Genomic DNA, 55,656 nt, shown 5'->3' with positions numbered 1-55,656 from the left:
TTGAAGGACCTGCATTCCTATCCCGGCACTACGATTCCACCGGCAAGCCACAAACGGTAACTCGCAAACAAAAGACACTTACAGCTTTGAACAGCCGGCAACCCGTCTACTATCCCCTCTGCGATATCCTTCCCTCGACCCTAAGCAGGAGCTTTCCACGTTGCGCAAACTCATCGCCATCGCAGCCCTTTTCGTAGCAACCACCGCCTCATATGCGCAGCAGAAATCCCCCGTCGACGAAGTGGACACCACCATCGGCAACGTCGGTATCCTGCTTGTTCCCACACGTCCCACGGCGTATCGCCCCAACAGCATGGTGCGCGTGTACCCCGTGCGCAATGACGCGCTCGATGACCAGATCCAATACTTCCCGCTGACCATCCTTTCGCATCGTCAGCCCGATCTCTTCGCCATCCTGCCCGGCGACGGCACGCCGCAGACCTACGACAACGAGCACGCAACGCCGTATCTCTACACCAGCCGTCTCGATCAAGCGAAGATTGATATCCAGTTCGCACCGTCGCATCAGTCCGGCATCTTCCGCTTTCATTACGACGCCGACACGGCAACCGTAACGCTGCGCAACCTGCATCCCGGAGCACTCAAGGTAGAAGGCAAAGACGCCATGTCCGGCGAAGAAAAGGCTATGGGTCTCACCGCCTACTTCTATGCGGAGACCAACCATCCCGTCACCGCAACGCCCGGCGACAAGAAACTCACCCTGACCGCGCACACGTCCGATCTCGAAGTCCGCTACGGCGTCTCCTTCATCTCCGTCGAGCAGGCAAAGAAAAACCTGCACCGCGAAATCAATCACTGGGACGTCGCGCGCACCAGCGACGAAGGCCGCGCCGAATGGAACAAGGCGCTCGGTCAGATCGACATTGAAGGCGGCACACCCGAACAGCGCCGCGTCTTTTACACCTCGCTCTATCGCTGCATGGAGCGCATGATCCTCATCACAGAAGACGGCAAGTACTACTCCGCTTACGATCACAAGGTCCACACCGATGCACGCCCCTTCTACGTGGACAACTGGCTGTGGGACACCTTCCGCGCCATGGAGCCGCTGCAGACCATCCTGAATCCTGACATGCAGGCAGACAAGATTCAGTCGTACGTCCGCATGTATCAACAGGGCGGCATCATGCCCACCTTCGCTCTGGCATCCGGCCCCGGTGCCACCATGAACGGCTACCACGCCGCTCCGTGGATCGCCGACGCATACAACAAGGGCGTTCGCAACTTCGATCTGCCCACCGCCTATGAAGGTCTGCGCAAGCGCGCACTCGACACCACAGTCCTGCCGTGGGAACTCGGCCCCAGGACCTCGCTTGACGATTTCTACAGCACGCACGGCTACATGCCCGCGCTGCATCCCGGCGAGAAGGAAACCGTAGCCGGTGTCAACGACTTCGAAAAGCGTCAAGCCGTCGCCGTCACGTATGAAATCAGCACCGACGACTGGTCCATCGCACAACTCGCCACCGTGTTGAAGAAGCCGGAAGACCGTGAACTCTTCCTCAAGCGCAGCACCAACTACCGCAACCTCTTCCGCGCAGACAAAGGCCTCGCATGGCCCAAGGATGACAAGGGCAACTGGATCAACATCGATCCCAAGTTCGACGGTGGCATGGGCGGTCGCGACTATTACGACGAGAACAACGCCTACACCTACACATGGGACGTGGTCCACGACTACGACGGCCTCTTTGACCTGATGGGCGGCAAGCAGAAAGCCACCGCCAACCTCGATCAACTCTTCCGCGAACCGCTGCCCGCCAGCAAGTACGCCTTCCAGGCAAAGTTTCCGGACAGCACCTCCATGGTGGGCGAATTCAGCATGGCCAACGAGCCTTCGCTCCCCATCCCTTACGTCTACAACCGCCTCGGCCAACCATGGAAAACCCAGAAGCGCATCCGCTCACTGATTGACGCCTTCTTCCCCGCCACTCTGCACGGCATCCCCGGCGATGAAGACGGCGGCGGCCTCACCGGCTTCGTCGTCTTCTCCATGATGGGCTTCTACCCCATCTCACCCGGCGTCCCGGTCTATGACATCGGCAGCCCTATCTTCAGCAAGGTCACCATCCATCTGAAGAACGGCAAGGACTTCATCGTCAGCGCACCCAACACCAGCCGCGACGCGAAGTACGTGCAGTCCGCCACATGGAACGGTCAGCCGCTCACGCGCCTCTGGTTCACGCACAGCAACCTCACCTCGGGCGGCACACTCAGCCTGAACATGAGCAACATCCCTAACACCACCCTCGGCACCGCGGACGCAGACCTGCCCCCAGCCAGCATCCACACCGACCCCACCAAGTTCCAATAGCAAAGCAAAAGTAAACAACAACCGAATGCCCGGGTTTCGCTGAAGAAATCCGGGCATTTCCGTCAAAGCACCAAGGAAGTCCGTCATCCTCAACAGCAACGTTGGTCATTCTGAACCAGCAACGCAGTTCTTCATTCTGAGCGGCAACGCAGGGTGGCCATCGTGAAAAACAACGCAGTTCGTCATTCTGAGCGGCAACGCAGTTCTTTATCCTGAACAGCAACCAGTTGGTCATTCTGAGCGAAGCGAAGAATCCCAACACATTTTCAAGCGGCGACACGCTCAAACCCTTCCAGCCACCAAACCAAACCAGCTTCGCAAAAGCGAAGCTCATACGGTCAAAGACCGTCATCCTGAACGAAGCGAAGCGGAGCTGAAGGACCTGCATTCCTTTCACGCACTACGATTCCGCTGGAAAAGCCAAACCAAGCCGACCCGCTGACTTGCTATCCTGACACCTACGCCAATGAGCACTTTCCAGAACGAAACTGACGTCTACGCCATCCACGGGGCCGACCCCGAAGTCCTCGCCTACGCCATGGCCAAGTACTCCCGTTCCGCGCTCACCCTGCGCGAATCGCTGGCGGAAATCTCCTCGCAGAAGGCCGAGCAGTTCCTCAACACCTTCTACTTCCAGTACGGCCATCGCTCCATCGCGGACCTCGCGCACGTCGCCTTCGCCATTGAGCGACTCTCCCTCCTCGCCGCCATCGACCTCGTCGACGAGCAGCGCTGGGACGGTCAGGAGCGCAGCACGCGCTACCAGAACTTCCGCAAATCCGGCTGGTACACGCCAACCTTCGACGACGCCGAAAATCAAACCGAATACACCAGGACCATCGAAAGCCTCTTCGACGGCTACACGGAAATCGGCGAAGGCATGCTCACGGAGTTGAAGGCACACGCACCGCGGCCTGAGGGCATGGACGACGCGGCCTACACGCGCACCCTCCGCGCCCGCGCCTACGACATGGCGCGTTACCTGCTGCCGCTGGCCACCAACACCTCACTCGGCCAGATCACCAACGCCCGCACCCTAGAAGGTCAGGTAGCCCGCCTGCTCGGCAGCGACTACCCGGAAATCCGTACACTCGGCGAAAAGCTCCGCGCCGCCGCCGCCGGCCCCGCATGGCAGGTCAATGAAACCGCCTGCAGCGATCTGGTGCAGGCCATTGAAGCACTCGAACCGGAAATCGCCAGCTCGGCCCATGAACTCCTGCGCCGCGAAGTCCGCGTAAGCCCCACGCTGGTCAAATACACCACGCCCAGCGAATTTACGCGCGTCACAAAACCCCTGCTGGAGCAGGCCGCAGCCGAACTCCTCGCCGGCGAATCCATCGTCCCCATGCCGCCGGACTCGCCCAACGTCGAACTCATCACGCCGCCCACCGGCGAAACACTCTCCCTTGAGATCGACCTCGCAACCTCGCTGCTCTACCCGCACACGCAGTACCGCTTCCGTCAGATTCGCAACGCCGTCGCCTCACTCAGCGAGAAGCGCATTAGCGAAATCATCGACCTCGGCCTGCAGCACCGCGGCCGTCACGACGAACTGCCCCGCGCCTTCGCCGCCGCCAACGGCCTGCGTTTTGACATCCTCATGGACATCGGCGGCTTCCGCGATATGCACCGCCACCGCCGCTGCACGCAACTCCTGCAGCCCTGGACCACAGCACACGGCTACGAACTCCCGGACTTCCCATCGCAGCCCGCGCTATCGGCATCGCCCGTCTTCGCGCGCTACACAGAACTCATCCAGCAGGCGTTCGCCTTCCACGCCAACGCCACAGGCATCCCGGCCAACGCGACAGCCGCACTCACATCGCCAAAGCTCGCAGCACATTCAGCCGCATCCGTGCCGCTGCCTCACTTCAACGAACAAGGTATCCAGATGAAGTGGGCCGCACCACCCAGCGGGATCTCCAGCACAGACAACAAGCCTCACAAGTGCAACCCGCACGCAGCCGACTACGTGCTGCCACTGGCCACCCGCTGCCGCTCACTCTTCACCATGGACTTCGCAGAAGCCGTCTACATCTGCGAACTCCGCAGCACCCCCGCAGGCCACTGGAGCTACCGCAACGTCGCATGGCAAATGTATTCGGAAGTCGCAAAGCAATACCCATCACTTGCAAAACACTTCCGCATCCGCGACCCACACGAACCCATCGACCTGCTCGTCCGCTAAACCAGCAAAGCTCACACGGCCAAAGGTCGTCATCCTGAGCGAAACGAAGTGAAGCCAAAGGACCTGCATTCCTCTGTGCTCACTACGATGCCTCGGGACCAGAGCGAACCTGGGGCGGCAAAACCGCTCATTCGCGCACCTTTTCGAGACAGTACGAAGTACTCGAAAGGGCAGGGCTTCAGCCCTGCCGTAAAGCCGCGCGATACAAGGGGGTGAAACAACCACTAAGGCTTCAACGAAGCCAGATAAGCCGCCACATCCACAATGTCCGCATCAGAAAGTCCAGCCACCACCGGCTTCATCGCCGCAGCATTCTTCCCATCGCGCGTGCCGCTACGGAAATCAAACAACTGCCGCGCCGTAGCCGTGGGCGAATGTCCAGCCAGCGACGGGAACGTATCACTCATCCCCTTCAAATCCGCACCATGACACATCGTGCAAGCCATCTTGCTCGCGCCACCACTCTTCACCAGGGCCTCACCACGAGCAATACTGCCAACAGGTACATAAGCAACAAACCCGGTAGAAGGATCACGCAGCTTCGTCCGATCCACATTCTCTGACACTTCCACAATGCGATCGCCAATCGGCGCCTGCGCACCCGAAGGATCAGGAAGCTGAATCGTATGCGGCCCCGGATGCGTCACTGGTGCCATCGCCGACTCCACCACTCGGACATGCGTCACCGCCGGAACCGAGTGAAAATACTCCGCCGCCTGCCGAGCCTCTTCCGGCGTCAGCGCCTTGGCAATCGCAATCATGCCCGTCAGGCTCGATGGCGTATATGCAGGATGACGACGATCATTTTTCATGTCGTCTAACTGCTGCAGAAAATAAGCCACTGGCAGCCCTTGCAGATCACCCGTCTCCGGCTTACCTGCGCCATTCATCAGGTGACACGTGCCGCACGCTTTGTACTTCTCCGTCCCCGTAATCACTGGCGAAGGAGGCACCGGATGCGACTTCGGAAACCAGTCAATCGTCGCATTCACGCGATTAATCTGCGTATCCGTAAACGCCTGCGTGCTGCCCGGCAAATGATACAGCTTCCCATCATCCGGTGCTGGCTCTTCATGAACTCCCTGCGGATATGCCCACGCGGGAACCTTCGGCGCATCAGCCGGATAAGCATGAACAACGGACGAGCCCAGCGCAGCCACAGCCAGCGCGGCAAACAACGCAGTAAAAACCTTGGGTGAATTCACCCAGCAATCCTGCCGTATCCGCGCCACATCTTGCAACTCTTCGCAAGAGAAGAAACCTATCTTCCTCATCTCGAAGCGAAGCCCATACTCAAACCAGCTTCACAAGCAAAGCTCATACGAACGAAGTTCGTCATCCTGAGCGAAGCCGAAGGACCTGCATTCCTCTCTGCCCACTACAACGCCGATAGCAAACCAACGTACCTATCGCGCTACGATACGCACAAAGTACGTCCACTCAGTAGTAGTGATTCCAGCAACCGCAAGTGAACGCGGGCCTCACAACGCGGAAACAGGTTGCGCATTCCATAGGCTCGCGGAAAGCGCTGCTCACTCACTCCATCCGCAAAGCCTGCATCGGTTCAATGCGCGAAGCCCGCCATGCAGGCACAAGACACGCGCACATTGCCACCAGCAATAGCGTTGCAATCACACCAAACAACACCGCAGGATCAAGCGGCTTTGTTCCAAACAACATCGACTGCAACACACGTGTCACTGCAAAACTCGCGACCATCCCCAGCCCAAGCCCGAACAGTGCCGGCTTCATGCCATCCACCAGCATCTGTTGCAGCAACTGGTCACGCCTCGCACCCAACGCCATACGAATGCCAAGCTCCTGCGTTCGCTGCACCGTCAGATAGGACAACACGCCATACAAACCTACGGAAGCCAGCAGCAACGACAACACCGCAAACGCCAGCACCAGTGCAGCACTCAAACTCTGATTCCCCAGCGACTCACCAACCACCTGATCCATCGTCCGCACATCCGCCACCGGCAACCCTGGATCCAGCGCCGCAATCTGTTTCTGTATCGGCAGCGCAAGCTGCAATGCGTCATATTGCGTGCGCACTGCCAACGTTGCTCCGCCCATCGTTCCATCCAGCAGCGGGAAGTACATCATCGGTCGCGCTTCCTTACCCACTTGGTAGATCACATCGCCCACCACGCCAACAATCTCGTAATCCACCGCGTCCGGCTTACCTTTCAACGCATGAGCCGCCACATGCAAGTGCCTGCCGATCGCATCTTCTCCAGGAAAGTAACGATCCGCCAGTTGCTTACTGATGATCACCTTGTACGCACGGTCCAACCGATCCTGGTTCGTGAAAAAGCGTCCACGCACCAGCGGGATTCCCAACCCTGTGAAGTACCCCGGATCAGCCCATCGCTCCAGTCCAATTTGTAAAGGCGCACCCGCCTGAAGTGGTGGATGCTCCTTCACCGTGAACACAAAGTCGCCCCAGTATCCAGCAGCAGGCACCGTATTACCCAGCGCAACTGCCTTCACGCCCGGCAACGCGCGCACGCGCTCTAACAGTGATTCATGAAAAGCATTAATCTTTTCCGGCGTGTCGTACTGCTTGTCGGGAAGGCTGTAACGAAGAGTCAGCACGTTCTTCGTCACACAACCAACATCCGTGGTTCGCAACTTCAGAAAGCTCTTACCCAATAATCCCGCAGCCACAAGCAACACAACCGTGATCGCAATCTCCACGGTAAGCATCCACTTGCGCAACGCGGTGCGACCCATGCTGCTGGCTCCAGTACGCGCAGAACTCTGCATCGCACTCAGCATCGACTTGTCCGTAGATGACAGCGCAGGAAGCAGCCCTGCAACCAGCGCCGCAACACACATTAACGCACAAGCAAAGGCAATCACCGTGCCGTCCAGATGAATGCTTTGCACGCTGGGCAAATCCTTCCATGCATGCGCAAGAATCTGCGTCGCCAGTACAGACAGTGCCACGCCAAACGCGCCACCAACCAGACAGATCAGCACGCTCTCCGTCATCTGTTCGCGGATCAACGCACCACGCTGCGCACCCAACGCACTACGAATCGCAACCTCACGCTGCCGCGCAGCGCCACGCGCCACCAGCAGGTTCGACACATTCAAACAGCCAATCAACAACATGCACGCCACCGCGCCCAGCATCAGTTGCAGCGGCTGTTTTACATCACCCGTCACGTCCTCATGCAGCGGCCTCATTTCCACCAGGTCATGCACCGGCTCATTCGGATAGGCAAGGTGAAGCTGCATCTGCACCGCCTGCACCTGCGCTACCGCGCTCGCCAGCGAAACACCATCCTTCATGCGCGCAATCACCTGGCTCTGGTGATAGTCATGGTGCAGCAGCGTCTCTCCCATATCGCCCTGGTACGGCACCCACAACACAATCCCCGCATCCGGATACCGGAACCACGACGGCAACACACCCACTACCGTATACGGCTTGTCATCCAGATGAATCTGGTGACCCACGATCGCTGCATCGCCACCAAATCGCCGCTGATACACACTCCACGTCAGCATCACCAAGGTGCTGCCCGGCTTATCCTCCGCCTCTGTGAACCAGCGACCCACCGCAGGCTGCACACCCAACACCCGCATCAAATTCCACGACCCCGCAGCGGCACGCACTGACTCCGGCAATTCACCATGCTCGCCCGTCAGGTTGTAACCCGCGCCGCGCGTCACGGCCATGTCCTCAAAGCCATGCGTCTTCGATCGCCAATCGTAAAAGTCCGCAGGAGACACCGGGTTGTATCCCGGCTTGGCAGGACGCACGCCATCCTTCGTGCGGTCCTCATACGACATCACAAGCTTGTCAGGATCGTGAAACGGCAACGGCCGCAGCAGCACCGAACGCGCAATCGTGAATAACGACGTCGCTGCGCCGATGCAGAGCGCCACCACAATAACTGCAACCAGCGAGAACCCCGGTGTACGTCGCAGTGTGCGGCACGCAAACTTCACATCGCGTGCAACACTCGTCAGCGGCTGAAACGAGTTCTGCGCCCACAACGATTCACGCACCTTCTCCCTGCTCCCTAACTTCATATGAGCCTGTCGACGCGCCTCTTCCTTCGACATGCCGCGCGCCACATTGTCCGCCATCTCCTCATTCAGAAACGACGCCATCTCTTCCTGCAACTCCGCATCGGAACGCTTACGACGAAAGAACCGGAACCAGCTCATTGCGCACCTCCCTCTTCGCCCATCACCAACCCAATCGCACGCGTCATCTGTCGCCACCGCGTTACTTCGCGTACCAGTTGTTTACGGCCTTCCGCAGTCAGCTTGTAAAACTTCGCTTTGCGATTGTTCTCACTCGTTCCCCAATACGAAGAAACCCAACGCCGATCCTCCAGCCGATGCAGCGCGGGATAAAGAGATCCCTGTTCCACTTCAAGTACATCTTCTGAAGTGTGTTCAATCACCTTGGCAATGGTGTGCCCATGCGCATCGCCGCCCACCAGCGTCCGCAGAATCATCATGTCCAGCGTGCCCTTCAACATCTCGCCGTCCACCTGATTCTTCTTCGCCATTGCCATTTCTCCCCTCGAATTCCTATGGGAGTGAATACTACACCACTCGAATTTCTATGGGAAGGAAGAAAATGCTGTCCCGCCTCTCCAACAATCAAGTGAAAAGTAATACGGACCCAGACAAACCACGGTTCCCTGAATTCGTGAAAATGATCTGGACATCGCACAAAGTGCGAACACGCACAGCGAAGAGAACGGTACGAAGTAACCGGAAGGACAGGCCTTATCCTGCCGTACAGATCGCGAAAACAAAGGGGCCTTAGCCCCTGAGTGGGCGCAATCCTTGTATCTCCCTCAACCCATCACTACAATCCACGTCCATGCACCTGCGTTTCGGCTTCCGGACTCTCATCGCCATCTGCATCACGCTCGCCATACTCCTCGGCGTCGTCGCATGGATGCAGTACCGATGGTCAAAACGCGTGGTCACCGCAGATCTGCAACGCGAACGCGAACACATCGATCTCTCCGCATCACTCTTCGCATCGCGCTTCAATCGCAACATCGCTGACACCGTCAGCTTCCTCCAGAACGATGCTCAAACAGCGTGGTCCACAAACGCGCAGCTGCCCGCGCTTCCAAGGCTTGTGAAGGAGCTCTACCTCGTCGATGCTTCCAGCCCGCAACCCCGCATCCTGCGCGCCAATCGTTCCGGCTCATTCGCACCAGTAGCGACACCACAGTGGATGGGTCCAGGAGAATGCGCCGCAATCCTCTCACAGCAACCGCTCACCATCACCACGCCGGTGTTTCAATCCATTGTCGAAAAAACGAAACAAGGTCAGAGCGTCTTCCATATCTCGCGCGCCAACCATTGCTTCGTTGCATTGCTCGATGAAGACTTCATCAAGACCACACTCGTTCCGAAACTTCTTCAAGAGAGTTTCGGTAACTCTTCTATGAACGACTACGACTTCGCTATCGTCCCGCGACATCGCGACGCGCAGCGAATCTACGGCCCCCAAGTCAATCCCGATTTAAGAAAACCATTCTTCGCAGTATCACTGCGAAATCTCCCGCCCATACCAGGACGTCCAACCAACACACCAACACCTCCCGGCAGAATCATCCAGCGCTACCAGATTCAAACCGAAAACAACGGTCTGCCATTACGACCATCTCCTCCCAACGACATATGGGAACTACAAGTAGCGCATCGCGGCCTTCCTCTCGCAGCATCCTTCCGGCACGAGCGCCGATTAGAACTTCTGCTCGTGTTCACAGCAGAAGCTCTGCTCGGCGCATCCATCATGCTCCTCGTCATCAGCGCGCATCGCATGCAACGCGCCGCCGAACAACGCATGCAATTCGTCGCAGCGGTCTCGCATGAACTGCGCACACCCGTATCGTCCATCTCCATACTTTCGCGCAATCAGGCAGACGGCTTGGTGACCGGTGCTGACAAGGTCGCACAATACGGCGAACTCATCCATCAGCAATCACGCCGCCTCAGCGAAATGATTGAGCAGACACTGCAATACGCAGGCATCCACTCCAACCTCGGCACAAAAACCCGCACCCCGATTAACATCGCGAACATCATCACCACCGCTCTAACTGCACACAGCGACGAACTCACGCGCGCACAAATTCAAGTCGAGCAAAACATCCCCGATGACCTTCCAACCATTCACGGCGACGCCAACCTGCTCCGCATCGCCATCGACAACCTGATCTCCAACGCCATCAAGTACGCCGCCAGTGGCCGCTGGATCGGCATTCATGCCGAATACTCCGCAGGCAATCGCGCAGTCCTCGTACATATCTCGGATCGCGGTCCCGGCATCGAAGCTACTGATCGCGAACACTTGTTCGATCCTTTCTACCGCGGTCACGCCGCAACAGAAACAAACATCCCCGGCTCCGGTATCGGCCTCAGCCTCGTGCGCTCCGCAGCCGAAGCACACGGCGGCAACATCACCGTCGAAAGCACACCCGGACAAGGCAGCACCTTTACACTGAGAATCCCTGTATGACACGCATTCTCTTCATCGAAGACGAACACGCCTTTGCCATCGGCCTCATGGACCGCTTGCGTGCAGATGGCTATGAAGTGCAATGGGAGAGCACCGGAGGCAAAGGCTATCAAGCCGCCTCTGCCAGCGCCTTCGATCTCATCCTGCTCGATGTTGCGCTCCCCGGCAAAAACGGATTCGACATCTGTCGCGATCTAAGAAGTAACAGCATCGCCACACCGGTACTCATGCTCACCGCACGCGGCGAAGTCATCGACCGCGTCCTCGGCCTCAAGCTCGGCGCAGATGACTACGTGCAAAAGAACTGCGAACCCATCGAACTCATGGCACGCATTGAAGCTCTCCTACGCCGTTCGCAGCCCTCTGCAACATCGCCAGACATCGCAACTCTCGGCGATATCCGCATCGATTTCCGTCAACACGAAGTCACGCGCGCGGGTATTGCAGTAGCACTCACACCCATCGAATTCCGACTGCTTAAGTACCTTAACCAACACCGCGGCAACATCATCACCCGCGAAGAGTTGCTTGAGAACGTGTGGTCCGCAGACGGCGGCATGCTAAGCCGCACCGTCGATGTGCACGTCGCAGGCCTGCGCAAAAAGATCGAAGAAGATCCGCGCTATCCGCGCTTCCTCCTCACCATCAAAGGCGCGGGATACAAACTCGCCATCTAACTCCTCTACACCTTTACATTCCTTACATACAATTTGCACGCCTGACCTGCGCATCGCGCCACAATCAGGCTCATGAAATCCCTCTCTGTCTTTCCCGTCGTATTCGCAGCTTCCTTCTCGGTGGCCACAGCGCAACAACCACAAAGCAATCTCTCGTTTGAAGTCGCCTCCATCCGTCCCGGAGCGTCCCCCGACGCGGAAATGATCGCGATTCGCATGAGCGCAGAAAGCTCCCGCATCCACTACGTCAACGTTTCCCTGCGCGATCTCATTCGCGTCGCCTACCGAGTCATGCCATTTCAAGTGAGCGGCCCTGACTGGCTCGGCAACCGCTTCAACATTGAAGCAAGATACCCCGCCGGAGCCACAGATGATCAGGTCCCCGAAATGCTCCAGTCTCTTCTGCGCGACCGCTTCAAACTCCAGCTTCACAGCGAGTCGAAAGAGCACGCAGTCTTCGCACTCGTCGTAGGCAAGAACGGACCAAAACTTAAACCATCCGAAGTCAAAGCAACGGACTATCCCGACAGCCCCAATCGCAAACCCGGCACACCCGTACGCGGCGACATCCAGATCATGGGCAGCCCCGCCGGCATGCACCTGAAAGGCCCCGCCATCACCCTTAGCCGCCTCTGCGAAACGCTCTCCATGTTTGTCGATCAACCTGTCGTAGACCAGACCGGCCTGAAGGAGCGCTACGACATCGACCTCACCTTCATGCCCGACAACATGCGCATGCGCGGAGGCCCCGGTAGCCCAGGCCAGGGAGTCGACGGAGGCGCAGAAGCACAGCCACGCGTAACTCTCTTCGAAGCCGTGCAGGACTTCGGCCTGAAACTCGAACCGCGCAAAGCCCCACTACAGATGCTCATCGTTGACCACATCGAAAAAGCACCAACAGAAAACTAAATGAGGAACGCGCTGCCATGAAACTCATCCTCGCAACAGCATTGCTGCTCTCATGGATTCCCCGCATCCATCACACACAACGAATCATGCCACCAATACACACGGCGCCACTCAAAGTGTCCTTTCAACTAGTTATTGAGACACATTGGGTCGATCACAGAAGGAACGATCCAATCCTGAGCATAAAAATCAAGAACATCACACTAAGAAGCCGCTGGATACCAATCAACGCAACTCTGTACAGCTAGTGATCTACCTGGATAGATGACGTAGCTGTATTAAGCAGATTGAATTTCATTTTCACAAAACTAATTGACCCTCCATCCTGCTACGAGTTAACTTCAAACTTATTTCTCGGCAAGAGAGGTTGCACGTTGACGCAACGCACGGCTGCTTCCATATGGTCTACCGCACTATTGCTTGCATTGGCGGCTACAGCCCCGGCACAGAAAGCCTCTTCGAATGTCACCACATTGCATACAAGTGCGCGCCTTATTCCGATTGCCGCAGTGGTGAAGGATAAGAATGGCCTGCCCAAAGATGATCTAACAAGGGACGACTTCATTCTGAAGCAGGACAGCAAAGAGGAAAGCATCCGCTACTTCTCTGTTGCAGAGCAACTACCAATTTCGTTTGCGGTTCTGGTTGATGTGAGCGCCAGCCAAAGTACGATGGTGGCCGACGAAGTAAAGGCCAGTGACATCTTTTTTGAGACCATGTTACAGCGGCCGCAGGATCGAGCCATGCTGGTTCAGTTCGATACAACGATCCAACAGCTAAAGGGGCTTACCAATCAATACTCCCTGTTGCACCTGGCTCTGAGCTTTGTGAAAAGCGGAGCCGAGGCTAAGAATGGCACGCGCGTTATGGATGCCGTCGCCGGTGTAACGGAAAAGGTATTGGCAAAGGAGAATGGCCGCAAGGCGATTATCTTGATCACCGACGGCGGCGACACCGATAGCAGAGTCTCTTTAAAGTCCACCATCGAAGAAGCGCAGAAAACAAACGTAGCCGTCTATTCCATCTGCTACCGCGCAAGCGACTCCGGCCTCACCGGAGCTCCATCGCAAGTTATTAACGCCATGGCTGACCGTTCTAATGACATCCTCAGGAAACTTGCAAGTGAAACAGGTGGAGAAACTTTTCGCGTAACCCGCCAGATGACATTGCAGAAAATCTTGGCACAGATTGCTGATGGTCTCAACAAACAATACGAGATTGGCTACATTCCGCCGCCGGATACCACCACCAATCGGTTCCACAAGCTGGAACTTAAAGTGAAGGATCCGCACTTAAAGGTGCAGGCCCGCACTGAGTTTTTCGCCGCACCATAAGAGAACTAATCAACATCTCCGAATGACAAGTTACCTGGATGTATTAGCAGCCGCAGGCCGTGTCACTTCAACGGCCCGCAAACTGAAGCTTGCCACCGCCGCAGGATTCGAATTGGGACGCATGTACAAAGTACCCAACACTTCCCTCGCCTCGGGCGTCTGATCTCTTAACCGAAAAACAATTAACCCCGGCTGCACTTCTTTCGCAGACAACAGATTGAAACCGCCCGTCTGCTCGCGTAACTCCATCTGCGCTGCAGCGGTCGCACTCGCAGCATCATTCGGCAACGCATCTTCCAGCGCGGAATAACTCGCCTGATTAAACGCAGCTAACCAGCGATACAACAAATGCCCCGCAGGACTATCCGGGATCAACCCCGACTGCTCCCCAAACCGAGGCAGATGCACAATCACCGTCGCATGCACATTGCTAATGCGTTGTCCTTTCTTCGCAGGCACAGGAGCATCGGCCGCATCACCCAGCACAATCGTATCCACCTGCGAAGGATCATCGTCCTCATCATCGTCTGCATGTGAACCACTCGAAGAAGACGCACCAGGAGTGCGCGCCGCACTACCACCTTCGTCATCGCGAAAACGCCTGGCTTTGCCGTGCCCCAACCCCATGCCAACCATTGACAGAACGCCGCCAGCAATCATCACAGCCAGCAACACCGCAGAGGGCCGCATCGGCTGCCGAGCCATCACAGCGAAGCTCGGCACACGACTGGAACGCGACGCTGTCACCACCGGTGGCTGCATGAGGCAAGGCTCCTCAACGCCGCCAGTCACGGGCCGAAGCGCGGCATGGCCTCAGTGTAGCTGCTGATCGTCGTTTCATATTGGCAATACGAAAATGGCGGTGATCGCAACACCGCGCATAAGCATCTCACCATGCGTGTCCAGTAAGAAAAAGCCGCCCGTAATGACGGAGTGCGAAGTCAAAGTCAGAGGTCGCTGGCTGCCATGCACTCTCTACGAAGCTCTCACCGAACGAGGCGAGTTGATGCGCTGCAAATACTGCCACGGCCCAGTGCAAGCGTTGAAAGAATCTTCCACCGGTGCCCGAGCCCATATCGAACACCTGCAAAGTCATCCCGGCTGCAGATTTCCAGTGACGAAGTTCAGTGGAGTTGAATCAAAGCACCCACTCGCGCTGAAATAGCTCCCCCTCATACAAATCTGTTGTCATCCAATTGGATTGGTAACGATAAGCCGACTTGTCGTTACCAAAGCACAAAATCGACGGTCAGTCTTCTTTCACAAACCGCCCGGTCTCTGCTTTGTACGGGCTAACGGTTGTGCGTGGGCCAAGAGGCCGGGGAATGGGGAGAGGCTGGCTTTTATCCTTTCGCTGGTCGTCAATTTCGACTGCAAATGCGGGCATCGCATTCTCAGCTTCTGGGGTGGTGATGAACGATTTATTAAGTAGAGCTTCTCTAAGTTCATGAAACGGCTCTTGGTGATGAGCTACTAAGGCAGCCAGAGAGGTAGCGAAATCAGCCGCACTGCCATAGTGAAGTGAGTCGTATTGAAGAGTGCCTACGTTCCGTCCTTCAGATTCCATACCCGCTTCCTGTCGTGCCAAGAGAAGTTTCTGCACACTGGTGAAGCCTGAGAGCGTCGAACAGGAGCTACTGCTGAGTGCACGGCGTGAAGTAATAGTGGGAACGCCGGGTACAAGTATTCCTTCGGCTGTCCCTTGGTTCTGCCAGCGCTCTTCCACGACGTAGGTGTAAGGTTGTGGCCAACCGTCAGCTGGCGAGAGCGCGAAGGAATCCCCGCACGCTCCTCCGAAAAACGTGCCATCGCGTTGCCGATCATCATCAATCACGGCTACTTTCAAGGTGATCCTCGTCTCGTTGAGGAGTGTTGCTGTAAACCCCGGCGGGGGATTAAGAGCGAGGATCGCGGCAGCCAAATGGACCATTTGCTGGTGCGCGAGGTGGCGCCAATTGTAGGGCTGGTCCGATTTGTCGCGGGCTTCGTAAACTCGTAGCGCATATCTTGAGCGCTCGGGTTCAGGCATTGTGGCGAAGAGCACAAGCGCCTGAGCTGGGAAGTCAGGAAGAGCCGCCTCAACTCCTTCGAACGACAGCGTGCCGTGGAGCTGGATTAGAGCGTCAAGAATAGCCTGCATCGAGTCAAGCTGCTGCTTCTGCTCCGGCGTTCTAGGAATGTAATTGCCCCGCGGATCATATTCCTGGGGTGGAACAGAGTTGTACGTTTCTGCGAGGCCCTGCAGAACAGGCAACTCATCCGTATCAGCAGTGCTTGCAGCGAAAGTTGCGCCCCAGGCTACCAGACGAGGATCGCCACTCCGCAGCCAGTGGTCGATCTGATCATGCGACGCCTGAGTCGGAACACTCTGGGAACCGGCCACAGGTGACATCAATAAGACAGTGATAATCCAAGTCTGGAAGTTCAGTGAGAATCTCATCGCAAACACTTCCTAGCGACTTAAGTTTGGAACGGCTGCAAGATGGACGGATTGGAGACGAGTTTAGTAACGATAAACGCCGTTCGCGTCAGGTGACCTGCTGACGCGAAGCGGACTTCTAGGGACCAGGTGTCTTCAATGGTTGAATGGTGCCTCCTGCGACCAATGAAAGCCCCGATCGGTCAGCTCCGAGTGCGGTTGTTGTGGCTTGAGTCGAAAGGATATATAGCGTTCCGCTCCACCCACGCCACACTGAAGGAGCACGCATGTTAAAAAGATGGCCTTTGCTGCGTTGGCTAGCTTTAGTGCCCGAGTATTGTCGAGTCGAATATTGACTTCAAGTGATGGTCTAGCAGGTCTCTGTTGTATCAGCAGCTGCCACAAGGGTCGGGCATGAGGCCATACTAGGTAGCCCGACAGTAAGAGCAAATTGACGGAGTAAAGTTTCACTGGCACGTCATAGAAGAAGTTCAAAGCCACAATGTTGGTCAGTACGGCGAATGAGATGAGGGAACCAAGAGGAGCGGTACGCCGAGAGAACAGCAATACTCCGGGTAGAACTTCCATCAGCCCTGCAAAGATTGTGTAGCCGGTCGAGTATCCCATGAAGTTCCATAACAGCCCCATAGGTGACGAAGCACCGTATGTCTCGTTGAGCCGAACTGCATCCAGGTGCTGAAACTGTGTTGGGACCACTTTTGCCATGCCGTAGCTGAGCAGCGTCAAGGCGAGAGAATACCGCGCAAACACTCGCAACCAAGCCTCAAGAAATTCGTGGTTCTCGTTTCGGCAGTCGAGGGCTGACCAGACAGCGACGAGTACTCCGGCTGCGATCACACAAACAGCATTGCCGACATAGTCGATGAGTTTATCTCCGCTCCCCGTAGTTTGTGCGTAGTCAACCATGTGCTGCGGGTGGAAAAGCACAATTACAAGACGGAACATCAAGAAGTGCCAAATCTTTTCAGGCCAAGACAGGAGAAAACTCATCCCAGGTAGCCAGTGAAGCACTGATCCGGCGTGGTACAAGATGAGGTAGCAGAAGACCCAGCGAAATCGTAATTTCCGTTCCGTGGACCAACGACTCATGTGTGGCGAAGGACTGTATTCAAGATTCGGCAGCATTGCGAACATTCCCCGGGGAAGCTGACTACGCGGCACGAGTGTAATCGGTCAGATTCAATCATGGAAAGTCAACGCATGATCTCCGGACAGCGCTTCGACTGTACATCACAAGAGATACGGATTAGTCTCATAAACGCCGTTCTCTTCAATTGACGATCACTTCCGACAAACCGACTTACAAGGACGAACTATTTCAAACTGCGTTGCACAGCTCTACTTCTCCTCGAATGCAAGCGCTTCGCTCCAGGCGTCATGAACAGCTTCAATGACAACCTTCGGTTCATCGAGCATAATCTCGTGACCGCTTCTTATAGCAATTCGCAACTGTCCCATGGAGGAGCGGCTGGCGAGATCTCTTGCCATGCTATCGACAGCTGCATTGAACTCTGCTGCATGCGCCGCCAATGGCCCATCGAAGGTGAGAGGTTTCCCATGCTCCAGCACGATCAGGGGTTTATCGAAATGCCAGACCAGCAGTTCGCCAGCAGAAAGACCTCCGTTGCGTTTGATCTGAACAGGATCGGCTGGAGGCCCCTGAACGGAGCGTGGGTCAATCGCCTGAAAGCGCCAGATCTGCTCTTCGTGAGCTGAATCAATGAAGACAAAACCAGCGACATTCTGTGGGAAGTATCGTGCGTATCTTCGTACCAGAACACCACCTGCCGAATGACCGACAAGTAGGTACGGTGGATTGATGTGGGCAGAAGCTAACAGATTCTTGAGGTCATCTACCTGCTCATCCGTACTTTCACTTTCAGGGCGTCCCGACAGGTGATCGACCGTGCTCTGCCCTAAGCCTTCTCTGTCATAACCGCACACCTGCGTGAAGCGAGCGATCTCGGGTTGTATCAGTTTCCAGTCACTTGCTTCGCGAAAAAGACCGGTGCTCAGTATGACGACAGGACCGTGGCGTTGGCCTTCGCAGTGAAGGTACAAATGTTTCTCACCAGCGGGGACTATACCCGATTGAGCGAGAGCGCTTTGATCGCACGCAATCCCCAACACCGCCAGATATGTGAGCGCAGAGAGTAACCTCACCCCTATGCATCCTTCTTAATCGCCGTCGCTCCCAGCATGCCGCCCAACCCCATAGTTTCCACCGCTGACGAAGGCACAATCACCATAGAGCCGCGCTCCTTGATGGCCTCATAGAGCATGTTCATCGCGCGCAGATGCAGAGCAGTCGGACTCGCTTCATACACGCGCGCAGCTTCCGCAAACTTCTCCGTCACCTGCAACTCTGCATCGCCAAGAATCACACGGGCCTGCCGTTCACGTTCCGCCTGGGCCTGTTGCGACATGGCGTTCTCAAGCGCCTGCGGTATGCGCACATCGCGTATCTCAACGGACTGCACCGTAATGCCCCACGGATTCGTCTTCTGGTCGAGCGCTTTCTGAAGCTCATGCCCAAGCGTGTCCCGGTTCGTGATCATCTCGGCTAGTTGATGTCGGCCTATAGACTCTCGAAGCGCGGTCTGCGCACTGAGCGTAATGGCATTCTCGTAGTTTGAAACTTCGAGGATCGACTTCTGCGCGTCCCAAACAAGCCAGAACACGATCGCATCGACATTCACCGGTACGGTGTCGCAACTCAACGTAGATTCAGCCGTCACCATACTGGTGCGAACACGTTGATCAACATATGCGCTCAGCGTATCAATCACCGGCACAAGCATGAAAAGGCCGGGGCCCTGCAAACGGTGAAATCGACCGAATCGCAGAACGGCGACCTTTTCCCACTGCCGCACAACGCGAATGGAGAACAGCAGATAGAAACCGGCGAGAAGAAATGGCAGGACAGCGATTTCTCGGTTCGTGTAATCGGCAACAAGGATGCCGGGAATGGCACACAGCACGAATGCAGCAACAGCAGGGCCGCTCGCTTCAATCTTTACTTGCATGATTCTGCTCCCTTCCATTTGTTCCCAGTTCTACTTTCCGAAGTTCGGTGATGAGTTGATCGACAGTAAATCCGTTCGCTCCCGCACGCGCTGCGGCCTCCAGCGCAAGCTGGCCGAGACGACGCGATGCAGTAGAGTTCGATTGACCAACCGATTCGGAGATGAAACAGCCCGAACCGTGCTGCGTGTCGACGGCGCCACTCTGTTCAAGTTCGCGATAGGAACGGGAGACGGTATTTGGATTGATGGCGAGATCGACTGCGACCTTACGGATCGTAGGCAACTGGTCTCCGGGCTTCAGACGACCGGATGCGACTGCCCCTAAGACCTGATCCATGAGCTGCCGATAGACGGATACACCGGAGGAGTGATCGAGACGAAACACAAAGTTCTGCCCTGAATCTCTCATGACTGAAATAGTGTACTAATACATTAGTTCAGTCAACAGGCAAAATATACGGATTCATCGATGAGTCCTGAGAGACGCTTGTGAGCCCGTCTGGGTTTAACCGGAAAACGACGAAATGCTGTCAAGCCCCTACACCATCCAACCCCAACAAATCAAAAGAAATAGAGTTGGCATGGAATTTCCACCAAAGCTCTAAAATAGAAAGAGAGAGAAAAGGGCCATGCTTTCGCGTGGCCCTAACTCTTTTAGAAAGACGATTTTGACTCTAAACCCAATGGGCAGACGATTTTACAGCCACTCGCGCTGTAAACCCTGTAGAAAGAGGATTTTAGAAAAACAGGGGGGAGGGGGTACCCCCCCGAACTTCTAAATCAAATCCAGTCGTTGCCGCTTTGTAAGTTCGCTCACCACGCGCCCAACTTCCTGCGAATGCGCGCGTGTCGTAATCAGGATCGCGTCATCGGTCTCCACCACAACCAGATCGCTCACACCCAGCAGCGCAACCGTCTTGCCCGGCGAATAGACGTAATTGCCGAACGCCTCCAGATGCAGCGCCTGATCGCACTCCACAATGTTCCCGTGGCCGCGGCTCACACCGCCCTTCGCCATGGCATGTTCGTGCAGAGCAGTCCACGAACCTAGATCGTTCCAGCCGAAATCGGCAGGCAGGCAATAGATATTGCTTGCTGCGCCCTTCGCGGAACGCGGTTCCAGAACAGCGTAGTCAATCGAGATGTTCTCCACCTTCGGATACTCGGCAGCAAATACTGCCTCAAACTTCGGCGTTCCGTATGCGGCAGCAATCGTCTCCAGCGGTCCAGCCACTGCAGGCCGATGCTCGCGGATAGCATTCGCCAGCGTCTTCGCCGACCACAGGAAGATGCCTGCATTCCAGGCATAATTGCCGTCCGCCAGGAACTCAATGGCGCGGTCGATCTGCGGCTTCTCGGTGAACCGCTGCACACAGCGTGCGGGCATGCCCAGATCGGTGAACTCACTCGCGACGGTTCCCTGCTTGATGTAGCCGTAACCCGTCTCCGGACGCGTCGGCGGCGCACCCAGCACCACAATGTTCTCGCCCGCCGCGGCAATCTGCATCGCCGCGTGGATCACCTGCTGGAAGCGCGCATTGTCCGTCACCACATGGTCCGACGGAAAGACACCCAGAATCGTCTCCGGTGCGGTCTTCTCCACGATCATCGCCGCCAGCGCGCAAGCGGGAGCAGTATTCCGGGCCATCGGTTCGCACAGGATGCGGTCGTGTGGAATCCCCGGCAACTGTTGCCGGATCGTCTCCAGCAACAGCCCGTTGGTAATCACCAGGAAGTCGTCCGCAGGAGCCAGCGGCAGCAACCGCGCCACCGTCTCCTGGATCATGGTCTCCGTGCCACCAGACAGCGCCAGCACCTGCTTCGCCCGCGACTTCCGCGAACGAGGCCAGAACCGAGTACCGCTACCACCGGCAAGAACCAGCGGCGTAAGCTTCAGGGACTTCGTCACGGAGTCGTTCATAGGTTTAGGCAAGCCCCGCGAAGAAGGTACGCATACGCTCAATGCCCTTGTCGATCACGTCAGCCGATGTGGCATAGGAGAACCGCAGATGATGCTCCGTACCAAACGCCTCACCCGGCACGCACACCACATGGGCCTCGTTCAGTAGCCGCGATGCCACCTGCGATGCAGTCGCCGCACCTTCGCGTCCCAGGAACGCCGAGATGTTCGGGTAAGCGTAGAACGCTCCCTGAGGCACGGTGCAGGTCAGCCCCGGAATGGTTGCAAACCCGGCCAATAAGCGGTCACGCAGCTTGATGTAGTCCACCTTCATGTCCTCAACGCACTGCTGCGACGCAGTCAGTGCCGCCACCGAAGCATACTGCACCGGTGTGGACACATTGCTGGTACTCTGCGACTGCAGCTTGGCGATGGCGGACACAATGGCCTTCGGTCCCAGCGCAAACCCCGCGCGCCAGCCCGTCATGGCGTAGGTCTTGGACAACGTACCCAACACCACCACGTGCTCCTTGCAGTCCGTAAACGACCCACCACTCACCGGCTTACCGATGAAGTTCAGGTAGGTGTAGCACTCGTCCAGCAGCATGTAGATGCCCTTACGATGCGCCAGGCGGATGATCGCCTCCACATCCTCGGCGCTCATCACCGCACCTGACGGGTTCGAGGGCGAGTTCAGGATGATGGCCTTCGTACGGTCGGTGATAGCCGCCTCGATCATGGCCGGCGTCACACGGAAGTTGTCCGCCTCATTGGCCTGCACAAATACCGGCGTACCACCCGCGAACTGGATGATGTCCTTGTACGACACCCAGTACGGCACCGGCACAATCACCTCGTCGCCATGATCCACCAGGCACTCGATGGCGTTGAACAGGGCCTGCTTGCCACCCGTGGCAAAGCAGCACTCCTCTGGCGTATAGCTGGAGCCAAAGTCCTCCGCATGGCGGTCCACCACAGCACGACGCACCTCAGGGATACCCGCCACCGCCGTGTACTTGGTGTAGCCCTTCTCAATCGCCTCAATTGCGGCGCGCTTGATGTGTTCCGGCGTCTGAAAATGCGGCTCACCCGCACCAAAGTCGGCCAGATCAATGCCGCTCTGTTTCAGGCGAAGCGCCTCCGCCGTAATGGCCATCGTGGCCGACACTTCAATGCGGTTGATGCGATCGGAAAACGTCTTCTTCGCTGTAAGGACTTCTGCGGCTGCTGCGCTCATGGCTCCGATTCTAACGGAGCCACACAGACTTTGCCTCAACGAAAGGCATTACACCTCGCCCGGAACTTCTCCACCAAGCGTTACAGTCTGTGCGGAACGCTTCTCCTTCAACCGCTGCAGCACCAGCGGCGGCACCAGTTCACTAATATCCCCGTTGAGCTGATACACGCCCTTAATGAGCCGCGACGACACATACGTGTACTTCTCCGCAGGCATCATGAAAACCGTCTCCAGCGACTTGTCCAGCTTGCGGTTCATCATGGCCATCTGGAACTCATACTCGTAGTCAGAGATGGCGCGAATACCGCGCAAGACCGCACTGGCCTGTTTCTGCCGTGCAAAATCCACCAGAAGACCATCGAATGTCTCGACGGTGACATTGCCCAGGGGAGCCGTCACCTCACGCAACATCTCCGCACGTTCTTCCGTAGTGAACAGGGGTGTGCCCTTGCTGGTGTTGCGCAACACAGCAACCACCAACTCATCAAAGATCTTCGCCCCACGGCTGATCAGGTCCAGGTGTCCGTTCGTTGGCGGATCAAAGGTGCCGGGGTAGATGGCGCGGATAATTCCCATGACAAAAGGAAGCATACGCGAGCCGGTCGATAGCCGCTGTAAGGAATAAGAAAGGGCCGCAGTTCGCGGCCCTTTCAATGACTACTTCTTGAGTGACTACTTCCGAGAAGACCGCACAGCTTCTTGCGCCTTTTCCTCACCATCCGCAGGCGTTGCTGGAATCGGAGCAACGGAAGACGCGCCGATCTTCAACTTGGCACGAAGCTCAACATCCATACGCCCGAAGACTTCCGGATTGGACTTGAGGAAGTTACGCACATTCTCGCGTCCCTGGCCAATGCGTTCTCCAGCATAGCTGTACCAGGCACCGCTCTTCTCCACGATGTTGTTTGCTACAGCAAGGTCCAGCACATCGCCTTCGCGCGAGATGCCTTCACCGTAGAGGATGTCGAACTCAGCTTCGCGGAAAGGGGCAGCCACCTTGTTCTTTACGATCTTGGTCTTTGTGCGCGAGCCGACGACAACATCGCCTTCTTTCACTGCGCCAATGCGGCGAATGTCCACACGCACCGACGAGTAAAACTTCAGCGCACGGCCACCGGTGGTGGTTTCCGGGTTGCCGAACATGACACCGATCTTTTCGCGGATCTGGTTGATGAAGATGAGGCAAGTGCGACTCTTCGAGACAGTCCCGGTGAGCTTACGCAGCGCCTGCGACATCAGACGCGCCTGTAGACCAACGTGCGAATCGCCCATTTCGCCATCAAGTTCCGCCTTGGGAACCAGAGCAGCTACCGAGTCGACAACCAGCACATCGATCGCACCGGAGCGGACGAGTGCTTCAGTGATTTCCAGAGCCTGTTCGCCGTAATCCGGCTGAGAAATCAGCAGGTTATCCGTATCCACGCCCAGCTTGCGCGCATAGACAGGATCAAGCGCGTGTTCCGCGTCGACGAAGGCAGCCAGACCGCCCTGCCGCTGCGCCTCAGCGATGATCTGCAATGTAATGGTCGTTTTACCCGACGATTCCGGGCCATAAATCTCAACCACGCGACCGCGCGGCACACCACCTACACCCAACGCGGCGTCGAAGGAAATGGATCCCGTGGAGATGACGGAGATCGGTACGATGGCATCGCGCGCGCCCAGGCGCATGATAGAGCCCTTGCCAAACTGCTTCTCAATGCCCGCCAGGGCAAGTTCTACGGCTTTGCTGCGTTCGTCCACGGCCACGCTGATGATTCTCCTTCGTACAGTGAACCTCATCCTAGCATCCATCCCGCCGCATGGCAAAGAAAAAGCGAAGTAATTCCACACACCCAAAATCATCGAGCGGGTCTATAAAATCATGGAACCTTATGAGCGAAGCCACTTCCAACGTCACCTTCTCCAGCCCGGTCAAGTTTGGAACCGACGGCTGGCGCGGCATCATCGCCGATGACTTCACCTACGCCAACGTCCGCATTGCCGTCCGTGCCATTGCCAATTACGTGCTGGCGCACGAAGACGCATCGAAGGGTGTCTGCATTGGCTATGACACGCGCTTCGGCTCGCCGCAATTTGCGCGGGTAGCGGCACAGGTGTTGAGCGAGGCCGGTATCCCCGTGTTGCTGGCAAAGGACATTACTGCAACCCCCGCGCTCAGTTACGGTGTAGCGCATCGCAAGGCTGCGGGCGGCATCATGATCACTTCGTCGCACAACCCTGCGCAATGGAATGGCGTGAAATACAAGGCCAGCTATGGTGGTTCCGGTTCACCCGGCATCATCAAGAGCATTGAGAGCTACCTGGATAAAGACGTCCCTGTAGCCGCAACACCCGCCGCCATTACCGAAGTCGACTTCATGCCCGACTACATCGCTGCTGTAGAAGCCTTCGCCGATCTCCCGCTGATCGCCAAGGCAAAACAGCGTTTCCTCATTGATAGCATGTTCGGCGCTGGTGCTGGCGTACTGAAAGGTATCTTCCAGCGTGCCGGCGTGGACTGCGTGGAGATTCGCGCAGAGCGCAACCCTCTCTTCCCCGGCATCAATCCTGAACCGATCCTGCCGCACATTGCACTAACGCAGAAGAAAGTCGTCGAAGAAAAGTGCGCAGCCGGCCTGATTACCGACGGTGACGCAGACCGCATTGGCTCTGTCGACGAGCACGGCAACGTAGTCGACGCGCACAAGATTTTCTCCATTCTGCTGTGGTGGCTCCTTGAGAAGAAGAAGTGGCCGGGCGAAGTTACACGTGCCTTCAACACCACCAAGATGCTTGACCGCATTGCCGCGAAATACGGTCGCAAGCTCCACGAACACGGCATCGGCTTCAAGTACGTCTGCGATCTGATGCTCACCGAAGACATTCTCATCGGTGGCGAAGAGTCGGGCGGAGTCGGCATTAAACGTCATCTGCCCGAGCGTGACGGCATTCTGAACGCGTTACTACTCGCAAACGTAATGGCAGAAGAAGGCAAGACGCTGGGCGAATTGGTCGCCATGTTGCAAAGCGAATTCGGCGAGCACCAGTATGGCCGCATCGACATGCACATTGACGATCGCCTGAAGAAGTCGGCCATCGAACGCGCCTCCAGCGGACTCACAGAAATCGCAGGCTATCGCGTGCTGAAGACTGAGGACATGGATGGCATCAAGTTCTTCCTCGACAATCCGGAAGCCAAAACCAAGCCCAACGCTGCCGAAACATGGCTGCTGTTGCGCGCCTCCGGAACCGAACCTCTACTGCGCGTTTACAGCGAATCCACCTCGCAGGAAGCAGTGCAGAAAATTCTTAAAGCAGCAGAACAATTCGTATTGGAGGGCTAACTTTTGGCCAGCATAGATACCACGGCCAAGGGCCTTCTCTTTGACATGGACGGCGTTCTCATCAGCTCTATCGCATCCGCCACACGGTGCTGGAAGCGCTGGGCCAAGCTATACAACGTGCCGAACGCAGACAACTTCGTCCTGCCTCACGGTCGTCCCGCTCGCGACATCGTCATCATGCTTCGCCCGGACATTGATCCGGATGAAGGCCTTCGCGTCATTGAAGACATGGAGATTGAAGACGTAGGCGACATTGAAGTGCTGCCCGGTGTGCGAGAACTGCTCGCCAGCCTGCCGCCCGATCGCTGGACAGTGGTTACCTCCTGCACGCGCCGCTTGCTGGAAGCTCGGCTGAGAGCAGCGGGGCTGCCTGAACCGCCAAAGCTGGTCTCGGCAGACGATATCTCCAGAGGCAAGCCCGATCCGGAACCCTACATCCGCGGCGCTGAAGCACTCGGCTTGAAACCTGAAGACTGCATCGTAGTGGAAGACGCCGTATCCGGTGTGGAGAGCGGCATCGCCGCAGGTTGTCGCGTGCTGGCAGTGCTTAGTTCCACGCCTCGTACAGAGTTAAAGGCAGCCACCTGGATTGCACGGTCGCTTGCAGTAGTGAAGGTCACTGCCGATGCAGACGGTCTGCAGGTGAAAATCCCACTCGCAAGAAAGAATTAAGGCAAGAAGAGCAGAACGCAGCGTTCATCACGAGCGCTGCGTTCTGCTTTTATGCTCCAAATCGCTCGCGCAGCAGGCCTTCGACACGCGACACATCGGCCTCAGTATCCACGCCCACGGTGTCAAACTCCACGGCTTCCACATACAGCGCCAACCCGTTCTCCAGCAGCCGCAACTGTTCCAACCGCTCCGTCTGTTCCAGGGGGCTCGCCGCCAGCGTGCCAAAACGCAGCAACGCATCGCGCCGATACGCATACAGACCCAGATGCTTCCAATACGTAGCCTTCCCCGCGCCATCGCGGTCGTACGGAATCGTGGCGCGCGAAAAATACAACGCGCGGCCATCAGTGGCGTGTACCACCTTCACCGCATTTGGATTGTGGATGTTCTCCGGCGCGCAAAGCGTCTTCACCGTGCTGCATTCCACATGCATGCCGCGCGAGAACGGACGCAACAGCGCATCAATGTGTTCCGGCTTCAGCAGCGGCTCATCGCCCTGAATATTCACGTAGATGTCAGCCTCACGCTCCAGCGCCACGGCACGCATCCGGTCGGTTCCGCTAGGTAGCGCGGCGTCCGTCATCTGCCACTGCCAACCATGCGCCTGACAAAGCTCGCCAACTTCCTCAGAATCCGTCGCAACGACGACTTCGTGCAGTTGTGGACAGCGCAATGCCGCCTCCACCACCCACTGCAGCATGGGTTTACCCAGCAGCGGGCGCAGCACCTTCCCGGGAAGGCGCGTAGAGGCGAGACGTGCGGGAATCACTCCCAAAATGCGTGTTTCACTCATGCGTACAGTCATCCAGACGACGGCAATTTGAGCCGAAGCCCGACTTCCAGTAAACTACATTGAGTGCCCAGCGCGCGGCTCCCGCCGCCCCCAATCTGCAAGGCGCGTCCCAACACCATGGCGGTGTAGCTCAGATGGTTAGAGCGACGGACTCATAACCCGTAGGTCACTGGTTCGATTCCAGTCACCGCCACCACTCACTTTCCATTCCGCAACAGTTTTCGTATGGACTTCCATGGTGCATCCTACCTAACGGATGACAAACCTTCCCGTTCCCGAAACTCTGTTGGACCAGGCTCCGCTGGCCTACGAAAATGACGACTTCCTGAAAACCCCGGATGCACGCATCTTTCGCATCATGGCCGAGTACCAGGAGCCCATGACGCGTTTTCGACGCGAACGTATTCAGGACACTGTGGTCTTCTTTGGTTCTGCGCGATTCGCCGCACTGGACGTGGCCAACCATGAGATGGAGCTGTTGGCGAACTCCTACTCCAACCATCCCGCACCGCCGGAAGAACAGCCGAACGCTTCACCGGAAGCAAGCGACCTGCAGCGTAAACGTGCGGAAGCCGCGGTGGAGATGGCGCGCTACTACGAAGACGCGCGCAAACTCGCCTACATGCTCACCGAGTGGTCGAAAGACCTGCCAGGTCGGCGTCATCGCTTCGTCGTTTGTAGCGGCGGCGGCCCCGGCATCATGGAAGCTGCGAATCGCGGCGCGTATGAAGCAGGCGGCAAGACTATCGGCCTGAATATCGCTCTGCCCTTTGAACAGCGGCCCAATCCTTACATCACTCCCGCGCTGAACTTCCAGTTCCATTACTTCTTCATGCGCAAGTTCTGGTTCGCGTATCTGGCAAAAGCGCTCGTTGTCTTCCCCGGCGGCTTCGGTACGCTGGACGAAATGTTTGAGCTGCTAACGCTGGCCCAGACACACAAGATGGCCAAGGAAATGACCATCATCATCTACGGTCGCTCGTACTGGAACGGCGTCATCAATCTGGATTTGCTCGCGGAAAAAGGTGCTATCTCCGTCGGCGATACAGACCTCTTCCGCTTTGCGGACACGCCAGAAGAGGCCTTCGCCATTCTGAAAGAAGGACTGCACAAGTATTGCCCCACATGCGGCCCGGACGAACGCGTTCCGGAAGGCCCGGCACCAAGTGCCCAGGAAGTTCTGGGACCGGACATCGCAGCCACGCGGGGATAAGACCACGGACAGCAATTTCGCGCACTGTCATTCTTAGCGAAGCGAAGAATCCCAACGGCATTGCATCACTGCAATGTCGTTGAAAGTTTCCAGGCAGGAAGCACGGCACGCTTCCCGCCTGCTGATAACGCCATGGGAGATTCCTCGCGAACACGACCAATCTCAACGGCGGATTTATTTCGTATTTAGAAAATCTTCTACGGCCTTCACAAACCGTTGCGGTTGTTCCAGTGAAGGCACATGTCCACTTTCATCAATGGTTACCAGCTTCGCCTGCGGTATCGCTTTCGCATAAGCCTGTCCTGTTGAAAGCGGCACGAGGGGGTCCTGCGCGCCCCACACGACCAACGTAGGGATCGTAATGCTGGAAGCCTTTTCGCCCAGGGCCTCTCCACGCACCGCGGGATTACCGCTGAACGCGCTCGTCGCCAGTGCATCATTGGCCGCCAGCTTCGTAATGAAACGACGCCGCGCCACCTCTTCTGTGATCAGCGACTTGTTATAGAAAACTGCGCGCAATCCCGTAACTACTTCGCCTACAGTGCTCACCGAGAAATGAACACTTGCGCCGGAAGAAAGCACCGTCTCCGGCAAGGAAAGGCCGACAGCATCTTCCAGGATCAATCGAGTTGGCTTCGGCAACGTGCTTCCTGAAACCAACGATTGTTGCGCATAGGCAGCGGCAGTCCATCCGCCCAGCGATTCGCCAAGGAGATCAAAATGCGTAATGCTCTGTGTGCGTAAAAACTCCGCGAGAAACTCAACGTACGTCTGCACACGATACGCAATCAGCGGCTTCGCGCTTTGTCCCGCGCCAATCTGATCCAGCGCAATCACACGATAGCGTTTTGCCAACAGCGGCAGCGACGGGCCAAAGTCCACATCGGCCTGCGAGCCATAGCCATGCAACAAAACCAGCACCGGCTCACCAGCCTTGGCTGTACCCATGTCGTAATAGGCAATCTCTTGTCCGAAGACGCTTGTGTGTTTTTGTGCAGGAAGCGGATGGCCGAAGATATCGGCATTCTGTGCAAAAGCTGCGGAAGATGTGAGGAGGCAGGCTGCGAGGCAGAGTCGTGTCTTCATCATTGTGTGGTGGCCGCCTTCATCCGAAGGTCGTCCCTCTTGCAATGAGATTACACCCTACTCCCGTTGCAACGGCGTAAACAGAAACTGTGCAATCAGCTTCGGAGCCAGCAACAGATCGCGTGCGAATGAACGCTGCTCGCCGATAACAAACGCGCCACGACGCATTGCAAACCAGTTAAATCCTGATGCAAACGACGCAAAAATAAACGACGCAATCAGCCCCGTGCGTACATGTTGCGTCCCCATTACTCGATGCACCGATGCCTGTGCCGTCAGCAACACCAGTGGCACCCCAAGCCACACCGCAATCGCTGTCTCCCGGATAGGCTCCGCATGACGCAGTCGTTGTATCACGGCACCAGCAACACCTGCAGCAAACGTGCCATACACAAACTCCGTCAGCATCGCCTTTGCTGCGGCATGGTGCGCGCCATGAAGATTTGAGAAAAGGAAAAAGAAACTACGCAGAATTGCGGAGAAAGACGCCGCCTTCCAGTTCCAACCACGCAATAGCGCAAGAGGGTGTCGCAAAATCTCTGTCAGCACACGAGAAAGCGGGACGGAAGGGTTCGACATGGCGATGTGCAACAGTCTCTCATGTAGAAGTGCTATGGTGTCGTGCATGGGGACTGCGCCGCGCGTTGCGTTCTTTCCGGATTCGTTCCACGAGGTAAACGGCGTGGCGCATACCGCGCGCAACTTTACCGCGTATGCAAAACGCCACGGCCTGCCCATGCTGTGCATCCGCGCCGGGGCGCCTGGCATTCGCGGCAACCCAAGTCTGAATACAGAAGGCTCCGTTACCGAAGTGGATCTACCGCGCAGTTCCTTCAGCATTGCGATGGAGAAAGATCTCAGCTTCGATCCAACCTTCGCTCGCTATGCAGGCACTATCAGTCGCGAACTCGATCGCTTCCGCCCTGATCTCATTCACATCACAGGCCCCAGCGAACTCGGTATCTTCGGCGCGTACTTCGCGTGGCGCAAACATATTCCGCTGGCTGCAAGCTGGCATACCAATGTTCACGAATACGCAGGCCGTCGCAGCGCACCACTGGCAGCACTACTGCCAAAGGCGCCGGGATGGATCGAGTCCGGCGCTCTCCATGCCACATCAAGCTTTTATCGGCTGGCGAAAGTGCTGTATGCACCGAATGAAGAGCTGTGCACACTGTTGGAGCACAAGACACAGCGTACCTGCCACGTGATGCGACGCGGCGTAGACACGGAACTCTTCTCTCCCACGCGAAGAACTCGCCGCCTCCATGACGATGTACTGATACTTGGTTACGTAGGCAGGCTCTCCATCGAGAAGAATGTCGCGTTGCTTCCTCTGCTTCAGCAAGCACTTGATACTGCAGGGATCAACGCACGCTTCTGCATCATTGGGCACGGTGGTGAAGAAGCAGCGCTGCGACAGACACTCCCGAACGCAGACTTTGCAGGCGTGTTACGCGGTGAAGAGCTTGCATCTGCCTACGCCAACATGGACCTCTTCGTCTTCCCGTCCGAGACGGATACATTCGGCAATGTAGTGTTGGAAGCATTGGCCAGCGGCGTGCCCGCTGCTGTCACAGATGGTGGCGGTCCAAAGTTCATTGTGACCAACGAAAGTACTGGCATCGTTCGTCCTACATCCGCATGGATTGAAGCTGTCGTGGAACTCACCAGGAACCGCACTCGCCTTCGTGCGATGGGAGAAGCCGCTCGCACCTATGCCACAGGCTGTTCGTGGGATGCCATCTTCGATGCCGTGGTCGCGGAGTATCCCTCACCGCAACACCGCATCCATTCACAGATCAGTGCAGAATCTCTGCCACAATAGCGGTGCCCGGTGGTAGCGTTCCCATCTCCACATTGACGGCGCCCATGCCGTGATCGGACCGCATCAGCGGTCGCAGATACACATTGCGAAACCCATTTGAAGCCAGCGCTGCCGTCAGATGCAAAGTTGCGGGTGTCGTGCCATCATTCGCAGCCAGCAGCAACGAACCGCGAGCACTCTTCGCTCGCAAAATCCATGCGCGTAACGAGGGCTGTGTAGCCGGCAGAACCACAACACTTCCGTCACGCACCACCGCATGTGTATTGCGAAACGCCAGGACCTGTTGCACGGACTTACGAGCCACATCGGACGTAAGCAAATGACTATCCAGAATGGGAGCACCCGAAGCCAGCAGCAACGGGAACAAACTTCTCACATACGGAACGTCTGCCGGCAACATCGCAGTCGCAGCATTTGCCTTCTCATCACCAACTGGCATAGCAGCAATCTCAACCGCATTCACTTCACCCACATGCCGTATCCCACTCTCGGTGTCCTGCGGCGAAAGAATGTGCAACGTGATCGGATCAGAAGCCGCGCCGCGTTTGCGTGCTGCAGACGTCACAGCCTGTGCCTCTTGTCCTGCAGTTCGCGCCAACAGAATGCGATGCCCCGGATAATGATCCAACGATGCGCGCAACTGCCGCGCCGCATCCATATCACTGGCACCGAGTGTTCCCAGATCCATTCCACCCACGCCACGGCTCATCCAGAAACGAACCTCACCGGCGTTATTGGTCGCGCGCTGCAACGGCATGTGCAGCAATAGATGCATACGCCGCGCAGAGATCTCGCGCAGCAGCGTATCCAGATCTTCTTCCGTGCCAAAGCGTTCCGCAAAAGGCTGCTTTACCGTTGGTTCCAGATCCGGCAACAGAATGCTGTCCGCGCCCACGTCACTCATGCGGTCCAGCATTTTCACCGCATCGGCAAACGTCACATCCTGCGCACAACGAATCATCGAAGCATGCAGCCACCATGCCTCTGGCGCAATGCCATTACCACGCCATCCCGCATGTGCTAGCTGCTGCGCCTGCGCATTCGCTGCCACCAGCAGCGACCCCACAACGAATTGGCGACGACTCACCATCGCCTTCCATACTAAGTCGAATCCGCAGAAATCAGCATCCCACGCCATTTCGCCGTCTAGCTGCGACAATAGACACATGCTGCATCTCGCCGACGGGGCCAAGCGCTTTGGCCACAAGCTGTTATTTGAAGGGGCCAACTGGCTCATCACACCGGACGAACGTACCGGTCTCGTCGGTGGTAACGGCACCGGAAAATCGACGCTGCTGAAAATCCTCGCAGGCATTGAACATCTGGATCACGGCCAGCTCAATCGCAGCAAAGGCCTCACCATCGGCTATCTGCCGCAGGATGGCCTCGCACTGCGCGGGCGCACAGTTTTCGATGAATGCCTCAGCGTCTTTAAAGCGGCGCAGGACATGGAACACGAGATGGGCGAACTCAGCGACAAACTCGCACACTTCGACCCTACCAGTGCGGAATATGAAACCGCCGCAGATCGCTTCTCGGTAGTCAGCGAAACGCTGCAGGCACTTGATCTCTACAACCTGGATGCGCAGGTAGGCGCAGTCCTCGGTGGTCTTGGATTTCAAAAAGAAGACTGGCGACGCGATTGCGGCGAGTTCTCTGGCGGATGGCAGATGCGCATCGCACTCGCCAAGCTGTTGCTGGAAAAGCCATCGCTTCTACTGATGGACGAACCCACGAACCATCTCGATCTCGAAAGCCGCAACTGGCTTGAAGAGTATCTCAAGTCCTATCCCCGCGCCTTCATCCTCATTTCGCACGACCGTTACTTCCTCGACGTTACTGTCAACAAAATCACGGAAGTGTGGAACAAGCGCGTATGGTTCTACACCGGCGGTTATGAAAAGTACGTAAAGCAGAAGACCGAGCGCCGCGAACAACTTGCACGCGACTATGCCTCACAGCGCGAACGTATCGACCAGCTTGAAGCCTTCATCGGCCGCTTCCGTTACCAGGCAACAAAAGCTAAGCAGGTGCAGAGCCGCATTAAGGAACTGGAAAAGATCGAGCGCATCGAAGTTCCCGAAGACGAAGAGACCATCCACTTCACCTTCCCGCAGCCACCTGCATCGGGACGAATCGTATGCGAGGTCAGTGGCCTCTCCAAGCGCTACGAACCGAAACAGATTCTCAGCAACGTGAACTTCACCATCGAACGCGGTGATCGCATCGCGCTCGTGGGCCCGAATGGCGCGGGTAAATCCACGCTCATCCGTATGTTGTCACAGATGGAAGATCCCACCACCGGCAACGTTCGCTACGGCCACAATGTACTCGCCGACTACTTCGCGCAGGATCAATACAAAGTGCTGGATCCGCAGGCAAAGATGCTCGAAGACATCAGCGCCGCGGCACCGAAGATTCCGACAGTGGAACTGCGCAGCCTGCTCGGCGCATTCCTTTTCACGGGCGATGATGTTTTCAAACAGCTCGGCGTACTCAGCGGTGGCGAACGCAATCGTTACGCGCTGGCGCGCATGTTGGTCAGTCCTGCAAACTTCATCCTGCTGGACGAACCCACAAACCACCTCGACCTTCGCGCAAAGGACGTGTTGCTGGAAGCCATCCGCAACTTCACCGGAACGGTACTCTTCGTGTCGCATGACCGTTACTTCATCGACGGCCTCGCCACGCGCGTCTTCGAGTGTGAACACGGCGGGGTGCAGGTGTATCCCGGCAATTACGAAGATTACTTATGGCGCAAGAATGGCGGCCCGGAACAGATGCAGGCCGCTGCCATTGAAATGCAGAAGGCGCGCATCCCTGTCATTGAAACGCCTCCTCCACCTCCACCGCCGGCAACACCTGCCGCAAACGTAAAGAAGCTGAATCCCATCAAGCTGAAGCAGATGCAGGATCGCGTGCGCTTTGCAGAAGAAGAAATGCCGCGCCTGGAAGACCGCATGACCGCGCTTGAAACGGCAATGGGCAACTTCGTCTCTGCAGAAGAATCGCAGCGGCAGACTGTGGAACTTGCAGAACTACGCAGCCAACACGAATCGCTCATGCTGGAGTGGGAAGACCTCTCCATGCAACTGGAAGAGCAGGGCGCGTCCGTCTAACGGTGCGATAGCTCAATCTGAATGCCTGCAAGAATGCCTCGCCCCGGCATGCGGATACTCTGAATCTCCGCATAGCCGGTGTTGTACAAGTTCGTTCCTTGCACATACGGCCGTAATACGCCGCGGTCCCGCGACACTGCAAAATCCAGCGTGCTGTAAGGCGTCTGCCCCACACGCTGCGTCACGCTGAATGCAGGACGCAATGCAACTTGTGAACCCGCATGAAGCCACGCTTCCGCACGCGCACGATTCGTTGGAAACTGAAACACAAGCTGTGACTGCTGCCCCTGCAACACATCCTGCGATCCAAAGATAGCCGTCCAGTTCACGCGCAGTTGCTGATCACCTTGTAACCGCATCTGCACCGATGTTTCCACGCCGGTTAAACGAACCTCTGCAAGATTCTTCGCCTGCCACTTGGCCGTAGTAGACGGTCGCACATAATCAATCGCGTTTTCCTGACGCGCATAAAAACCTGTAACCGATGCCGCAACACGCGTCGACGGATACCAGTCCACACCGCCATCAAAGTTCCACGCGGTTTCAGGCTTCAGCGAAGGATTACTGATCGTCGTGGGATCGTTGTAGTAAAGATTTGTGTAAGTGGGCAGACGGAAACCATACCCTGCACTGCTACGTAACTTCCACACTTTATGCACCATCAGACTCGCGGCAAAAGACGGTGCAGAAACGACGCGGCCTCCGCTGAGAATTTCTGCGCGCAATCCAATGGAAAAATTCGCTGCTCCACGATGCAGATCCGCATCACCATACAAAGAGGTGCGATTGCGTCCGTGCTGCCCCAGGCTGTTGCTATGGATGCTGTCTGTATTCTCTTCCGCACCCACGAACAGTTTTCCCGCATGCCCCAGCGTAACGGTCTGTCGCAGCGCTCCCTGCCAACTCGCATCCACGTGATTGTTTGCGTAATACGCAGGATTGGTGCGAATCAGAATGTAATTATCCGCATGACGTCGATACGCCACTGCGGCCGTTGTCTTCTCACGGAACGCTTGCGTGAACCCAAGAAACCAGCCCTTCGTTCGTTCCCACGAGTTGTAGTTTCCGTAAAACTGGTTCGCGCCAAACGAACGATCACTTCCCGCCAGCAGCAGATCCGATTCGCCCAACGACGATGTGGTGCGACCTTCTGCGCTTGCGCTTTCGCTGCGATAATCACGTCCCGGAATAAACCCGGTTGAGAAGTCGCGTTCACCCGCAACCACAAGGCTTCTCATCTGATTTGCAAGCGCACCTGTTACAGCTTGCTCATTGCTGCCAAAGCTTCCGCCACCCGCACGCAAGCGCAGCGAACTCTCCTGTGGCTTCCATGTACTGACATGCACCACGCCAGCAAGCGCATCCGCGCCATACAGCGTGGACCCCGATCCATGCAGCACAGCGAGTCCAGCAACAGCCTGTTGCGGTACCGGCACATCCAGGTTGAAGTGTGAAGCCTGCGCATCATTGATGCGAAATCCATTCAGTAGCACCAGTGTCTGCTCAAACGTGCCGCCACGAATACTCACATCTGATTGCACGCCCATCGCGCCGCGCTGCTGAATATCTACTGAAGCGTCCGAACGCAGGCCGTCTGCAATTTCCTGCAACGAAAGCGACATCGGCTGCGTATCCACTACCTGCACAGAGCGTGCCGTCTGCCCAAGTGCTACAGGCTCAGCCTCACCCACAACGGTAACGGTCTGCTGAATATTTTGCTGCGCATATGCAACAGAAGACACGGCGGCAACAAACGTAGAAACCAGGGAACCAACACGACGCAAATGAACAAACATTCCATGCTGAGTGTAGCTGGCGTATGGTGAAAAACACAGAAGGAGTAAGCATGCAGGACGACCAGAATCACGGTGCACCGCAGCAGCACGGTGTGCAAAGAATCTTTTTCGGACATGATGGCCTGCGTGCAATCTGGTCCATTCTGCTATTCCTCGCACTGGCTTTTGCGCTGGGCCGAGTTGTGCTTGGAGCATTTGGTAGCTATTTGCACCAGCAACAACTCATCATCAAAAGCACCGGTGAGTTACCGGTAACCTTCACCCTGCTCATGGACGGTGTGCTCTTCGCCGTTGCAGCTCTTGTTGCCTTTCTGATCTCTCGCATTGAAAAACGAAGCTTCGGCCAATACGGCATCGACGCATTGAGCACGCACCGCATTCGTCAGTTCGCTATCGGGCTCGTGATTGGCATTGCCACCATGTGCCTGCTGATGCTGGCATTGAAAGTGGCGGGAGTCATGACCTTCAATGGCCTGCTTCTGCACGGCACAGACATTTTGAAATGGGGCGCCCTCTGGGCCTTGGCATTTTTCGCCGTGGCCCTGGCCGAGGAATACCTCATGCGCGGCTTCCTGCAATTTCAACTGGCACGTGGCGTCGCAGCCATCGCCGCACGCATGGGTCACCGCGAAGCGCTCTGCAAACGCATTGGCTTCTGGGTCGCCGCAGGCTTTTTCTCCCTGCTGTTCGGCCTGCTGCATGGCAATAACCCCGGCGAATCGCCCATCGGCCTGGTCAGCGCAGGACTGATCGGTCTTGTACTGGCATACAGCCTGTGGCGCACCGGCTCCCTATGGTGGGCCATCGGATACCACGCCGCATGGGACTGGACGCAGTCGTTTGTGTGGGGCGTGGCCGACAGCGGTGGGGTTTCGCAGCATCGCCTGATAAGCACGCATTCCCAGGGGCCATTGCTGCTGAGCGGCGGCCTTACAGGGCCAGAAGGCAGCATTCTGGTGCTGGCCATCATCCTTCTCGTTACGGCCATTGTGGCCCTCACATTGAAGCCCGAACCCGGTTCTCCCGCAGCAGAATCGAACGTGCCGTCCCTCTGACTTGCTGCAAAGGCAATCTCACTGGTCTACTAGGCACATGGCCGGGTTGTGGCAAGCAAGAAATTGGAGTGAGCGGCTTGCCGAGTTGCAGGCCACCGAGACAGAGTGGAAAGAAGCTCCACTGCGTCGTGATGTGCGTTCGCTGGGCACGCTGTTGGGTGAAGTGCTGCGCGAACAGGTAGGCGATGATCTGTTTGAACAAGTGGAGACGCTGCGTCGTCTGGCCACTGAACGCCGCGAAGCAGAGTTCCAGGGCGACACCGCCAAGGCAAAGTCCGCTCTACAGCAGGCATTGTTGCTGGTGCACCAACTTCCGGTCGATCGCGCCTATCAGCTAGCGCGTGCCTTTGGCTTTTACTTCGAACTGATCAATCTTGCGGAAACGAACCATCGCAAGCGCCGCCGTCTTGCCGGTGGGTTGAACCCGGATGCCGAACCCCAGCGCGGCAGCCTGCAGGGCACACTGCGCCGCATGCGCAAAGCAGGTTACACCGCAGACGAAGCACTCGCCTTCCTGCGCGAAGTCTGCATCACACCCGTTTTCACGGCACACCCCACAGAAGTTGCGCGACGCTCTGTCATCTCCAAGCGCCGGCGCATCGCCACGCTGCTGGAAGAACTCGACCAGATTCCGCAGACAGCTGAGGCAATTGCGCAGCGCGAAGATTCGCTCATGGCCGAAATTACCGGCCTTTGGCAAACAGACGATGTCCGCCTGCAGCGACCCGCCGTAACCGATGAAGTGCGTATGGGGCTGGATTATTTCCATGACAGCATCTTTGAAACACTTCCCCAGCTCTACACGGAAATCGCCAGCGCTTTGCGCAATGAATACGGCCTCGATCTCGCGTTGACCGAACTGCCCACACTGGTAAATTTCGGTTCGTGGATCGGCGGCGACCGCGACGGCAATCCCTTCGTCACCCCTGAAGTGACGCAGGAAGCACTTGCCATGTCGCGCGAAGTTGTCTGGGCGCACTATCGCAAGCGCCTTATCGCGGCAGCACAGCGCGTCTCTTCTTCTACGCAACAAGCCGCCGCAAATCCAGAGTTAGAAGCAGCAGCAAACGAATACCTCTCGCAAATGCCCGGCGTTGCAGCCGAACTTCGTGAGCGCTTCCTCTGCGAGCACCTTCGCCTCATGCTCACCTGCATGATGCTGCGCATGGGTGACAACACCACCATCGTGCGCGACGAGCACGAAGTGCTTCCGCCGTATCGCGACGCGCACGAGTTCCTGCGCGATCTCCAACTCATCCGCGATTCGCTCGCTGACAATCGTGGCCTGCGCATCGCGGAAGAGATCATCGATCCCCTGATCGTTGAAGTTCGCACCTACGGCCTGCACCTGCAGACGCTCGACATCCGCCAGCATGCAAAGGTGCATTCCGAGGCAGTCAAGGAACTCAGCGCATGGTGCGAAAACGGCTCGCTTCCGCCCGCTCCGTCGCCCATGACCGCAGAGGTCATCGATACCTTCCGCACCGTCGCCGCGGTCAAGCACAACGGCGATCCCATGAGCATCCGGCAATACGTCATCAGCGGCGCTACCTCCGCAGACGATGTGCTGAAGACACTGTGGCTCGCTCGCCTTGGCGGTGTCGCTGCAGAGAAGTCAGCAAACGACCCCGGCCTGCTCATCGCACCACTTTTCGAGAGCATCGAAGATCTGGAAAACGCGCCTGCCATCTGCCGTCAGCTTTGGACCAGCGAAGCCTATCGGCCGTTGCTGGAAAGCTGGGGACGCAAACAGGAAGTGATGCTCGGCTACTCCGACTCCAACAAGGATGGCGGCATGATCGCCTCCACATGGAGCATCTGGAAGGCGCATCGCGCACTGTATGAAGTCGCACGCGAATGTAACGTGGACCTGCGCCTCTTCCACGGCCGCGGCGGCACAGTTGGACGCGGCGGCGGCCCCACACACCGCGCCATCTACGCGCAGCCCATGAACAGCTTCAACGGCGAGCTGCGCATCACCGAGCAGGGCGAAGTTCTGAACTTCAAGTACAGCGACGTTGTCCTCGCAGAACGCAGTTTGGAGCTGATGATCGCCGCATCGCTCGACGCTCTGGCACGCCCGGACAGCAAAGCCTGCGGTGGATGCAGTGCAAACCTCACCGGCGTTGCGTTGCCCGAGTGGGAACAGGCGATGGACGCACTCTCTGCATGGTCGTTCGAGCAGTACCGTCAGGACATTCTCGACAACCCGGACACCTTCGACTACTTCCAGCAGGCAACACCGGTTGCCGAACTGGAGCATGCACGCATCGGTTCGCGTCCGGCTAAGCGCACGGGCAAGCGTTCACTCGCAGACCTGCGCGCTATCCCGTGGGTCTTTGGATGGATGCAGTCGCGCCACACCGTACCCGCGTGGTACGGCGTAGGCTCCGCACTGGAACGCTTCACACGCGACCACAGCGACGGTCTGGAACAACTACAGCGCATGATGAAGGAGTTCCCACTCTTCCTCGACATGATGCGTAACGTGGAGTCGGCTCTGGCCAAGAGCGACTTCGGCATCGCCGAACTCTACGCCTCATTGGTGAAGGATGAAGCGCTCCGCGACCGCGTGTTCCCGATGCTGAAGGCGGAGTTCGATCGCACACACGCGATGCTCCTGTTAATTACCAAACAATCCGATCTCCTTGCAGGCAACCCCGTTCTCGCTCGTTCCATCCGTCTACGAAATCCCTACGTGGATCCCATGAGCTGGATACAGGTAGAGCTGCTCCGCCGCAAACAGGCTGGCACAGACCAGCACGAAGACGCACTGAATCGCGCCATTACCGGAACCATTAACGGTATCTCCGCAGGTCTGCGTAACACCGGATGACATCTCCCAATCGGGACATGCGCCGAAGAATGCATAAGTAGTACGGTCCAGGTAGTTCAGCAAATATTCAATCGACCAACCGTGGGCAATTGACTGCTTTCACGGCCCAGGAGGCCCCTGTGAATCTTATCCAGCGCTTCGGCCTGGTTTGCTGTTCTTCATTTCTTGCGCCCGTTTTGAATATCGCGGCGCAGGCATACCCTACACATTCTTTCTTACCCGCCATCAACATTTCCAATAGCCTGCCCGCGCCAAACGCGCCGAATCCACAAAGCACAGAACTTTCACACACACCGTTGGAACCAAGCAGAATGGGCTACATGCCCACGTCGGAATTGTGGAAACATCCGGGTCTCGGCCTCACTGTGGGCATCAATGGCATTGGCCTGGAACTTGCGGAACCAGTAGCACAGCACTTCAACATTCGCGGAGGAGGCGGCTACTTCCGCTTCAACGACACCTTCACCAGCGATGGTGCGCAGGTCAACGCCGGCATGAAACTCGGTGGTGGCCACATCGGTCTGGACTACTTCCCCTGGAGCCATCACGGCTTCCACATCAGCCCGCAGATGTACTTCGGTGTGCAGACATCCGCAGACGTAACGGTAATCGTGCCGTCTGGCCAGACCATCAGCCTCAGCGGTGGCGATTACGCCTCCAGTGCCACTGACCCGCTTCACGGCTCCGCCGCAGTCAGAGTACGCAACGTCGCCCCCGGCTTCACCATTGGCTATGGCAATTTGGCATCGCGACGCCTCGGTTCCCACTGGTCCTTTCCGGTGGAACTTGGTTTTTACTACATCGGTCAGCCAGATCTGGTCATCAACTTTTCCGGCACGGCGTGTGACACCTCGCAGCCTCCCGCCATCGGCTGCCAAAAGGTCGATCAGGACATCGACTTCCAGAAAGACCTCAAGCGCTTCACCGCTCGCCAGAACAACAACCTCAGCTACGCGTCGTTCTTTCCCATCTTCTCCTTCGGCGTGGGATACCGCTTCTAAACCCCTTCACTCGTGAATAGAAAAGGGCTGCCACGCGCAGCCCTTTTATTCTGAATGCATGACCGGAACGCCCTATCGTGGCAGACTTGCTCCTTCGCCCACAGGGCTTCTGCATCTTGGCCATGCACGGACCTTTTTCATCGCAGCGGAACGTGCCGCAGCCGGAACACTGATCCTCCGCAACGACGATCTCGACACGCAGCGTTCCCGTCCGGAATTCGTTGACGCCATGTTGGAAGACCTCGCATGGCTCGGCATCCGCTGGGCAGAAGGCCCGCAGCCTGGCGGCACGGAAACAGGCAGCTTTGGCCCCTACGCCCAAAGCCAGCGCGGCCACCTGTACGCTGCCGCCTTCCAGCAACTCCGCGAAGCCGGTTTCCTCTATCCCTGCATCTGTTCCCGCAAAGACCTTCTCTCCGCTCCGCACGCGCCCCACGCGGAGGACGAAGACGAACCGCTCTACCCCGGCACCTGCCGTGCAAGAAACCCAAAATCAGACGAAGCCGCCTCGTGGCGGTTACGCGTAACCGACGGCGAAGAAATCCACTTCCATGACGCCCTGCTCGGTCCGCAAAAATTTATCGCAGGCCGTGACTTCGGAGACTTCGTCGTCATGCGTCGGGACGGCGTCCCCAGCTACCAGCTTGCTTGCGTAGTGGACGACGCGGCCATGCAGATCACAGAAGTCGTACGCGGTCGCGACCTTCTCCGCTCCACCGCAAGACAGATCCTGCTGCTTCGCGCCCTTGGCCACCCCATCCCTGCATACGCCCACGTAGAACTCATGCGCAACGAACAAGGCGAACGTCTCGCTAAACGTGACGCCGCTCGCAGCCTGCGTTATCTGCGCGAATCCGGACTCACGCCTCAGGAAGTCCGCGAAATGGCTTTCGCCGGGATCGAATAACAACAGAAAAGGCCACCCGAAGGTAGCCCTTTCAAAAAAAGATGGTCGGGGAGAGAGGATTCGAACCTCCGACCCCCTGGTCCCGAACCAGGTGCTCTACCAGGCTGAGCCACTCCCCGATGCAAGGTGGATCGATTGGCAAAAGGAGCCGAGGGGCCTGATCGCCTCAGCAGCCAACCTGCTTAGTGTATCAGAGTTTTTCCGCCCAAACAGGCTGCAGAACAAAAGGGATAGGCACGCCGTCCCTCTCTCTCCAATTGCACTGGAATGATCGCGTTACCGCTTCTTCATACATCCTCGGCGCTCGCGGTTAAGTGCCGGATATGATCGATGCATGACAAAGACAGCCATCTCCTCACCCAACGCTCCTGCAGCCATTGGCCCTTACTCTCAGGCGATTCGCTCGGGCGATCTCCTTTTCGCGTCTGGACAGGTTGGCTTCGATCCCGTCACTGGCCTCGTCGTGGAAGGCGGCATGCCCGCCCAGACCGAACGCGTGCTCGCGAACATTGAAGCTCTGCTGACCGCTGCCGGACTTGGCTTTGCCGATGTCGTCAAAACCACCGTCTTCCTGAAGAACATGGAAGACTTCGCGACGATGAACGCTGCGTACGCAAAGCGCTTCGCTCCAGAAGGCGCCACACCACCGGCTCGCTCCACCATCGAAGTCGCCCGTCTGCCCAAGGACGCCCTCGTAGAAATCGAAATCGTCGCACGATTCCCAGCCAATTAACACTTCTCTGGGGTATTCGCGCTATGGTTCGTGAGCACCCCGGAAAGCGTCTAATACAACGGGAGAGGACCTCATGACAGAAAATCTGAAAGCTGATGCCACCGTTTCTCGCGGACCTCGCGTGCAGAAGACGGAAGCGGAATGGCGGCAACTCCTGACCCCGGAACAGTTTCATGTTCTGCGCGAAAAAGGAACGGAACGCGCCTTCACCGGTGCGCTCTATGACAATCACGAAGACGGCGTCTACCACTGCGGCGCCTGCGACGCTCCGCTCTTCAAGAGCGACACCAAGTTCGACAGCGGCTCGGGCTGGCCCAGCTTCTTTGAGCCGGTTTCGCCGGATGCCATCGAAGCCATTGAAGACAACAGCCACGGCATGCGCCGCGTAGAAGTCGTCTGCGCCAACTGCGGTTCGCACCTGGGACACGTCTTCCCGGACGGCCCCAACCCTACAGGACTGCGCTACTGCATCAACTCCGCATCGCTGAACTTCGACGAAGCCGCAAAGTAACCTCGTCGCAAATCACAAAGGAAAAGGCCGGTGAAAGCCGGCCTTTTTCTTTTTGTCATCAAGGACAACGCCGCTTCATCAATCGCTTGCTCAGGGCCACAGTCTGCGCATCATCCGCCGGTTCCTGATCTTCGTCCGTCACACGCCCGGTCCGCAGATTCACAGTGTATGTCCCTACCTCCATGACGCCACGGCCCGGCTGCTTTGCCGTTACCCTCACATGCACCGTGTCTCCCGCCGTATCCACCAAAACAGGCGTCAGCACCGCGTGCAGGTTGTCATGAAATGCACGCGCATTCGGCGTGAAGACCGCGAGCTGCTTTGCGTCTGCGGCCGTCAGTATGGCTGGACAGCCATAGGAAAACGCAGACATCGGCAGCAACAATAGCGCAATCGCTCCGAAACACCGCACAGCACAGACAGAAAACATCAGCGCCCGAACAGCTCCTTTAAACGCACAATGTGATTGCGGTCATGCCCTGCAATCATCTCCAGCAACTCCGACAGCGGAAATGTTCCGCGCTCCGGATGCGTCAGCAGATTCCCAAACTCCTCTGGCGCAACCGCATTCAGCACCGCAAGGTTCCACTCGCGCAATGTAAGAAATGTTCGCAGACTAAGCTCCGCTGAGTATGCGGCATAACGCGTCGCCCACACATCCTGATCGAACGGAGCCACCGCAGCGCCCGGTTTTTCCAGCGCATGCCGTATGCGCCACGCCCAAACCAATTCGCAGTCCGCCAGGTGCGCCAGAATCTCGCGCACACTCCATTTGCCCGGCGCAGTGGGCGCATCCATCTGCTCCGTTGTCATGCCGCCAAGCAGCGATTGCAGCTCCGCAGGTGTGGACTTCATAATTTCCACCGCGTCGCGGCCTTCCAGGTAACTTGCATAGGGGTTCATGCGAACACTGTAACGCGGGTTAAGGTAGTTGAGGTGACCGAACTGCAATCAAACAACCGCCGCGCCCTCTGGCAAATCTTCACCGCTGCCTTCGTCGTGCGCGTGCTGTACATTCTGCTGGCCCACACCTTCAAGGTCCGGCCCAGCGATGATCACTTTGAATTTGGCTGGGAGATGGGTCGTATCGGTCGCGCGCTCGCCACCGGACACGGTTACAGCGATCCCTTCACCGGACACACCGGCCCCACAGCATGGGTTCCGCCGGGCTACACGCTTCTGGTCGGCGGCGTCTTCCGCATCTTTGGCGTCTACTCAAAACTCTCCGCCTTCGTCCTGCTCACCATCAACTCCCTGCTCTCCGCGCTCACCGCCGTCTTCTGCTACGAGATTGGCCTGCGCTGCTTCAATCGCCGTGTCGCACTATGGAGCGGCTGGCTCTGGGCGCTCTATCCCGCGGCAATGCAATACGCGGTCCGCTGGATCTGGGAGATGACCGCCACCACCTGCATCTTCACCGCACTACTCGTCCTAATGCTGCGCATGCGCGGCATCGGCGACAACGAACGGTCAGAACAAACATGGCAACAATGGGCCGCATTCGGCCTGCTCTGGGGCGTACTCGCCATGGTCAATCCATCGCCCCTGATCATGCTTCCGGTGATGGCGCTCTACATCCTCTTTGCACCGCAATGGCAAACCAAACGCCTGGCTCACGCAGCCTTGGCGGGCGTTCTCTTCCTCGCCGTCATTGCACCTTGGACCGCACGCAACTACGCCGTCTTCCACCGCTTCATTCCTCTGCGTGACAACTTCGGCGCGGAAAACTACGAGGGCAACTCCGACTGGTCCACCGGCTTCCCCTGGGGCCGCACCGTGCCGCTGGAGAACCACCAGATCCTCGCCGAATATGCAAGCATGGGCGAACCCGCATGGGCCGCCGACCGCGCCGTCAAAGCCAACGCATGGATCAAGGCGCACCCCGGCCGCTTCCTAAAACTCAGCATGAAACGCGCATGGATGTACTGGATGGGCGTGCCCAAAAGCGTGGAAGAAGCAGGTGTCCTCGAATACTTCCGCCTGATGAGCTTCCAGTTCCTCTCACTCTGCGGCATCTTCGGCGCAGTGCTCGCAGCATGGCGCAGAAAACCCGCGGCATGGGTCTTCCTGTCCGCATTTCTGCTGCTCCCCCTGCCGTATTACATGGTCACCGTGCAGGCCCGCTTCCGCCACACGCTGGAACCACTCATCTGCATCCTCGGCGTCTACCTCTTCCAATCCGCCGAACGCCGCCACACCAAAGAAACCGCCTAAAAGCGAGGGGCGCAGCCTAAGCCTGCGCCCCTCGCGTAATAGCTGCGAAACGATTACCCCTTCGCCAGCTCTTCCTTCACAATCGAGCTCACCAGCTTGTTATCCACGTGCAAGCCATCCGCCATGATCCGTTGCTGCACCACGCGCATGGCAGGCCCCATATCCTTCGGCCCCGGCTTCGCGCCATCATTCGCCATGGTGTGCAGCGCACCCTGCACAATTGCGCGGATCTCTTCCTCGCTGGCGGTCTGTGGCATGTAGGTTTCCAGCATCTTGATCTCGTCTTGTTCCTTCTGCGCCAGTTCCGGACGATTTCCCTTGGCAAACTGCTCCGCAGCATCCTTCCGCTGCTTCACCATCGTCTGCAGCACGGCCAGCTCTTCGGATTCCGTCAGCGCCTCGCGCTTGTCGATCTCCTTGCTTTTCAGCGCGGACTTCACCATGCGCAGCGTTTCCGTGCGAAAGCTATCCTTTGCTTTCATCGCTTCAATGATGTCTTTGCCGATCTTTTCTCCGATAGCCATCGTTCAAACCTTCTTTCAGCTTGAGTTTACCGCCGATAGCGACAAGAAATCGTTCACTTGCTGACTCGTCACCCCGCTGACTCGCTAAACTAGAAGCATGATCCGCAAAACACGCCTGTTCACGCCCGGTCCGACGCCCCTGCTTCCCGCTGCACAGTTTGCCATGGCAGCCGCGGACATTCACCACCGCACGCCCGAGTTCCGCGCCCTGTATTCGCGCGTCCTCGCTCAGTTGAAGGACTTCGTCGGCACCAAGAACGACGTCATCATCCTGTCCTCCTCGGGCACGGGAGCCATGGAAGCCTCCGTCTCGAACCTGACCTCGCCCGGCGACCGTGTTCTGGTCCTCACCGCAGGCAAGTTCGGCGAGCGCTGGACGGCTCTTGCCAAGGCCTTCGGTTGCTCCGTCGACGTCGTCAGCAAGCCCTACGGCCAGACCTTTGACCTGAACGAAGTCAAGGAAGCTCTCAAGCTTGAGACCCGCGCCGTTTTCATGCAGGCCAGCGAAACCTCCACCGGCACCAGCCACGACGTGGAAGGCGTTGCCAAGCTCCTGAAGGAAGTCAACAGCGAAGCGCTGCTCATCGTCGACGCCATCACCGGCCTCGGCACCACCCCGCTCGACATGGACGCATGGGGTGTTGACGTGCTCGTCGGCGGATCGCAGAAGGCCGTCATGATCCCGCCGGGACTCAGCTATCTGGCCGTCAGCGAACGTGCATGGGAGCGCATGGAAGGCACCTACAATCCGCGCTACTACTTCGACCTCCGCAAGGAGCGCAAGAACGCAAAGAACGGCGAAAGCGCATACACCCCTGCAGTTGCACTCATCGCCGCTCTCGGCGCTGCGCTGGACTACATTGCGGGTCAGGCTGACGGCGATCTCGCCGCGGGCCGCGCCAAGCTCGTAGACAACGCACAGGTCATCGCCAAGATGACGCGTGAAGCCTGCGTTGCCCTCGGATTCAAGCTCTTCTCCACTTCGCCGTCGCCCGCCGCAACCGCGGTACTCGCGCCGGAAGGCGTGGATTCGGGCGTGATTGTGAAGGCGCTGAAGACACGCTTCGGAGCCATCATCACCAACGGCCAGGGCGAAATGAAGGGCCAGCTCTTCCGCATCGCTCACCTCGGCTTCTTCGACTACCTGGACACCATGGCGCTCCTCTCCGCACTGGAGCAGGTTGCAGTAACCGACCTGAAGCTGCCCAACGTCCAGTTCGGCACCGCGCTCATCCCAGCGCAGAAGGTCTTCGCCGAAGCTGCTGCAAAGTAATCGCCACCCAGGCAAACAGAAAGGCCCTGCAAATCGCAGGGCCTTTTTCATGTTCTGGGACGGAGCAAATTAGAAGATCTTTTTCACTCCCTTACCAATGCCGCGACCGGTTCCTTTCACAACTTTCCCGGTTCCCTTACCCGCGCCCACACCAACATCTTTTGCGCCTTTGCCTGCGCCAACACCTACATTTTCAGCGGCACCAACCGGATGCAAGGTAACAAGGTCGCCAGCACCTTTGCCCACGCCTTCCGCGGCCTGTCCTGCCCCCTTGCCAGCACCTTTGCCAATGTCGCCAGTACCACTGCCGACATCGCCGCCGGGACTCCGTCCCTTCTGCGCTTGTGGTTGCGTAGATTGCTGATTGTTATTTCCAGATGTCTGTTGCTGCCCCTGCACAAGTAAGGGTGCTGACGTCGACGCTGCAAGAAGAAGCAAAACCGCAAACCGCATGGCGAAAATACCTCTGTACTTTTGGATGCGCAGCATCTTCAACAAACACATCCGGCCGTACGCGCCATTTCAGTGCTTCTCCTGCAAGGCCTCGGCTGAATCTGCATTCACATCAAACAACCGGCAGCCTTCCGTGATCTGGTGAAAACGATAACTAGGGTGCATAAACAACCCCACACGCGCATCGCCAGAGCCCCACACTTCCTGCACCAGCCAAACACCATCATTACGAGGAGCCGTGATGATATGCAGCAGAAATCCCTTATGAATATTGGCTAAAAGCCCGCCCGCCAATTTCACATCGCGCACACCATGCACATTCGTATCCTGCACATGACCCGTCGCTTCATCCACGGCAATGGTGCCTTCCATTGCCTGCACGGCTTTCTCAATCATGCCGCTGGCCTTCGCCTGCGGATTGCCTACGCCGTCAAACAAGATCGTCGAACGCCCATTGATCATCACGCGCCGTTCGTTCGTTAACTTAATTAACTTCAAAATCTGCGCCTGCGAAATGCCCATCTCATTGGGCTTTCCTGCCTCCGCATCCTGGATCTGTTTCTTAACCTTGTCGATCTCTTTCTTCGCATCGTGTTCACTCAGCGGTTTGCCGTTGTGCGTTACGGTCTGCGTAATCTGCCGCGCCTTCGCAAAGAAAATCTCGCGCTCATCCGCATCGATCTTCTTCTGGTTTCCCTTGCCGTCCAGTTCAATCGTCTCTGTACGGATACGGCACAGGTAGCGTTCCCTTTGTGCCTCCGTAGCCTTGTTCACCTCCAGCGCCCGCGTGCGCAGACTCTCAAGATCCGGCAACGGCTTGTTCGTCTGGGAGGAGGCGGCGGTAACCGTAAGCAGGACAAAGGGGAGGACTCTGCGCATGGAAATCATCATCGCATTCATAAGACGCCTCGGAATGAAAATGGAACCGCGAAATCAATCCGCGCGTACCCTGTCACTGGAAGGACAACTTTCCACGGGCGCAAGCGTCCATTGGAATGGTTGCGGTGTGGGCGCCTGACGCCCCACCGGAAAGGCAACAATGACACAGCAGGAAGAGCAGCTTCTCAACGGCCTCATTGAACGTGTGAATTCCACCCAGCTTCAAACCAAGGACACCGAGGCGGAACGCCTGCTCCAGACGCGTTTCAGCCAGAATCCTGACGCGCTCTACATCCTCTGCCAGACCGTGCTGGTGCAGCAGTTTGCCATGGAAAAATCGCAAACGGACCTGCAGGCTGCGCGCGAAGAAATCGAGCGACTCAGGCAGTCCGGTAGTGGCGAAAAGCACGGCAGTTTCCTCGGCAACCCCTTTGGCCTCAACAAGGAAGAAGAACCCCAGCAGGCGCCGCAGCCGCCAGCGCAATACAACAACCCCACCGGAACCAGCGCAGGCAACGCCAACTACGCCCCGGTACGCAACGCGCCTCCGTCATACACGCAGCCCACCGGCTATTACCCACCACAGGCCTATACACCGCAGCCAGGTTATCCGCCGCCTCCGCAGGCATACCCAGGCTACCCGCCGCAGGGTGGCTATTATGGCGGTGGCTACCCTGCTCCGCCCATGGGCGGAGGCATGTTCGGCGGCGGTGGCGGCTTCCTGCAAGGAGCCATGCAGACTGCCGCTGGCGTCGTCGCAGGTGAAATGGCCTTCCGCGCGCTGGAAGACGTCTTCTCCAGCGGCCATGAACGCGGATTCACCGGCGGCGAAACCGTAAACAACTACTACGACAACTCAGGTGACCGCGACACAGGCGGTGGCTTCGGCGATCGTCTCGCCCAGGCCGACGGTTATGACGGCAACATATCCTCCGACATCGAAGACCGTCGCGGTGCATCCCAAGGCTTCTTCGACGGCGGCGACAACAGCGGCTCCAACGCCTTCGCCGACGACAACAGCAACTTCGACGACTCCAGCAGTTACGACGACGGCGGCAGTGACTTCGGCGGAAACGACGACAGCAGCTTCTAAGGCAGTATTTTCAGGGATAAGGACTGCACTCCATTCCGGAAGTGCAGTCCCTACATCCAAGTCTCACTGCGCCTGTTTCTTCGCCACAACGCTATAGCCTTCCGGCGGACGAAACCACTTCGCCTCCGGTTCGCTCGTCGTAATCTCCGTCGTCACAAAACGTTGCTCTCCCAGTGAAGGCGACTGCACGATAGAAATCAGATTGAAGCCGAGCTGCGCAGAATATTTCATCTCGCGGTAGTACGTCATCGTCTGCGAGTTTCCCATCGCACCCGCCTGTACCGTAACCGTATCCCGATACGCGTGGACTGGAACGCCCTTCACTGTATCCGCACCCAGATCCTCATGCTGCCTGTACGCCCGACCGCCTGAAACCGGCCCGGACTTCGTCATGGAAGGTGGCTCCTTGAGTGGCGGCGCGTCCTCATGTGGCCCCGACGTACACACACGCGTGCGCGCATTGCACTCGTAATAGAGGTTCGCAACTGGATCATCAATCTGGATCCAGCTCATTTGCGAACGAGCATTCGTACCTTTCGGCACCAACAGCCAGCGCTCCATGTAAATGCGGCCTTCGCTATCGCGCTTAATGGGCCGCGAATTTACTGCAGTCATGGTTCCACCGCTCAACAGCGGTCGCGTCCATTCCGTAGCAAGTTGCAGACTGAAAGGAGCACCCTTCACGTTGGGCACATAGATGCTCTCCAGCACCTCCTGCCCACGTCCAAAGTAGCTCACACCGCCATCCTCTTGCTGGGCACATGCCGACGCACACAGCGCCAGAAAACACACCACACAGATACCGCGTGACAGTTTCATAGCGAGCTAGTCTACACCCCGCAGATTACTGCGTAACCCGCTCCCAGAAGCTACTGGAAAGAAGCGGATCCTTATACCGGGCAAACTGTTGCCACTGCGGATAACTCTTCTGGAACTGCGCTGCCGTCATACGCGCATCCTTCGCGGGATACAGCTTACCGCCGTAATCCAGCGTCATGCTCGCCAGGCGATCAAACAGTGGAAAGCTCTTACCCGGCTTGATGGGAAAGTCCAGCGCCAGCGTAATGCCAGCCTGCGGAAAACTCATCATGCCCGGCGACTTCACATCGCCAAATGCCTTCAGCACCGCAAGGAAACTCGCAAGGCCGCTCTTCGACACTTCATTCAGAATGGCAATCGTGCCTTCGCGCGCGCTCTCCCACGGAATGGCGTATTGGAACTGCAGCAGACCACTCTTGCCATACATGCGATTCCAATGCAGAACCTTGTCCAACGGATAGAAGAACGGCTCGTAATCCTGCAACGCACGCACACGCTGCTTGATCTGCTTATGGAAGAACACCGTGTTGAACGCAGACACAGTCATGGAGTTCAGTGCCTGTCCCGGCAGATCCATCGGAAACACCAGCTTCGGCTCCGGCGACGGCGTCAGCTTATCCGGAATCTTCGAGTGGTCACCCAGCATGAACACACCACGCGCAAAGTTCTTGCCAGTGCCCGTGCAGTCCACCCAGCTCACGGTGTACTCAATGTGCTTGTACTGCTCCGTCAGAGCCAGGAACTCGTCCACGCCGTGGAACTGGATTCCCTCGTAATCAATCAGCCGCGAGACAATCGGCTTCAGCTTGATCTGCACCCACGTCAACACGCCCGTCAGGCCCAGGCCACCAATCGTGGCGTCAAACCAATCCGGGTTGTCCGTGGGCGAGCAGTGCATCCGCGTACCATCGCTGCGCACCAGCTCAAACTGCGTCACATGGCAACCGAACGTACCGTTCACATGATGATTCTTGCCGTGAATGTCATTGGCAATCGCGCCGCCAAGCGTCACATACTTCGTTCCAGGCGACACCGGCAGAAAGTATCCACGCGGTACCGCAAAATCCAGCAGCTGAGCCAGCGTCAACCCCGCCTCGGCCGTCAGAATGCCGTTCTCCTGATCCCAATCCAGAAGGCGATTCATACCCGTTGCATTCAGCAGGAAACCATCCTTCAGCAGACAGCTATCGCCATAGCTTCGGCCCATACCCACGGCCAACGCGCCCGCTGGCATGCCGTCATACTTCTTCACCACGGCGGGATAATCCGTCTGCCACGTTAGCGGCACCACGGTCGCGTTGTAATTCGGATACCGTCCCCAGGAGCTAAACGGCGCCTTACCTTCAAATTGATCATCCGAGTGCGATTCAGGACGCACCGGCGGTACATCCGCTGGCACAGTACGATGCTGCAGTTCCGGAGATTGAACGGGGGTATCCATTAACTCCAGTCTACCGGAGCACCGTCAAATCCCTTCCAAATTTGTCGTGAATGCGTGCCATCAAAACCAACGCTGCTAGGATATGCGGCATGCAGGCAAGCGAGCAGGAACTTGTTCTCTACTACCGCGATATGGAAGACGAACCTCTGCTCCATGCAGCCAGAACAAGAAACGACCTCTCAGAAACAGCACAGGACGTCCTCAAAAGAGAGTTAGCATCCCGCCGCCTTCCAATGCCGCCACTGGCGGGTGAGCCTGATTCAGAAGAAACTCCCGACGAGAAGATCGTCACACTGCGAACCTTCGTTGATTTCTCAGAAGCCATGGCCGCAAGAGCAGCCCTGGAAGCCGCTGACATACCCTGCTTCCTGCGCGATGAAAATCTCCTCCGCAATGCCTGGCACCTGAGTGGCTTCGTCGGATACGCGCGCCTGGACATTCGTGAACGTGACCGCGAAGCAGCAGAGCAGGCTCTCGACCCTACAGAAGAAGACACCGAAGACGTGGAATAAGTCAGCGAGAACAAGCTCCCGGAACCACATCCACAGAGTTCACCGTCAACGGCAGTGGAGTTCCCTTCACAAACGGCTGCGCAGGCGTTATCTCAAACGACTCATCCTTCCCCACAGCAACCTTCTCCGCAGCACCGTCACGCAGCACGACTTCGCGCGCCTTACCCGCTGCAACAAACGCAACCTTTCCCTCGCCGCTCACATGGAATGTCATCGTCGAACATCCCTGCGGCACCAGCCAGCGCAACTTATAAAGCGTCTTCTTCGCCTCATAACCTTCGCCGTTGTAATTCCAGAACATCTCTGCATTCTTCGTGTTCAACGTGTACGGCGCATCGCCCTTCGCCACCAACACCTTGTCCAGCAACAACGCGCCTTCATACTTCACCGCAATCACCGGCAGATAACCTCGTGGCAGCGCATCTGCGGCCACAACCGCATCGCTGCCAGATCTCTCCACCTTCAGCGCACTGCCTGACGACATCACCTTCGCAGAAACAAAATGCGTGCGCCCAGCCAACGGCAGCCGCAACTTCCCATCCTTTGGCAACGACTTCACAAACAGATACACCGTTCCTGGCTTCACCGTGGCATAACCAAAATCAAGCTGTGCAAACGGCGAAGCCTGCGTGCCATAGATTGCTTCTTCATTTGGCTTCAGCCACGCGCCAACACCACGCAACACATCCGCCTCATAAGGCACAACACTGCCATCACCTTCCGGCCCAATGTTCAGGATGTAATTCCCACCGCGGCTCACCACCTGCACCAGCTTCAGAATGTTCTCGTTGATCTTGCCTTGAACATCCTTCCGCACCTGCCACGAGCGATAGCCCCACGTCGCGTTGAACATCGAAGCAGGCGTCTGCCACGGCTCATCCAGCCCATACTGCGGCACTTCGTTGTCGCCCATCACGGTAAAGTCGCCTTCGTAATTCCACACGCGCCCACTCACCATCGTCTGCGGCTGCAGCTTATGCACAGTCGTCGCAAACAGATCACTCTGCGCAGGCGTGGGCTTACCCATGTCAAACCATATCTCGCGAATCGGCCCGTACTGCGTCATCAACTCGCGCAACTGGGCCACGTTGAACTTCGCATGCGCATCGCTTAGTGGATTGCTGTTCGTGGGAATGTACGTATCCATTCCCGGCTCATGCCAGTCAATCGACGAGTAATACACACCAAACCCAATACCACCGCGCTTACACGCATCCGCAAGCTCCTTCACTATGTCGCGGTGATAAGGCGTGGCATCCACCACGTTGTACTTCGTCTGCGCGGTGTGAAACATGTTGAAGCCATCATGATGCTTTGAAGTAATCACAATGAACTTCATCCCCGCATCCTTCGCCAGTTTCACAATGGCATCCGGGTCCCACTTCGTTGGATTGAACGTCTTCGCTGTCGCGGCGTATTCATCCAGCGGGATCGGCGCATTCGCCATAATCTGTTCACTGTAGCCGTTGTCGATCTGCTTGCCCTTCCACATGCCGCCAAGCTGCGAATACAACCCAAAGTGGATGAACATGCCAAACTTCTGCCCCTGCCACTGTTGCACCGTCTGCGCAGAAGGCCGCGGCAATGAACGAGGCTGCGGCCTGTCCTGCACAGCATGTTGCGCAAACAGAGAAGACGAAACTACCGCGGCAGCCACAAGAGGAAGAAACTTCATCCCCGCATCATAGCTGTTGTTACTGCGTCTTGCGCGCCGCTTCAATCGCGGAAGTCGTATACATCTCCCACTCCCACGGCGTCACCGTATCGCCAAAGATCGTCTCCAGCAGAGGCTGAAATGCAAACTCTCCATTATCCGAATTGGTCAGCAGAATCATGCAGTCTTTGCGACGCGTGAAGCACACCATGTAGTTCTGCGCGCCATCGCCATGACCTTCTTTGAATAACGCAGGACCAAACTTCGTCTTAGTCAACAAGCCCCAGCCAAGCCCATACGCCAAGCCCACCTGCTTTGCTTCTGTACCTTCCGGCTCGTCCTTCGCCAACGCAAACTGGTGCAGCGTATCTATCTTCACCTGTGGCGTCAGCATCTTCTTTTCAGTTGCAGCGTCAATGATCTTTCCTGCAAACAACGCCTCCACAAAACGCCCAAGATCGGCAGCGCTTGAAGCCATGTTGCCACTGGCACGCGCAGGAAACCGTTTGGTCTGCGAATGAAATTTCTCGTCCTTATCAAAACGATCCGCAACATCCTCCGCAAAACGAGCCTGATAAATCTCTGACGTCCGTGTCATCTGCAACGGCCCAAAGATCGCATCCTGCATCAGTATGTCCAGAGTTTTCCCCTGTTGCTGTTCAATCGCAAATTGCACCAGGTTCAAACATTCACCTGAATACGAATAATGATCTCCCGGCTCAAAATGAAACCGCAGTTTTTTATCCGGCTCCTGCATACTCACAATGTTCAGCAATCCACCTATATGCGATAGACACATACGCGGCGTCAGCTTCGCCCATCGCGGATCTTTCACAATCTCTGAAGCCGAATCTTTATAGGAGTCGTATTCATTCCACGGCTTTGGTAACTGCTGCGGCATCGGCTTATCCAGATCGAACTTACCCTGTTGCACCAACTGCATCACATACGTCGCAAACACCGCTTTCGTAATCGAAGCAGCCCACGTCGTCGTATTCGTGGTCATTGGTAGATCGGGGTCTTTACGTCGCAAGCCATAGGCATAACTCCACACCGTCTTGCCATCGTTCACCACCACAATCTGCGCACCCGTCACATGGTTCGCGGCAAGCGTCTTAGCAGCAAACTGCTCTGCTTCCGCGACCGATATATGGCTACCATCCAGCTTGCGAATGTTCTGCGCAGGCGCAACTACAGCAGCCGAAAGAACAGCCCACGAAAGAACGGCACGAGCGATCATGCCAACACCATACGCGTGCCACATCCGGATCGTTCCATGATTCTTTGCAAAAAGAACGCAGCACCCACGATAGGTGCTGCGTTCTGCTTCTACGTTTTAACCTGTCGTCATTCTGAGC

Annotated in this window: 48 protein-coding genes and 2 tRNA genes; 22 read left to right on the top strand and 28 right to left on the bottom strand. The window is 57.2% G+C overall.

Features of this window, described 5'->3' with window-relative positions; all coding sequences use genetic code 11:
* Positions 1 to 160: 160 nt before the first annotated feature.
* Both JAO32_RS16590 and JAO32_RS16585 read left to right on the top strand, forming a co-directional pair.
* Complete coding sequence (locus JAO32_RS16590) at positions 161 to 2,335, top strand: GH92 family glycosyl hydrolase (RefSeq protein WP_334242437.1); 2,175 nt, start codon at positions 161 to 163, stop codon at positions 2,333 to 2,335.
* A 466-nt stretch (positions 2,336 to 2,801) separates the two neighbouring features.
* Positions 2,802 to 4,523 carry an FAD-dependent thymidylate synthase gene (locus JAO32_RS16585; RefSeq protein ID WP_334242435.1) on the top strand — a complete coding sequence of 574 codons (1,722 nt, stop codon included), beginning with the start codon at positions 2,802 to 2,804 and terminating at the stop codon, positions 4,521 to 4,523.
* Between the two features lie 224 nt (positions 4,524 to 4,747).
* Here JAO32_RS16585 and JAO32_RS16580 read toward each other — a convergent pair whose 3' ends face one another.
* From JAO32_RS16580 to JAO32_RS16570, 3 genes are all read right to left on the bottom strand, one after another.
* Positions 4,748 to 5,728 (bottom strand): c-type cytochrome, encoded by a 981-nt coding sequence (locus JAO32_RS16580; protein WP_334242433.1) that lies wholly within the window; start codon positions 5,726 to 5,728, stop codon positions 4,748 to 4,750.
* A 331-nt stretch (positions 5,729 to 6,059) separates the two neighbouring features.
* The gene (locus JAO32_RS16575) at positions 6,060 to 8,711 is read right to left on the bottom strand and encodes an ABC transporter permease (protein ID WP_334242432.1); all 2,652 of its coding nucleotides are present in this window, start codon (positions 8,709 to 8,711) and stop codon (positions 6,060 to 6,062) included.
* Positions 8,708 to 9,061, bottom strand: a complete 354-nt coding sequence (locus tag JAO32_RS16570) for a PadR family transcriptional regulator (RefSeq protein ID WP_443082611.1) — start codon at positions 9,059 to 9,061, stop codon at positions 8,708 to 8,710. The genes JAO32_RS16575 and JAO32_RS16570 overlap by 4 nt, the downstream gene beginning before the upstream one ends.
* Before the next feature lie 320 nt (positions 9,062 to 9,381).
* Here JAO32_RS16570 and JAO32_RS16565 point away from each other — a divergent pair, with 320 nt between their 5' ends.
* From JAO32_RS16565 to JAO32_RS16550, 4 genes are all read left to right on the top strand, one after another.
* Positions 9,382 to 11,037: a sensor histidine kinase gene (locus tag JAO32_RS16565; protein ID WP_334242427.1), complete on the top strand. Its 1,656-nt coding sequence runs from the start codon at positions 9,382 to 9,384 to the stop codon at positions 11,035 to 11,037.
* Positions 11,034 to 11,714, top strand: a complete 681-nt coding sequence (locus tag JAO32_RS16560; protein WP_334242425.1) for a response regulator transcription factor — start codon at positions 11,034 to 11,036, stop codon at positions 11,712 to 11,714. The genes JAO32_RS16565 and JAO32_RS16560 overlap by 4 nt, the downstream gene beginning before the upstream one ends.
* A 72-nt stretch (positions 11,715 to 11,786) precedes the next feature.
* A complete protein-coding gene (locus tag JAO32_RS16555) occupies positions 11,787 to 12,623 on the top strand; it encodes a TIGR03435 family protein (RefSeq protein ID WP_334242423.1) in 837 nt (278 codons plus the stop codon).
* Between the two features lie 374 nt (positions 12,624 to 12,997).
* Positions 12,998 to 13,957, top strand: a complete 960-nt coding sequence (locus tag JAO32_RS16550) for a VWA domain-containing protein (protein WP_334242421.1) — start codon at positions 12,998 to 13,000, stop codon at positions 13,955 to 13,957.
* 30 nt (positions 13,958 to 13,987) lie between these two features.
* Here JAO32_RS16550 and JAO32_RS16545 read toward each other — a convergent pair whose 3' ends face one another.
* From JAO32_RS16545 to recA, 10 genes are all read right to left on the bottom strand, one after another.
* Positions 13,988 to 14,719, bottom strand: a complete 732-nt coding sequence (locus JAO32_RS16545) for a hypothetical protein (protein ID WP_334242419.1) — start codon at positions 14,717 to 14,719, stop codon at positions 13,988 to 13,990.
* 487 nt (positions 14,720 to 15,206) lie between these two features.
* Positions 15,207 to 16,397, bottom strand: coding sequence for a hypothetical protein (locus JAO32_RS16540; RefSeq protein WP_334242417.1), 1,191 nt, complete (start codon positions 16,395 to 16,397; stop codon positions 15,207 to 15,209).
* A gap of 135 nt (positions 16,398 to 16,532) precedes the next feature.
* On the bottom strand, positions 16,533 to 17,387 hold the full coding sequence (locus JAO32_RS16535) for a hypothetical protein (RefSeq protein WP_334242416.1): 855 nt from the start codon (positions 17,385 to 17,387) through the stop codon (positions 16,533 to 16,535).
* A gap of 348 nt (positions 17,388 to 17,735) precedes the next feature.
* Complete coding sequence (locus tag JAO32_RS16530) at positions 17,736 to 18,560, bottom strand: alpha/beta fold hydrolase (RefSeq protein ID WP_334242414.1); 825 nt, start codon at positions 18,558 to 18,560, stop codon at positions 17,736 to 17,738.
* A 2-nt stretch (positions 18,561 to 18,562) separates the two neighbouring features.
* A complete protein-coding gene (locus JAO32_RS16525; RefSeq protein WP_334242412.1) occupies positions 18,563 to 19,423 on the bottom strand; it encodes a slipin family protein in 861 nt (286 codons plus the stop codon).
* A complete protein-coding gene (locus tag JAO32_RS16520; protein WP_334242409.1) occupies positions 19,407 to 19,808 on the bottom strand; it encodes a GntR family transcriptional regulator in 402 nt (133 codons plus the stop codon). Before JAO32_RS16520 ends, JAO32_RS16525 begins: the two co-directional genes overlap by 17 nt.
* A 390-nt stretch (positions 19,809 to 20,198) precedes the next feature.
* Positions 20,199 to 21,332, bottom strand: coding sequence for a mannose-1-phosphate guanylyltransferase (locus JAO32_RS16515; RefSeq protein WP_334242408.1), 1,134 nt, complete (start codon positions 21,330 to 21,332; stop codon positions 20,199 to 20,201).
* A gap of 16 nt (positions 21,333 to 21,348) precedes the next feature.
* Positions 21,349 to 22,560, bottom strand: a complete 1,212-nt coding sequence (locus JAO32_RS16510; RefSeq protein WP_334242406.1) for a pyridoxal phosphate-dependent aminotransferase — start codon at positions 22,558 to 22,560, stop codon at positions 21,349 to 21,351.
* Positions 22,561 to 22,608: 48 nt separating this feature from the next.
* On the bottom strand, positions 22,609 to 23,151 hold the full coding sequence (gene coaD / locus JAO32_RS16505; protein WP_443082610.1) for a pantetheine-phosphate adenylyltransferase: 543 nt from the start codon (positions 23,149 to 23,151) through the stop codon (positions 22,609 to 22,611).
* An 81-nt stretch (positions 23,152 to 23,232) separates the two neighbouring features.
* Positions 23,233 to 24,342, bottom strand: coding sequence for a recombinase RecA (gene recA, locus JAO32_RS16500; RefSeq protein ID WP_334242404.1), 1,110 nt, complete (start codon positions 24,340 to 24,342; stop codon positions 23,233 to 23,235).
* A 92-nt stretch (positions 24,343 to 24,434) separates the two neighbouring features.
* On the opposite strand from recA, the gene JAO32_RS16495 reads away from it, so the two are divergent.
* The gene (locus JAO32_RS16495; protein WP_334242402.1) at positions 24,435 to 25,886 is read left to right on the top strand and encodes a phosphoglucomutase/phosphomannomutase family protein; all 1,452 of its coding nucleotides are present in this window, start codon (positions 24,435 to 24,437) and stop codon (positions 25,884 to 25,886) included.
* A gap of 3 nt (positions 25,887 to 25,889) precedes the next feature.
* Complete coding sequence (locus tag JAO32_RS16490) at positions 25,890 to 26,558, top strand: HAD-IA family hydrolase (RefSeq protein ID WP_334242400.1); 669 nt, start codon at positions 25,890 to 25,892, stop codon at positions 26,556 to 26,558.
* A 49-nt stretch (positions 26,559 to 26,607) separates the two neighbouring features.
* Here JAO32_RS16490 and kdsB read toward each other — a convergent pair whose 3' ends face one another.
* A complete protein-coding gene (gene kdsB / locus JAO32_RS16485) occupies positions 26,608 to 27,351 on the bottom strand; it encodes a 3-deoxy-manno-octulosonate cytidylyltransferase (RefSeq protein ID WP_334242398.1) in 744 nt (247 codons plus the stop codon).
* Positions 27,352 to 27,470: 119 nt separating this feature from the next.
* On the opposite strand from kdsB, the gene JAO32_RS16480 reads away from it, so the two are divergent.
* Both JAO32_RS16480 and JAO32_RS16475 read left to right on the top strand, forming a co-directional pair.
* A tRNA-Met gene (locus tag JAO32_RS16480) sits at positions 27,471 to 27,547 on the top strand.
* A gap of 60 nt (positions 27,548 to 27,607) precedes the next feature.
* On the top strand, positions 27,608 to 28,564 hold the full coding sequence (locus tag JAO32_RS16475) for a TIGR00730 family Rossman fold protein (RefSeq protein ID WP_334242396.1): 957 nt from the start codon (positions 27,608 to 27,610) through the stop codon (positions 28,562 to 28,564).
* A 174-nt stretch (positions 28,565 to 28,738) separates the two neighbouring features.
* Here the strand turns inward: JAO32_RS16475 and JAO32_RS16470 are convergent, their stop codons facing one another.
* Together JAO32_RS16470 and JAO32_RS16465 are read right to left on the bottom strand one after the other, a co-directional pair.
* Entirely contained in the window at positions 28,739 to 29,653 is a 915-nt protein-coding gene (locus JAO32_RS16470) for an alpha/beta fold hydrolase (protein ID WP_334242395.1), read from the bottom strand.
* A 54-nt stretch (positions 29,654 to 29,707) separates the two neighbouring features.
* Entirely contained in the window at positions 29,708 to 30,277 is a 570-nt protein-coding gene (locus JAO32_RS16465) for a hypothetical protein (protein ID WP_334242393.1), read from the bottom strand.
* Between JAO32_RS16465 and JAO32_RS16460 the strand changes: the two genes are divergently transcribed.
* The gene (locus tag JAO32_RS16460) at positions 30,276 to 31,478 is read left to right on the top strand and encodes a glycosyltransferase (protein WP_334242391.1); all 1,203 of its coding nucleotides are present in this window, start codon (positions 30,276 to 30,278) and stop codon (positions 31,476 to 31,478) included. The genes JAO32_RS16465 and JAO32_RS16460 overlap by 2 nt on opposite strands.
* Here JAO32_RS16460 and JAO32_RS16455 read toward each other — a convergent pair.
* Positions 31,453 to 32,568 (bottom strand): hypothetical protein, encoded by a 1,116-nt coding sequence (locus JAO32_RS16455; protein ID WP_334242389.1) that lies wholly within the window; start codon positions 32,566 to 32,568, stop codon positions 31,453 to 31,455. The genes JAO32_RS16460 and JAO32_RS16455 overlap by 26 nt on opposite strands.
* Positions 32,569 to 32,644: 76 nt before the next feature.
* On the opposite strand from JAO32_RS16455, the gene JAO32_RS16450 reads away from it, so the two are divergent.
* Positions 32,645 to 34,597, top strand: a complete 1,953-nt coding sequence (locus JAO32_RS16450) for an ABC-F family ATP-binding cassette domain-containing protein (protein ID WP_334242387.1) — start codon at positions 32,645 to 32,647, stop codon at positions 34,595 to 34,597.
* On the opposite strand, the gene JAO32_RS16445 is transcribed toward JAO32_RS16450, so the two are convergent.
* Positions 34,594 to 36,381 (bottom strand): TonB-dependent receptor plug domain-containing protein, encoded by a 1,788-nt coding sequence (locus tag JAO32_RS16445; RefSeq protein WP_334242385.1) that lies wholly within the window; start codon positions 36,379 to 36,381, stop codon positions 34,594 to 34,596. The genes JAO32_RS16450 and JAO32_RS16445 overlap by 4 nt on opposite strands.
* 62 nt (positions 36,382 to 36,443) lie before the next feature.
* On the opposite strand from JAO32_RS16445, the gene JAO32_RS16440 reads away from it, so the two are divergent.
* From JAO32_RS16440 to gluQRS, 4 genes are all read left to right on the top strand, one after another.
* A complete protein-coding gene (locus JAO32_RS16440) occupies positions 36,444 to 37,448 on the top strand; it encodes a CPBP family intramembrane glutamic endopeptidase (RefSeq protein ID WP_334242383.1) in 1,005 nt (334 codons plus the stop codon).
* Positions 37,449 to 37,485: 37 nt separating this feature from the next.
* Entirely contained in the window at positions 37,486 to 40,284 is a 2,799-nt protein-coding gene (locus tag JAO32_RS16435; protein ID WP_334242381.1) for a phosphoenolpyruvate carboxylase, read from the top strand.
* 320 nt (positions 40,285 to 40,604) lie between these two features.
* Positions 40,605 to 41,285: a hypothetical protein gene (locus JAO32_RS16430; RefSeq protein WP_334242379.1), complete on the top strand. Its 681-nt coding sequence runs from the start codon at positions 40,605 to 40,607 to the stop codon at positions 41,283 to 41,285.
* Positions 41,286 to 41,343: 58 nt separating this feature from the next.
* The gene (gluQRS, locus tag JAO32_RS16425) at positions 41,344 to 42,192 is read left to right on the top strand and encodes a tRNA glutamyl-Q(34) synthetase GluQRS (protein WP_334242377.1); all 849 of its coding nucleotides are present in this window, start codon (positions 41,344 to 41,346) and stop codon (positions 42,190 to 42,192) included.
* 42 nt (positions 42,193 to 42,234) lie between these two features.
* On the opposite strand, the gene JAO32_RS16420 is transcribed toward gluQRS, so the two are convergent.
* Positions 42,235 to 42,311, bottom strand: a tRNA-Pro gene (locus JAO32_RS16420).
* A 215-nt stretch (positions 42,312 to 42,526) separates the two neighbouring features.
* Here JAO32_RS16420 and JAO32_RS16415 point away from each other — a divergent pair.
* Both JAO32_RS16415 and msrB read left to right on the top strand, forming a co-directional pair.
* Positions 42,527 to 42,925, top strand: a complete 399-nt coding sequence (locus JAO32_RS16415) for a Rid family detoxifying hydrolase (protein ID WP_334242376.1) — start codon at positions 42,527 to 42,529, stop codon at positions 42,923 to 42,925.
* A gap of 73 nt (positions 42,926 to 42,998) precedes the next feature.
* Positions 42,999 to 43,436 carry a peptide-methionine (R)-S-oxide reductase MsrB gene (msrB, locus tag JAO32_RS16410; RefSeq protein WP_334242374.1) on the top strand — a complete coding sequence of 146 codons (438 nt, stop codon included), beginning with the start codon at positions 42,999 to 43,001 and terminating at the stop codon, positions 43,434 to 43,436.
* 58 nt (positions 43,437 to 43,494) lie between these two features.
* Here the strand turns inward: msrB and JAO32_RS16405 are convergent, their stop codons facing one another.
* Positions 43,495 to 43,866 carry a hypothetical protein gene (locus JAO32_RS16405; RefSeq protein WP_334242372.1) on the bottom strand — a complete coding sequence of 124 codons (372 nt, stop codon included), beginning with the start codon at positions 43,864 to 43,866 and terminating at the stop codon, positions 43,495 to 43,497.
* Positions 43,866 to 44,339, bottom strand: a complete 474-nt coding sequence (locus tag JAO32_RS16400; protein ID WP_334242370.1) for a DinB family protein — start codon at positions 44,337 to 44,339, stop codon at positions 43,866 to 43,868. Before JAO32_RS16400 ends, JAO32_RS16405 begins: the two co-directional genes overlap by 1 nt.
* 33 nt (positions 44,340 to 44,372) lie before the next feature.
* Here JAO32_RS16400 and JAO32_RS16395 point away from each other — a divergent pair, with 33 nt between their 5' ends.
* Positions 44,373 to 45,650 carry an ArnT family glycosyltransferase gene (locus JAO32_RS16395; RefSeq protein ID WP_334242369.1) on the top strand — a complete coding sequence of 426 codons (1,278 nt, stop codon included), beginning with the start codon at positions 44,373 to 44,375 and terminating at the stop codon, positions 45,648 to 45,650.
* A 53-nt stretch (positions 45,651 to 45,703) separates the two neighbouring features.
* On the opposite strand, the gene JAO32_RS16390 is transcribed toward JAO32_RS16395, so the two are convergent.
* Positions 45,704 to 46,174, bottom strand: a complete 471-nt coding sequence (locus JAO32_RS16390; RefSeq protein ID WP_334242367.1) for a GatB/YqeY domain-containing protein — start codon at positions 46,172 to 46,174, stop codon at positions 45,704 to 45,706.
* A gap of 97 nt (positions 46,175 to 46,271) precedes the next feature.
* Here JAO32_RS16390 and JAO32_RS16385 point away from each other — a divergent pair, with 97 nt between their 5' ends.
* Entirely contained in the window at positions 46,272 to 47,447 is a 1,176-nt protein-coding gene (locus tag JAO32_RS16385) for a pyridoxal-phosphate-dependent aminotransferase family protein (RefSeq protein ID WP_334242365.1), read from the top strand.
* A gap of 69 nt (positions 47,448 to 47,516) precedes the next feature.
* On the opposite strand, the gene JAO32_RS16380 is transcribed toward JAO32_RS16385, so the two are convergent.
* Both JAO32_RS16380 and JAO32_RS16375 read right to left on the bottom strand, forming a co-directional pair.
* Positions 47,517 to 47,900 (bottom strand): hypothetical protein, encoded by a 384-nt coding sequence (locus JAO32_RS16380; RefSeq protein WP_334242362.1) that lies wholly within the window; start codon positions 47,898 to 47,900, stop codon positions 47,517 to 47,519.
* 69 nt (positions 47,901 to 47,969) lie between these two features.
* A complete protein-coding gene (locus JAO32_RS16375; RefSeq protein ID WP_334242360.1) occupies positions 47,970 to 48,779 on the bottom strand; it encodes a hypothetical protein in 810 nt (269 codons plus the stop codon).
* A 160-nt stretch (positions 48,780 to 48,939) separates the two neighbouring features.
* Here JAO32_RS16375 and JAO32_RS16370 point away from each other — a divergent pair, with 160 nt between their 5' ends.
* On the top strand, positions 48,940 to 49,872 hold the full coding sequence (locus JAO32_RS16370; RefSeq protein WP_334242358.1) for a DUF2076 domain-containing protein: 933 nt from the start codon (positions 48,940 to 48,942) through the stop codon (positions 49,870 to 49,872).
* A gap of 63 nt (positions 49,873 to 49,935) precedes the next feature.
* Here the strand turns inward: JAO32_RS16370 and JAO32_RS16365 are convergent, their stop codons facing one another.
* Both JAO32_RS16365 and JAO32_RS16360 read right to left on the bottom strand, forming a co-directional pair.
* Positions 49,936 to 50,691: a hypothetical protein gene (locus JAO32_RS16365; RefSeq protein ID WP_334242356.1), complete on the bottom strand. Its 756-nt coding sequence runs from the start codon at positions 50,689 to 50,691 to the stop codon at positions 49,936 to 49,938.
* 25 nt (positions 50,692 to 50,716) lie between these two features.
* Positions 50,717 to 52,069 (bottom strand): FAD-binding oxidoreductase, encoded by a 1,353-nt coding sequence (locus JAO32_RS16360; protein ID WP_334242439.1) that lies wholly within the window; start codon positions 52,067 to 52,069, stop codon positions 50,717 to 50,719.
* 152 nt (positions 52,070 to 52,221) lie between these two features.
* On the opposite strand from JAO32_RS16360, the gene JAO32_RS16355 reads away from it, so the two are divergent.
* On the top strand, positions 52,222 to 52,644 hold the full coding sequence (locus JAO32_RS16355; protein WP_334242354.1) for a putative signal transducing protein: 423 nt from the start codon (positions 52,222 to 52,224) through the stop codon (positions 52,642 to 52,644).
* Position 52,645: 1 nt separating this feature from the next.
* Here JAO32_RS16355 and JAO32_RS16350 read toward each other — a convergent pair whose 3' ends face one another.
* Positions 52,646 to 54,319: an alpha-L-fucosidase gene (locus JAO32_RS16350; protein ID WP_334242352.1), complete on the bottom strand. Its 1,674-nt coding sequence runs from the start codon at positions 54,317 to 54,319 to the stop codon at positions 52,646 to 52,648.
* A 19-nt stretch (positions 54,320 to 54,338) separates the two neighbouring features.
* A complete protein-coding gene (locus JAO32_RS16345; RefSeq protein WP_334242350.1) occupies positions 54,339 to 55,538 on the bottom strand; it encodes a serine hydrolase domain-containing protein in 1,200 nt (399 codons plus the stop codon).
* Between the last annotated feature and the right edge of the window lie 118 nt (positions 55,539 to 55,656).

Source organism: Terriglobus sp. ADX1 (assembly GCF_036877645.1).
In the GTDB taxonomy this organism is placed as follows: domain Bacteria; phylum Acidobacteriota; class Terriglobia; order Terriglobales; family Acidobacteriaceae; genus Terriglobus.
Note: the sequence above shows the minus strand (reverse complement) of the source record. Positions and strands in the feature narration are given on the sequence as shown.

Bases quoted from the DNA above. Each gene is read 5' to 3' on its own strand.
- msrB (WP_334242374.1), top strand. From the start codon at position 42,999: ATGACAGAAAATCTGAAAGCTGATGCCACCGTTTCTCGCGGACCTCGC.
- JAO32_RS16415 (WP_334242376.1), top strand. From the start codon at position 42,527: ATGACAAAGACAGCCATCTCCTCACCCAACGCTCCTGCAGCCATTGGC.
- JAO32_RS16495 (WP_334242402.1), top strand. From the start codon at position 24,435: ATGAGCGAAGCCACTTCCAACGTCACCTTCTCCAGCCCGGTCAAGTTT.
- recA (WP_334242404.1), bottom strand. From the start codon at position 24,342: ATGAGGTTCACTGTACGAAGGAGAATCATCAGCGTGGCCGTGGACGAA.
- JAO32_RS16380 (WP_334242362.1), bottom strand. From the start codon at position 47,900: ATGCGGTTTGCGGTTTTGCTTCTTCTTGCAGCGTCGACGTCAGCACCC.
- JAO32_RS16570 (WP_443082611.1), bottom strand. From the start codon at position 9,061: ATGGCGAAGAAGAATCAGGTGGACGGCGAGATGTTGAAGGGCACGCTG.
- JAO32_RS16470 (WP_334242395.1), bottom strand. From the start codon at position 29,653: ATGATGAAGACACGACTCTGCCTCGCAGCCTGCCTCCTCACATCTTCC.
- JAO32_RS16475 (WP_334242396.1), top strand. From the start codon at position 27,608: ATGACAAACCTTCCCGTTCCCGAAACTCTGTTGGACCAGGCTCCGCTG.
- JAO32_RS16400 (WP_334242370.1), bottom strand. From the start codon at position 44,339: ATGAACCCCTATGCAAGTTACCTGGAAGGCCGCGACGCGGTGGAAATT.
- JAO32_RS16510 (WP_334242406.1), bottom strand. From the start codon at position 22,560: ATGAGCGCAGCAGCCGCAGAAGTCCTTACAGCGAAGAAGACGTTTTCC.
- JAO32_RS16585 (WP_334242435.1), top strand. From the start codon at position 2,802: ATGAGCACTTTCCAGAACGAAACTGACGTCTACGCCATCCACGGGGCC.
- JAO32_RS16525 (WP_334242412.1), bottom strand. From the start codon at position 19,423: ATGCAAGTAAAGATTGAAGCGAGCGGCCCTGCTGTTGCTGCATTCGTG.
- JAO32_RS16435 (WP_334242381.1), top strand. From the start codon at position 37,486: ATGGCCGGGTTGTGGCAAGCAAGAAATTGGAGTGAGCGGCTTGCCGAG.
- JAO32_RS16545 (WP_334242419.1), bottom strand. From the start codon at position 14,719: ATGCAGCCACCGGTGGTGACAGCGTCGCGTTCCAGTCGTGTGCCGAGC.
- JAO32_RS16465 (WP_334242393.1), bottom strand. From the start codon at position 30,277: ATGCACGACACCATAGCACTTCTACATGAGAGACTGTTGCACATCGCC.
- JAO32_RS16575 (WP_334242432.1), bottom strand. From the start codon at position 8,711: ATGAGCTGGTTCCGGTTCTTTCGTCGTAAGCGTTCCGATGCGGAGTTG.
- JAO32_RS16460 (WP_334242391.1), top strand. From the start codon at position 30,276: ATGGGGACTGCGCCGCGCGTTGCGTTCTTTCCGGATTCGTTCCACGAG.
- JAO32_RS16405 (WP_334242372.1), bottom strand. From the start codon at position 43,866: ATGTTTTCTGTCTGTGCTGTGCGGTGTTTCGGAGCGATTGCGCTATTG.
- JAO32_RS16540 (WP_334242417.1), bottom strand. From the start codon at position 16,397: ATGAGATTCTCACTGAACTTCCAGACTTGGATTATCACTGTCTTATTG.
- JAO32_RS16560 (WP_334242425.1), top strand. From the start codon at position 11,034: ATGACACGCATTCTCTTCATCGAAGACGAACACGCCTTTGCCATCGGC.
- gluQRS (WP_334242377.1), top strand. From the start codon at position 41,344: ATGACCGGAACGCCCTATCGTGGCAGACTTGCTCCTTCGCCCACAGGG.
- JAO32_RS16345 (WP_334242350.1), bottom strand. From the start codon at position 55,538: ATGATCGCTCGTGCCGTTCTTTCGTGGGCTGTTCTTTCGGCTGCTGTA.
- JAO32_RS16365 (WP_334242356.1), bottom strand. From the start codon at position 50,691: ATGAAACTGTCACGCGGTATCTGTGTGGTGTGTTTTCTGGCGCTGTGT.
- JAO32_RS16455 (WP_334242389.1), bottom strand. From the start codon at position 32,568: ATGGTGAGTCGTCGCCAATTCGTTGTGGGGTCGCTGCTGGTGGCAGCG.
- JAO32_RS16535 (WP_334242416.1), bottom strand. From the start codon at position 17,387: ATGAGTTTTCTCCTGTCTTGGCCTGAAAAGATTTGGCACTTCTTGATG.
- JAO32_RS16450 (WP_334242387.1), top strand. From the start codon at position 32,645: ATGCTGCATCTCGCCGACGGGGCCAAGCGCTTTGGCCACAAGCTGTTA.
- JAO32_RS16430 (WP_334242379.1), top strand. From the start codon at position 40,605: ATGCCCACGTCGGAATTGTGGAAACATCCGGGTCTCGGCCTCACTGTG.
- JAO32_RS16375 (WP_334242360.1), bottom strand. From the start codon at position 48,779: ATGCGCAGAGTCCTCCCCTTTGTCCTGCTTACGGTTACCGCCGCCTCC.
- JAO32_RS16385 (WP_334242365.1), top strand. From the start codon at position 46,272: ATGATCCGCAAAACACGCCTGTTCACGCCCGGTCCGACGCCCCTGCTT.
- JAO32_RS16350 (WP_334242352.1), bottom strand. From the start codon at position 54,319: ATGAAGTTTCTTCCTCTTGTGGCTGCCGCGGTAGTTTCGTCTTCTCTG.
- JAO32_RS16440 (WP_334242383.1), top strand. From the start codon at position 36,444: ATGCAGGACGACCAGAATCACGGTGCACCGCAGCAGCACGGTGTGCAA.
- JAO32_RS16370 (WP_334242358.1), top strand. From the start codon at position 48,940: ATGACACAGCAGGAAGAGCAGCTTCTCAACGGCCTCATTGAACGTGTG.
- JAO32_RS16390 (WP_334242367.1), bottom strand. From the start codon at position 46,174: ATGGCTATCGGAGAAAAGATCGGCAAAGACATCATTGAAGCGATGAAA.
- kdsB (WP_334242398.1), bottom strand. From the start codon at position 27,351: ATGAGTGAAACACGCATTTTGGGAGTGATTCCCGCACGTCTCGCCTCT.
- JAO32_RS16355 (WP_334242354.1), top strand. From the start codon at position 52,222: ATGCAGGCAAGCGAGCAGGAACTTGTTCTCTACTACCGCGATATGGAA.
- JAO32_RS16555 (WP_334242423.1), top strand. From the start codon at position 11,787: ATGAAATCCCTCTCTGTCTTTCCCGTCGTATTCGCAGCTTCCTTCTCG.
- coaD (WP_443082610.1), bottom strand. From the start codon at position 23,151: ATGCTTCCTTTTGTCATGGGAATTATCCGCGCCATCTACCCCGGCACC.
- JAO32_RS16565 (WP_334242427.1), top strand. From the start codon at position 9,382: ATGCACCTGCGTTTCGGCTTCCGGACTCTCATCGCCATCTGCATCACG.